This is a genomic window from Streptomyces canarius (genome assembly GCF_014650735.1).
Classification (GTDB): domain Bacteria; phylum Actinomycetota; class Actinomycetes; order Streptomycetales; family Streptomycetaceae; genus Streptomyces; species Streptomyces olivaceoviridis.
Window position 1 is genome coordinate 55016 of sequence record NZ_BMVN01000019.1, and the last position, 55931, is coordinate 110946.

Genomic DNA, 55931 nt, shown 5'->3' on the forward strand with positions numbered 1-55931 from the left:
AGGGCGAGGAACAGGCCCGTGACATTGGTCGAGGCCTCCGTGATCAAGGTGAAGACCGTGCCGAAGCCGAGCGCCGCGACCAGCGTGAGCAGGATCGCGCGCCGCTGCACGGCCGCGCCCCGCAGCTGCGGGCCGCCGGCCAGGACGACCCCGGTGACGGCGACCGCGATGCCCGCGACCTGGAGCAGCCCCGGCCGCTCGCCCAGGGCGAGGCCGACCCCGAGGGGGACCGCGACGCTGAGGGTGGCGAGGGGGGAGACGACGCCCATGGGGCCGAGGGCGAGGGCCTGGTAGAAGGAGAGCAGGGCCACCGGTCCGACCAGGCCCGCCGCGAACGCGAACCACAGCCGGGGTCCGGCCTCGCCCCAGCCGCCCGTGGCGAGCACGATCGCGCCCAGGACGGCCGCCGCGATGGCCTGCGAGACCACCACGACCGTGAGCGCCGGGATGCGTCGGGTCAGCAGTCCGCCGCCGAAGTCGGCCAGCCCCCACAGCAGGCTGGTGGTCAGGGCGAAGAATGCTGTCACGGCCGGCCTCGCAGTACAGTGCGGTGAACGATCAGGTGCACCTCACCGTAATGCAGTTCATTGAACTGAGTCATCAATTATATTGAACTTCCCGGATATTGGACCCAACGTGTCGGACCTCGACCTGCTGACCCAGTCCCTGGCGCGCAACGTCAAACGGTGGCGCACCGAACGCGGCTTCACCCTGGACACGCTCGCCGCCCGCGCGGGGGTCAGCCGCGGCATGCTCATCCAGATCGAGCAGGCCCGGACGAACCCCAGCATCGGAACCGTCGTCAAGATCGGCGACGCGCTCGGCGTCAGCGTCACCACGCTGCTCGACTACGAACAGGGCCCCAAGGTCCGTATCGTCCCCGCCGACCAGGCCGTACGGCTGTGGCACACCGAGGCCGGCAGCTACAACCGCCTGCTGGCGGGAACGGAAGCGCCCGGCCCGCTGGAGATGTGGGACTGGCGGCTGATGCCCGGCGAGCAGAGCCCGTCCGACCCGCATCCGGCGGGCACCGTGGAACTCGTCCACGTCACCGCCGGTGAACTGACCCTCACCGTCGACGGGGTGAAGCACCTGGTCCCCGCCGGGGCGAGCGCCACGTTCGAGGCGAGTACGCCGCACACGTACGGCAACGAGGGTGCGGAACCCATGGAGATGGTGATGGCCGTCTCGGTGCCGCCGGTGCGCTGAACCGTGCCGGAAGGGGCTGCTAGCGTGCGGCCATGCGCGCACCCATCGGAGACTTCGACACCGCCGTTCCGGCGCCGCACCGCCTGGACGAACTGACCGCCCCCGTCGCCGACGCCGTACGCGACTGGCAGGGTGCGGTCCCGGCCGACCGGATCCTGTACGTCGACACCGAGCCGCAGTGGGCCGACACGGCCGTCTTCGTGGAGCACTACGGCCGGGACCTGCTGGAGCGGTCGGCGAACTGTGTCGTCGTCGCGGGCAAGCGGGCCGGCGAGACCACGCTGGCCGCCTGTGTGGTGCTCTCCACCACCCGGGCCGACGTCAACGGGGTCGTCCGGCGCCAACTGGGCGCCCGCAAGGCCTCGTTCGCCTCGATGGAGACGGCGACCGGCGAGACCGGCATGGAGTACGGCGGCATCACCCCGCTCGGCCTGCCCACGGGCTGGCCGGTCCTGCTGGACTCGGCCGTCGTCGACCTGCCCTACGTCCTGGTGGGCAGCGGCCGTCGCCGCGGCAAGCTCCTGGTCCCCGGCAAGGCCCTGGCCGAGCTGCCCGGCGCGGTGGTGCTGGACGGCCTGGGCATCGCCTGACCGCTCGGCCGGCCCGTCGCTCGGCCCCCCCCCGCCGGCGCGGCTCACGTCGTCGCGTGGTGGGCCAGTGCCAGGTGCGGGTCCGCCTCTCCGGGGATCGGCGCCGGGTCGGCGTGGACCAGGGCGGCCGTCAGGCGGGGTACCGCGTGGAGCAGGGCGTGTTCGGTCTCGACGGCGATCGCGTGGGCCTGGCGCAGTGTCGCCTCGCCGTCCACCACCACCGTGAGCTCGGCCCGCAGCCGGTGACCGATCCAGCGCAGGCGCAGTTCGCCCACCGCACGCACCCCCGGTACCCGGCGCACCGCGTGCTCGGCCCGGTCCACCAGCGCCGGGTCGACGGCGTCCAGCACCCGCCGGAACACCTCCCGCGCCGCGTCCCGCAGCACCAGCACGATCGCGGCCGTGATCGCCAGCCCCACGAGCGGGTCGGCCAGGTGCCACCCCAGCGCCGACCCGCCGGCGCCCAGCAGCACGGCCAGCGAGGTGAAACCGTCGGTACGCGCGTGCAGCCCGTCGGCGACGAGCGCGGCCGAGCCGATCTCCCGGCCCACCCGGATCCGGTACCGGGCCACCCACTCGTTGCCGGCGAAGCCGAGCAGCGCGGCCAGCGCGACCGCCGGCACCTGCGCGACCGGGCGCGGGTCGAGCAGCCTGCCGACGGCCGCCCACGCGGCGAACGCCGCCGACGCGGCGATGGTCAGCACGATCACCAGCCCCGCGAGGTCCTCGGCACGGCCGTACCCGTAGGTGAACCGGCGGGTCGCCGCCCGGCGGCCCAGCACGAAGGCGATGCCGAGGGGTACGGCGGTCAGCGCGTCGGCCGCGTTGTGCACCGTGTCCCCGAGCAGCGCCACCGATCCGGACACGGCCACCACGGCCGCCTGGGCCAGCGCGGTCGCCCCCAGCACGGCCAGCGAGACCCACAGCGCGCGCATGCCGCGCGCCGAGGACTCCAGCGCCGGATCCAGTTTCCCGGCGGTCTCGTGGGAGTGCGGGGTGAGGAGATGGCGCAGGCGATGGCGCAGGCCGGGGGTGCCGTGCGCATGCCCGTGCGGGCCGTGCTCGTGCGGGCCGTGCTCATGAGGGTGCCGGTCGCTCACGTCGATCCCCTTCCGGTGGGCGGGAGTGGACGCACGGCGCCCACGGAGCCATTATGTGCGTATGAGCGCACGCATGCACCTGTCACCTGCGCACCATGCGCACGAGCGCAGCCCGGGCGAGGAGCAGTTCGCGCTCGCCGCCGAACTCCTCGCCCTGCTCGGCGACCGCACCCGGCTCGCCCTGCTGCACACCCTCGCGGCCGGCGAGGCCGACGTCGGCACGCTCACCGAGGCGTGCGGCGCCGCCCGGCCGGCCGTCAGCCAGCACCTGGCCCGGCTGCGGCTGGCCGGAGTGGTGGACACCCGCAAGGAGGGCCGCCGGGTGATCTACTCACTGCGCCACGGACACCTGCGGCGCCTGGTGGAGGAGGCTCTCAGGACGGCCGACCACCGCCTCGCCGAACGGGGCGGCGGGGCGGCGCGCTGACCGGATCAGCACGCGCCGGCCGTCCCGAGGTACTGCTCGGCGAAGGCCGCCGCCGCGACCGGTGAGGTGAATATCCGGCGCAGCCGGGCCGGCGTGGTGCCGGCGCGGTAGGGGTCGCCGGAGGAGGTGCCGTGGTAGATCTCGGACAGCCACTCGGCGAACACACCGTAGGCCAGCGGCGCTCCCGCGTACATCAGCACGCTCGCCGAGGTGATGAAGCCGACCAGCGTCTGCCAGCTCGGGAACGGCAGGAAGCAGATCACGCCGGTGACGAACGAGACGATCAGGCCGAACCACGGCACGCCGCGCTTGTCGGTCCGCGTGAACAGCTTCGGCGCGTAGCCGTTCTTCGCGAGGCCGTACGACACCCGGGAGGTGGCCGTCGTGTAGATCAGCCCCGTGCCGCCGGGCGAGATCACCGCGTCGATGTACAGCACCACGCTCAGCCAGCCCAGGCCGACCACGGTGGCCAGGCCCGCCCACGGGCCGCTGATGCCGGGGAAGTCCAGGTGGGCCCAGCCGTGCGCGAAGGAGGTGTGCGGCAGGGCGGCGATGAAGACGATCTGGAGCAGGATGTAGATGGCGGCGCCGATCGCGACCGAGCCGAGGGTCGCGCGCGGCAGGTCCCGCTGCGGGTTGCGGCTCTCACCGGCCAGCTGGATCGCCTGCTCGAAGCCCAGCAGGGCGAAGATGATGCCGCTGTCGCTGATGGCGCTGAGCACGCCCTTGGCGCCGAACGGCGCGAAGCCCTCGGAGGTGAAGTTGCCGGGGTGGAAGTTGCCGATCGCGATGATGAAGATCGCCGCGAGCGGGACGGCGATCTTCCACCAGGTGGCGGCGCTGTTGGTGTGCGCGAGGGCGCGGACGCCGAAGAAGTTGACGCCGACGAAGACCAGCATGAGGACCACGGCCACGGCGAGGCCGCTCGGGGTCAGCGTCTGGTCGTGGTGCTGGAGGCCGTCGGCCCAGTGCCAGTGCTTGGCGTAGCCGATCATGGCCTCGACCTCGATCGGGGCCACCGTCGCCGCCTGGAGCCAGGAGAACCAGCCGAAGGACATGCCGGCCAGACCGCCGAACGCGTAGTGCGGGTAGCGGGCCGTGCCGCCCGCCACCGGGAACATGCCGCCGAGCTCGGCGTGCACCAGTGCGAGCAGCACGATCGCCACCGTGCCGATCAGCCACGAGATGATCGCGGCCGGGCCCGCCGCGACGACCGCCTTCTCGGCGCCGAAGAGCCAGCCGGATCCGATGATGGAGCCCACCGAGGCCCACATCAGACCGATGAGCCCGGGCGGGATTGACGAGCAAGGAGGCCACAGATTAGGGACGATTTCCGCGCCGACAGAAGACTGATAACCAAGTTTTGACTCGGGATCTCCGCTGTCTTGGTCGAGTCTTCGCACAGGTCAGCGCGGTACGGGAATGTCAATATTCAGTGCCGAATTGTGAGAAGAAGGTGAGACAGGCTAGTTCAGGCGGGGAATTTCGATCGCCGGGCACCGGTCCATCACCATCTCCGCACCCGCCGCCCGGGTCCGCTCGTAGGCGCCCTCGTCGACGACCCCCAGCTGGAACCACACCGCCCGCGCGGCCTTGGCCACGGCCTCGTCCGCCACCGCGCCCGCCAGGTCGCTGTTGACGAAGACGTCGACCACGTCCACGTCGAAGGGGATGTCCGCGAGGGAGGCGTAGCCCTGCTCCCCGTGCACCGTCTCGGCCTTGGGGTGCACCGGCACGATCCGCTTGCCGAACTGCTGGAGCACCCGCGCCACCCGGTAGGCGGGCCGGTTCTGGTTCGAGGACAGGCCGACCACCGCCCAGGTGTCGCCCAGCTCGGTCAGGATCCTGCGGATCGTCGCTTCGTCGCCGTACATCGGCCGCCTCCTCGGGCTGCGGGGAACTGTGCGTCGGGGCAACATCGCCGCGACGGGTGCGGATTCCCGCCCTACCCCGCCACGCTGTCCGGAATCGGCGCAAGCCGCTGCATACGGCCGCCCGCCCGCCTACGCTCGCCCCGTGCTGCGCATTCTCGACACCCGAACCGGTGAGCCCGTCCCCGCCGCGCCCGCCCGCCGCGGGCTGACCCGCATCGAGGCCCACGCCTCCGGCCTCGACCCGACGGCCCTGCGGGTGCTGCTCACCGCGGACCTGCTGGTACGGGCGCTGGAACTGGGCGGCACCCCCGTCTGGACGATCCTCACGGCCCCACGCGACCAGCCGGAACTCCGCACAGCCGCCACCCACCTCGCCATCCGCCCCTTCGAGGACGACCGCGACGTCGCTTCCGGCTTGGGCGAGGCCCAGGTGATCCACGTCGCACGATGGCCTACGACGGGCGGGCGGGAGGTGGCGCCGGAGGAGCGGGGCGAGGGGCCGTTGGCCGCGGTCGCCCCGGTGGAGTGGGCCGGGTCGCAGCCGTCGCTTCCGGCCCTGCTCGCCGACCCCGCCGCGCTGCGGCTCGCCCTGCTCTGCGTCCCCCGGCACCAGCCCGCGCGGCTGGACGGCAGCGCCCTGGACCGGGCCGCCGGGCAGCTCGCGGACTGGCGGCGGGCCGTGGCCGGATGGGCGCGGCACCCCTCACGACCGGTGCCGGAACCGGTGCGCGGACGGTTGCGGGCCGCCTGGGAGGACGATCTCGACCTGCCGGGGGTGCTGGACGTGCTGCGGGACGTGGCGTGCGCCCCGGACCTCACCGACGGCGCCCGCTTCGAGACGTACGCCTACGCCGACCGCCTGCTCGCCCTCGACCTCGCGCGCGACCTCGGGACCCCCGCGTGAACGCGCCGACCGGTGCTGTCGCGGCGGGCCGGGCCCGGGTGGCCTGGGGGTGTCGGGGGGCGCGGTGGGTTGCCGGTGCCGCGTGGTGTCGGGAGGCTCGCGTGAACGCGTCTGCGGGTGCGGGTGCGGGTGCGAGGGTGGTCGCTCGTGCGCTGTCGTGTCCGGAGGCCCGCGTGAACTCCGCGGCGGCTGCGGGTCGGCTGCGGCGGCGGGCCGAGTCGGGGTGGTCCGGGGGGCCCGGGGGCCGCGGTGGGTCGGTTTGTGCCCCGTGGCGTCGGGAGCTCCGCGTGAACGCGTCGGCGGGTGCGGGTCGGCTGCGGCGGCGGGCCGAGTCGGGGTGGTCCGGGGGGCCCGGGGGCCGCGGTGGGTCGGTTTGTGCCCCGTGGCGTCGGGAGCTCCGCGTGAACGCGTCGGCGGGTGCGGGTCGGCTGCGGCGGCGGGCCGGGTCCGGGTGGCCTCGGGGTGCCGGGGGCCGCGGTGGGTCGCCGGTGCCGCGTGGTGTCGGGAGGCTCGCGTGAACGCCCCGGCGGGTGCCGGTCCGCTGCGGCGGCTGGTGGTGTTGCGGCATGCGAAGTCCGCGTGGCCCGAGGGGGTCGAGGACCACCGCAGGCCGCTCGCTCCGCGGGGGCTGCGGGACGCTCCGGCCGCCGGGCGCGCCCTCGCCGCCGGCACGCTCCCCGACCTCGCCCTGTGCTCCACCGCCGTACGCGCCCGCCAGACCTGGGAGCTGGCCTCCGGCGAGTGGGCCACGCCGCCGCCGGTGCGCTACGACCGGCGGCTGTACGCGGCCGGCGTACCCGAGTTGCTGGAAGTCGTGCGCGAGGCGCCGCCGGAGGTCCGGACGCTGCTGCTGATCGGCCACAACCCCGGCCTGGAGGAGCTGGTCCTGACACTGGCCGCGGACGGCCTCGACGACTCCCTGGACCGGGTACGGGCGAAGTTCCCGACCAGCGCCATCGCCGTGCTCGCCTGGCACGGCACCGACTGGCCGGCCCTCGCCCCCGGCGTGGCCCTGCTCACCTCGTTCACGGTCCCGCGCGGGAGGAAGAAGCGCTGACCGGGGGCGTCCCGGCGCTCGCATAGGCTGGCGGGATGCAGGACGAGTACCGCACAGTCGCCCGCGCGGGCGTGCACGAGACCGAGATCAACCGCTCCCGCTTCCTGTGCGCCCTCGCCCCGGCCGCCACCGAGCAGGAGGCCCAGGACTTCATCGCCGCCGTGCGCAAGGAGCACGCCGACGCCACCCACAACTGCTGGGCGTACGTCATCGGCGCCGACGCCTCCGTACAGAAGGCCAGCGACGACGGCGAACCGGGCGGCACCGCCGGCGTGCCCATGCTCCAGATGCTGCTGCGCCGCGACATGCGGTACGTGGTGGCCGTCGTCACCCGCTACTACGGCGGCGTGAAGCTCGGCGCCGGCGGACTCATCCGCGCCTACGGCGGCTCGGTCGGCGAGGCCCTGGACGCGCTCGGCACGATCACCCGGCGCCGCTTCCGGCTGGCCACCGTGACCGTCGACCACCAGCGCGCGGGCAAGGTCCAGAACGACCTGCGCGCCACCGGACGCGAGGTGCGGGACGTCCGCTATGGCGAGGCCGTCACCATCGAGATCGGTCTGCCGGACGCCGACGTGGACGCCTTCCGCGCCTGGCTCGCCGATGTGACGGCGGGCACGGCCGGCTTCGAACTCGGCGGCGAAGCCTACGGAGACGCCTGACAATGGGAGTGAATCGGGCATAACGGGCCTGCGTTGCGAGGGTCGTGACGGGCTGGTACGGGAGTAACCGCCCGTGATGTCAGACCCGGCCGTTAGTCTCGGGGATCATGAGAGTCCTGCACACGTCCGACTGGCACCTCGGCCGGGCCTTCCACCGGGTGAACCTGCTCGGGGCCCAGGCCGAGTTCATCGGTCACCTCGTCGCCACCGTGCGTGAGCGCGAGGTGGACGCGGTGGTCGTGTCGGGCGATGTGTACGACCGCGCGGTGCCCCCGCTCCCCGCGATCGAGCTGTTCGACACCGCCCTGCACCGCCTCGCGGACCTCGGCGTGCCCACGGTGATGATCTCCGGCAACCACGACTCGGCCCGCCGCCTCGGCGTCGGCGCCGGGCTCATCGGCCGCGCGGGCATCCACCTGCGCACCGAGCCGTCCGCCGCCGGCACCCCGGTCGTGCTCCCGGACGCCCACGGGGACGTCGCCTTCTACGGCCTGCCGTACCTGGAACCGGCCCTGGTCAAGGACGAGTTCGGCGTCGACAAGGCCGGCCACGAGGCCGTGCTGGGCGCCGCCATGGACCGCGTCCGCGCCGACCTCGCCACCCGCGCGCGGGGCACGCGTTCCGTCGTCCTCGCCCACGCCTTCGTCACCGGCGGCCAGGCCAGCGACAGCGAGCGGGACATCACCGTCGGCGGGGTCGCCGCCGTACCGGCCGGCGTCTTCGACGGCGTCGACTACGTGGCGCTCGGGCATCTGCACGGCTGCCAGACCCTCACCGAGCGCGTGCGCTACTCGGGCTCGCCGCTCGCCTACTCCTTCTCCGAGGCCGGCCACCGCAAGAGCATGTGGCTGATCGACCTGGACGCGGACGGCTCCGTCACCGCCGAACGCGTCGACTGCCCGGTGCCCCGCCCGCTCGCCCGTATCAGCGGCGCTCTGGACGACCTCCTCGCCGACCCGGAGCTGACCCGCCACGAGGACGCCTGGATCGAGGCCACCCTCACCGACCCCGTCCGCCCGGCCGACCCCATGGCCCGGCTCACCGAGCGCTTCCCGCACACCCTCAGCCTGGTCTTCGCCCCCGAGCGCGCCCCGGACGACCCCCAGGTGTCGTACGCCCGCCGCCTCGCCGGCCGCAGCGACCAGCAGATCGCCCAGGACTTCGTCGCCCACGTGCGCGGCGCCGGACCCGACGAGCACGAGGAGACCGTGCTGCGCGAGGCGTTCGACGCCGTGCGCGCCGACGACGCCGTGCGGGAGGTGGCCCGGTGAGGCTGCACCGGCTCGACATCACCGCCTTCGGGCCCTTCGGAGGCGCCCAGAGCGTCGACTTCGACGCCCTGTCCGCCGCCGGACTGTTCCTGCTGCACGGCCCCACCGGCGCCGGCAAGACCTCCGTCCTGGACGCCGTCTGCTACGCCCTCTACGGCTCCGTCCCCGGCGCCCGGCAGAGCGGCCAGGGCATCACCCTGCGCAGCGACCACGCCCGGCCGGGCACCCGTACCGAGGTCCGCCTCGAACTGACCGTCGCCGGACGCCGGCTGGAGATCACCCGGCAGCCCCCGTGGGAGCGCCCCAAGCTGCGGGGCACGGGCACGACCGTCGACAAGGCCCAGACCTGGCTGCGCGAGTACGACGGCACGGCCGGCGTCTGGACGGACCGCAGCCGCTCCCACCAGGAGATCGGCGAGGAGATCACCCAGCTGCTCGGCATGAGCCGGGAGCAGTTCTGCCAGGTCGTCCTGCTGCCCCAGGGCGACTTCGCCCGCTTCCTGCGCGCCGACGCCGAGGCCCGCGGCAGGCTCCTCGGCCGCCTCTTCGACACCCAGCGCTTCGCCGACGTCGAGAAGCGCCTCGCCGAACGCCGCCGCGCCACCGAGGCACGCGTGCGCGAGGGCGACACGGCGCTGCTCGCCGACGCCCACCGCATGCAGCAGGAGGCCGGCGACGCCATGGAGCTGCCCGACCTGGCCCCGGGCGACCCGGGACTGGCCGAGGCCGTCCTCGGCGCCGCCGCCGTGGCCCGCAGCACCGCCCGGGAACGCCTCACCGTCGCCCACTGCCGGCTCTCCGCCGCCGAGTCCGCCCACGCCGCGGCCCGCAGCGCCCTGGACGACACACGCGAACTCGCGCGCCTCCAGGCCCGGTTCACCGAGGCCCGGCAGCGTGCCGAGCGCCTCCAGGAGCGGTCCGGCGCCCACCGCGAGGCCCAGCGGCGCATGGAGCGCGCCCGCAAGGCGGAGGCGGTCGCGCCCGCCCTGGAGCTGCGGGACGCCACCGAGGCGGAACACCGCCGGGCCGCCGCGGCCGAGGCACGCGCGCGCGGACTGCTGCCCGACTCCCACGCCGACGCGGACGCGGGCGGACTCGCCGCCGCCGCCCGCCGGGCCGCCGAGGAGCTGGGCGGCCTGGACGCGGCCCGGCGCGCCGAACGAAGGCTCGCCGAACTCGCCGAGGAGCGGACCGGACTCGACCGGCAGGAGCGCGCCGACGAGGACGTCCTGCGCGAGGCCGAGGGCTGGCTCGCCGACTGGGACGGCCTTCGCGCGGCCCTCCAGACCCGCGTCGACGCCGCCCAGGAGGCCGCCACCCGCGCCGAACAGCTCGCCGTCCAGCGCACCCCCATGCGGCGCCGGCTCGACGCGGCCCGCACGCGCGACCAGCTCGCCGCCGACCTCGAACGGGCCCAGCAGCAGGCGGACGCCGCGCGGCAGCGTGCCCTCGACGCCCGCGCCCACTGGCTCGACCTCAAGGAACAGCGCCTGAACGGCATCGCCGCCGAACTGGCCGCCCATCTCACCGACGGCGAGCCCTGCGCGGTCTGCGGAGCCACCGAACACCCCGCCCCCGCCCGCAAGGTCGCCGGACACGTCGACCGCGAGGCCGAGGACCAGGCCCTCGCCGTCTGCCAGCGGGCCGAGGAGCGGCACACCGAGGACGAGCGGCGTCTCGGCCTGGTCCGCGAGGCCCTGGCCGCCGCCACCGCCGAGGCCGGCGACACGCCCACCGGCGAACTCGCCGCCGAGGCGGACCGACTGGAGCAGGAGTACGCCCGCGCCCGCCGCGCGGCCTCCGCGCTGCACCCCGCCCAGGAGGAGCTGCGGCGCGCCGAGGGGGAGCGCGAGCAGCGGCTCGCCGACCGCCAGCAGGCCGCCGTACGGGCCGCCTCCCGGCTCACCCGCCGCGACACCCTGGAGCGTGAACAGGCACAGCTGCGAGCGGAGTTGGCGCAGGCCCGGGGCAGCGCCGACAGCGTGGCCGCGCGTGCCGCCCAGCTGGAGCGGCGGGCGGCCCTGTTCACCGAGGCCGCCGACGCCGTGCGCGCCGCCGAGGACGCCGCCCAGCGGCTGAAGGACGCCGACGCCCGCCTCGCCGACGCCGCCTACCGGGCCGGTTTCGACACCCCGCAGGCCGCCGCCGCGGCCCTCCTGGACCCGGCCGCCCACCGTGAACTCCAGCACCGCCTGGACGCCTGGCAGCAGGAGGAGGCGGCCGTCCGCGCGGTCCTCGCCGAGCCCGGCACCGCGGCGGCTGCTCAGCAGCCGCCCGCCGACCCGGCCACGGCCGAGCGGACCGCGTCCGCCGCGGAACGGCGGCTGCGCGAGGCGGCCTCCGCGCGTGACGCCGCCGCCCGCTGCTGCGCGCAGCTCGACCGCCTCTCCGCCCGCGCCGCCCAGGCCGTACGCCGGCTCGGCCCGCTGCGCGAGGAGTACGACCGGGTGGCCCGGCTCGCCGCCCTCACCGCGGGCACCTCCGCCGACAACGAACGCCGGATGCGCCTGGAGTCGTACGTCCTGGCGGCCCGCCTGGAACAGGTCGCCGCCGCCGCGACCGTCCGCCTCCAGCGCATGTCGTCGGGCCGCTACACCCTCGTCCACTCCGACGACCGCACCGGGCGAGGGCGTTCCGGGCTGGGGCTGCACGTGGTCGACGCCTGGACCGGACGGGAACGGGACACCGCCACCCTGTCCGGCGGCGAGACCTTCTTCGCCTCCCTCGCGCTCGCGCTCGGCCTCGCCGACGTCGTCACCGACGAGGCGGGCGGCGTCCGCCTGGACACCCTCTTCATCGACGAGGGCTTCGGCAGCCTGGACGACCAGACCCTGGACGAGGTCCTGGACGTCCTGGACTCCCTGCGCGAACGCGACCGCAGCGTCGGCATCGTCAGCCATGTGCCCGACCTGCGCCGCCGGATACACGCCCAGCTGGAGGTCGTCAAGGACCGCTCGGGCTCGACGTTGCGGCAGCGGGGCGTCTGACGGCTCGCTGACCGGCACGTGGCGGCCGACTCGGTGCCGCCGGTCCGGACGGATGCGTCACCTGTGTCTGTGTCGTCGCACGGTGACCGGCTATCGCAGCCGATCCTGCGACAGGATGACGGCGCTGTAGCGACCGATGCCTATGCCGCCCGCCCAGGCCAGCCCATCCATCCCCGTGGCGTCCGCTGTGACGTCGTTGCTGGATGACCCATTGAACTGGGAACCGTACTCCTTCGAGTCGCTGTGGAACCGCACTCGCCAGACTCCCGGCCCCGGCAACCCCAGCCGGTAGTCGTCGTAGTCGTGGTCACCGAAGTTGAGGACGACGACGGTACTGTCGCCCGGACCGCCCTGGGCATAGCGGTGGAAGCCGATGACCTTGTCGGTGTCGTTGCAGTGGTACACGTCCACCTGATCGCCTCTCAGGCCGGCGGTGGTGTACGTGCGGTTGCGCCGCAGGGCGATGAGGTCGCGGTACATCTGCACGATGCCGGCATGGCGTTCCCGCCCGGCCCAGTCGAGCGGGACGCGGTCGTCGAACGGGCTGGTTTCGAGGAACTCCTGCCCCTGGAAGATCATCGGTATGCCGGGCGCTGTCATGACGGCAGCGGCACCGAGCGTGGAACGCTTTGTGGCGTACGGTCCTTCGGCGTCCCCATGACAGACGGCCGTGGGGACGCGGTCCTTGCCGTCTTTCACGTCGTCGTGGGACTCGGTGTAGACGACCCGGGCGAGCGCACCGCCACCGAGTCGGTGCTCGATCGCGTGGCGTACCCGGTCCATGTCGCGGTCCGCGTCGTTCACGGCCGTGAGCGCCGCGCGGAGCGCATGGCAGAAGCCTGCGTCCCACTGGGAGTCGAATCCGGCGCCCTCCGGGGTGCCAGTGGTGATCCAGGGGTCGTCGCGCAGGTCCTCCGCGATGCTTATCTTCCAGGACTGGCGGGCATCGATCTCATCGTTGACCTCACGGAGCAGACGCCAGCCGTCGGCCAGGTCCTCGCCCCGGTCGTCGCCGCCGTCGACGTTGCGGATGTACGCGGTGGCGTCCCAGCGCAGGCCGTCTACGCGGTACTCCTCCAGCCAGGACAGCGCGCTGTCGCGCAGGTACTGGCGGACCTCGGGTCTGCCGTAGTCGGGACGCGTGTCGCCCCACGGGGTCTTGCGGCGCCAGTCGTTGTAGAAGTAGATGCCGTCGCCGTCGTTCTCGTACCAGCCGTCGAAACGTCGCAGCCCGGCGTCGAGACCGGCCCAGCCGAAGTGGTTGTACACCACATCGAGCAGCACCGCCAGACCGCGCTGGTGAGCCTCGCTGATCAGCGCCTTCAAGTCGGTGGGGGACCCGTAGTCGCCCGCCACCGCGAAAGCTGTCACCGGGTTGTACCCCTCCGACGTCTCTCCGGCGTACTCGGTGACCGGCATGAGCTCGATCGCGGTGACGCCGAGTTCGACCAAGTCCTCCAGCCTCTCGGCCACACCGGAAAACCGGCCGGGTCTGTCGGCGGAGGTGCGGTTGAAGGTGCCGACGTGCAATTCGTAGATGACGAGGTCGTCCCAGCCCGGGCTCTGCCACGGATGTGCGCCCCACTCGAAGTCCGCGGCGTCGATCACCGCATTCCCCGTGTCGGTCGAGCTGGTGAGCCTGCGTGCGCGCGGGTCGACCTTCCACTGCTCGCCGCTCCGGCCGGTCACGACGTACTTGTACTCGTCGCCCGGCCCGGCGGCGTCCAGTTGAGTGGACCAGCAGCCGCCGCCGTCCATGGCCATCGGATGTCTCGCCGCCCACCCGTCGAAGGATCCGGCCACCTCCACGCCCTTCGCGTGCGGCGCCCAGACGCGGAAGGTCGTGCCGTTCGGGCGGGTGACGGCACCCATGTCCGCGCTCATTTGCATCTCCCTGGGCATCAAGCTGTCTGGTGCGCCCCCCACCCAGGTCACGTCCTCGACGTCCGGTTCCTTGATCCAGCCGGCGTCCATGGCCTTTTCGACGACGTCGCGCCAGTCCTGGGCCTTGCCGCGTTTCTCGCCGCCGACCTTGACTTCACCATCCGAGTAGACCGTTATCGGTTTGACCGACTCCCCGTAGAGCTGTAGGTACTTCTCACCCATCTTCGTGATTTCAAGATATTCTTTCAGATGGAATTCCTTTTCGGATTCCATCACGTTTTTCATTTCCCATAGATCCGGCTTCTTGGCGCGAGGCTTCAGGTACCCCAGGTGCTGGAGGCGTTCCAACTCCCGGTACATCTCCCACCTGTACTCCACCAAATCGTCACCTTTGCCGGCAAGTTTCCTCAGATGGCTGCGCTCATGGCGGCTGAGCAAGCCGATGACGGCCAACTGGATCGACTCCAGCGTGGCTTCAATCCTACTGATCCGCCATCTCACCTTGAATGGGCCGAACGACAGCTCTTCGAGGGCTCCCGGACTCGCCAGTGCCAGGAAGGCGAGAAGCAGCGCGCCGAGCACGCCGATGATCGAAGCTCCCTTACCGTTCTTCGAATCACCGAGGAACGTTTCAATGAGCATCCAGAGTACGGTCAGTGCGATACCCACAGTGAGTATCTGAAGCCCTCGGATGGCGAACTTCTGGGTGGACACCGCCTCTCTCATTCGCTTGAGCTTGAGGTGGTGATCCCGGGTCGGTAGCGAGCGTGTCCCCATGTCGACCCTCCACTGCGAGCGTCGGCATTCACATTTTCGGAATGAGATTCGCGGCGACGAGACTGTTGTACGCGGCGTCGAGGTGCGAAGTCTGGGTCCGGGCGGGGTTGTTGCCCTTGGAAACGGGGACGAGGACATCGGACAGCGGATCGTCATCGCGTGGTTGTTCCAGGGTCAGGACGTCCCCTATGCCGGGGGCGGCAGCGTCACGACCCGTCAGTGGCTCCAGCGCCCATCTCTGTTCGATCGTCTTGAGCAGCGCAGTGTGGTCCAGCGGCACGCTGTCGTCGGGGACGCGGAAGACGGTCCCGGGCTTGATGAGGGGCGATACCAGCACCGTGGGCACGCGTACCCCGAACCGGGTGAAGTCGAAGTCGAACTCCACTCCCTTGATGTCGTCGGGTGGCGTCGCGCCGGCGGGCGGAGGTACGTGGTCGTAACAGCCGCCGTGCTCGTCGTAGGTGACGACCAGCACGGTCCTCGCCCAGTCCGGTCCGCGGCGCAGGGCCTGATAGGTGTCGTAGATGAGGTGCTCGCCCAGAGCCACGTCATCGTTGGGGTGCTGGCTGTTTCCCGTGTTGCCCCACGACGGCTCCAGGAAGGTGAACGCGGGCAGCCGGCCGTTGGCAGCCGCGTTCGTGAAGTCCATGAACTGGCCGAAGTGACTCCTGTCGGCCTGCTGGGTGTCGGGGAAGTCAGCCATGGTCTTCGGCCACTTGTTGTACCCGTAGACCATCCAGTCGATTCGGTCACCGAGTCGACCAAAGATGCTCGGCGTGTCGAACATGGGTTTCTTCGTTTGTTCCGCGAGTTTCAGACTGGTCTTGTCCAGCAGGTAGCCCAGGCTGGTCCCGGCAAGGGCGAAAGACCGGTTGGGCAGGGTCTGGGTGGGGACCGAGCAGTACCAGTGGTCGCATACCGCGTAGCCACGGGCCAGTCCGGACAGTACCGGCACCCCTTCCGGGGTGAAGCAGCCCATGATGTCGCTCGCGGTGACGCCTGGAGAGTTGCCGCTCCGCGTCGGATAGACCTTCGCGTAGTCGATGACGAAGCCGTCGTTGGTCGCGTCGGGAGTGGGTGCGGGCGGATGCTCCGTTCCGAACAACTGGACGTTCACCCGGTCGAATTCCTCCCCGGGGATGGAGCCCGGCATGAAGTACGCACCGGGTTTGGCCGGGTCGATCCGGAAGACGGTGACCTTGCCGCCGTTCCCATCGGGGTTGGCCTCCGCGCCGGTCAGTCCCTCGAAGGCATCGCCAGAGGGCGAGCGATTCTCCTGGTCGGTGTAGAGGAACCCGAGCATGTTGTCCAAGGAGCGGTTTTCCAGCATGAGGACCACGAGATGGTCTATCTGGTGCAACGGTGTGGTGTCCGATGTCATCTGGAATCTCCCGCGGTTCGCGCGGACTGGGGGGTGAGGCCCCACCGGCCACGGCAGTGGCCCCACTTCCACCGTAGGACGAAGGGCCATACCCCGCTCGGCGGCGCCGCGCATCCGGAAGACGCGGCCGAGCGGACCACGCCGGCGAAGCCGGCCCGAGGAACGGGCGGGCGTCCAGGGCGTTGAGCACCCCAACGCCTTCCGGAACCCCGGAACTTCACATGATCAGTGACCATCGCCGTGAACGATCACACCGCGCACTGGGTCGCCCCCCACCCGGCCGTCGCGGCAGCGGGAGCGGTCTAGCGGCCCAGCGGGCGCCGGGGCAGCGGGGACGAGTACACGACGCTGGTGGTCACCGAGCCCAGCGCGCCGATCCGTCCCGAGATCTCCTCCAGGTGGGACATCGACCGCGCGGCGACCTTGACGACGAAGCAGTCGTCGCCCGTGACGTGGTGCGCCTCCAGGATCTCGGGCGTCGCCGCGACCAGGTCGTGGAACGGCTTGTAGTTGCCGTTCGGATAGCGCAGCCGCACGAACGCCAGGATCGCAAGGCCCAGCCGCTCGGGGTCGACCACCGCCGCGTACCCCTGGATCACACCGGCCTCCTCCAGCCGCCGGACCCGCTCGGTGACGGCGCTGGGCGACATGGACACGGCCCGCGCCAGCTCGGCGTAGCTGGCCCGTCCGTCGCGCTGGAGGACATCGAGGATGCGCCAGTCGGTGGCGTCCGGGGAATGCGCGGTCATCCCGGATGGATAGCAGGGGAATCCCCGGCCGGGCAAGGGCGATCCCGGGGATCGTCCCTTCAGGGGCCGGCCGCCGGACCGTAGATTTCCCCACATGATCCACATCGCTGCCGAGAATCCCGTCCTGCGTGTCGCCCCGGCCGCTCCCGCACAGGCCGCCGCCTACTTCCGGGCGAGCCTCGCCTTCCACGCCGACGTCTCCGACGTCGCCGCCGCGCTCGCGGCCGGCGGCGACCCCGGCTTCGTCGTCGTGGACTCGCGCTCCACCGAGTCCTGGGACCAGGGCCGCATCCCCGGCGCGGTCCACCTGCCGACCGCGCTCATCCCGGAGCAGGCCGCACGGCTCCTCGACAGGGACGTGCCGGTGGTGACGTACTGCTGGGGCCCCGGCTGCAACGGCGCCACCCGCGCCGCCCTCGCCCTCGCCGAACTCGGCTACCGGGTCAAGGAGCTGCTCGGCGGCTTCGAGTACTGGGCCCGCGAGGGCTTCCCCTACGAGACCTGGCAGGGTCCCGCGCGCCGGGACGCCGACCCGCTGACGGCACCCGTGGCGGGCGAGTGCGGCTGCTGAGGCGCGCCCACGCGCCGCGCCGCGGTCGACCGGTCGGCGCAACGCAGGTGGCCCCGGCACGCCGTCCGGGTACAGTCGGGCAGTGCCCGAGCTGAAGCGGCTGCACGCCAGCCACGCCCCCGCGGTCCTGGACTTCGAGCTGTCGAACCGCGCCTACTTCGCCGCCTTCGTCTCCGACCGCGGCGACGACTACTTCGAGCAGTTCACCGACCGCTACAACGCCCTGCTGGCCGAGCAGGAGGCCGGCAGCTGCGCCTTCTACGTGCTCCTCGCCGAGGACGGGTCGGTGCTCGGCCGGTTCAACCTGGTCAACATCGAGAACCGCACCGCGGAACTCGGCTACCGGGTCGCCGAACACGCCGCCGGCCGCGGCGTCGCCACCGAGACCGTCCGGGAGCTGTGCCGCCTGGCGGCACGCCGGTACGGACTGCGCGTCCTGCGGGCGGCCACCTCCCACCAGAACGTCGCGTCCCACAGGGTGCTGACCAAATCGGGGTTCGTCCCGATCGGACCGGCCGACCCGGCCGACCTCGGCGGCAAGCCGGGTACCTGGTACCAGTGCGACCTGGCCACGCTCCGGCCGTAGCTCCGGTGGGACGACCCGCCGACCGGCGGGGGTGGTCCGGCCACCTGCCGGAGGTTGCGGGGGCGCCTTCCCTGGAACCTTGTGACCAAGGGAAACGGCTCTGCCCCGGCTGGTCCGCCGGCCGCGTGGCCCTCCCGATCGGAGAAGGAGGTCGGACAGTGACGGTGCGACTGACGATGCTCTGCGCGACCACCGCCGAAGGCGGCCTCGGCCGGGTCTTCGGGGACGGTGCCGTGGGCGAGCGCCGCCGGCGTGAGCTGGCAGCCATGACAGCGACCCTTCCGCCGTACGCGGTGGCCCTGCGGGGGCCCTCCGACCGCTGCGCGCAGACCGCCGATGCCCTCGCCGTCGCCGCCGTGCCCGAGTACGCCCTGCGCGACCTGGACCACGGCACGTGGAACGGCCGTACACCCGAGGACATCGCCGCGGTGGACCCCCATGGTCTGTCCGTCTGGCTGACGGATCCCGACGCCGCACCGCACGGCGGCGAGACCGTCCGCGAGCTCTGCCGCCGGACATCCGCCTGGCTGGGCACCCTGCCCGCCGACACCGGACGCGTCCTCGTGATCACCGAGGCGTCCGTCATCAGGGCCGCGCTGGTCCACGCCCTGTCCGTACCCGCCCGCTCCTTCCGGGACCTCCACGTCCCGCCCGCGTCCGCGGTCACGCTGACGCTGCGCGACGGTTCCTGGAGCACCCGGATCGACCGGCTCACCGTCCCCCAGCGCCGGAAGCCGGCCGACTGCGTCCCCACCGTCGCGGTGCCGGCCATGCCCACCACGCGCCAGCGCATGTGCCTCACCGGCCGGCCCTGACACGACCGGGGACGCGCCCCCGCCTGATCACGGCACCGACAGCCACGGCCCCTGCCCGTACGGCGCCCGGCGGCGAAACCGCCCCGGGCGTGGTACGAATCGGACAGTGGTTCCATACAGGCTGGAGCGCACGTGATCCGGGTACTGGTGGTCGACGACGAAGCCCTGATCCGCACGGGCTTCCAGCGCATCCTGGCCGCCGCCGACGACATCGAGGTCGTCGGCGCGGTGTCCGGCGGCCAGGCCCTGCGGACGGTGCGCGAGAAGCGCCCCGACGTGGTGCTGCTGGACATCCGCATGCCGGACGTGGACGGGCTCACCGTCCTGGGCGAGATCCGCCGGCTGCGCGAGCCCCCCGTGGTGGCCATGCTGACCACGTTCGACATGGACGAGTACGTGGAGACGGCACTGCGCTCGGGCGCCGCCGGATTCCTCCTCAAGGACACCGATCCCGAGGCGCTGCCGCTGGCCGTGCAGAGCCTCGCCCGCGGCGGCACGGTGCTGTCGCCCAAGGTCACGCGCACGGTGGTGGACGGCTATCTGAGCGCCGGAGCGCCGGAGCGCCCGCCCAAGGCCCTCGCACGGCTCACCGGCCGGGAGCGTGAGGTGCTGCTCCTCATGGCCGAGGGCCTGTCGAACGCCGAGATCGCGACCCGGATGCACCTGAGCACCGGCACGGTCAAGGACCATGTCAGCGCCATCCTCACCAAGCTGGAGGTCAGCGGCAGGGTCCAGGCCGCCCTCTTCGCCCAGCGGGCCGGGCTCCTCCCGGAGGAGACGGGATGACCCGCCGTCCGTCCCCGCTGCTGCTGGACTGCGTGGCGATGGCCATGGCCCTCCTCGACGTGTGGGCCCACTGGGACATCGCCGAGCCGTTGCGGATGGCCTGCGCCCTGGCCGCCGCCGTCGTCCTGCTGCTGCGCCGACGGCAGCCGCTGCTCACCTTCCTGCTGACCCTCCCGGCCGTCCTGCTGTCCGACGCGGTCGTCGCCTGCCTGGCCGCGCTGTACACGCTCGCTTCCCTCGGCCGCCCCCGGACGCTGCTGCTCCTGTGCGTCCTGGCCTTCGCGTTCTGCGACACGACGGCCCTGCCGTCACCGAACTTCGATCTGACCCAGCTCGCGAAGCTCATCCCGTTCGGCTACAGCGCCGCCACCGCCGCCGCCGCCGTGTTCCTCGGGCAGCTCGTACGGACCCGGCGCGACCTGTCGCTCAGACTGACCGAGATCTCCGAGGCGCGCGACCACCAGCAGCTGCTGACGGCCCAGGCCGTCCTGGCCAAGGAGCGCGCCCAGCTGGCGCGGGAGATGCACGACGTCGTCTCCCACCAGGTCAGCCTGATCGCCGTGCGCGCCGGAGCGCTCCAGGTCGGCGCGGGCGACGCGGACACCAAGGAGGCCGCGGCGACGATCCGGCGACTGAGCGTGCAGACGCTGGACGAGCTGCGCCACATGGTCGGCGTCCTGCGCGCCTCCGGCGGCCACCCCACGGAGCTGACCCCGCAGCCGGCGCTCACCGACATCCAGCGGCTGGCCGACAGCTGCGGCATCGAGACCGAGTTGAAGACGGACCTGCCCGACGGACTTCCGGCCACCGTCCAGCGCGCGGTCTACCGCACGGTCCAGGAAGCGCTGACCAACACCCGCAAACACGCTCCCGGCGCGAAGGCGCGCATCGACCTGCTGCACGCCAACGGCTCCGTCCGGGTCCGGGTCACCAACACCGCGCCGACCCAGCCGCCGCTGCCGCTGCCCGGTGCCCACCACGGCCTGATCGGGCTGCGCCAGCGCGCCGAACTCCTCGGCGGCACCATGACCTCGGGCCCGACGAGCGACGGCGGTTACGAGGTCTGCGTGGTGCTGCCGGCGGACATCACGGGATGAGCGGACGACGTGCTCAGCGCAGCCCGTCGAAGGCGACGCCCAGGTGCCGGGGGCCGCGCAGCACGGCGTTGCGCCGGTACGGCGGCGGGTCCTCGACCAGACGGGGCCCCTCCAGCCGCCGGGCCAGCTCGGACAGCGCGATCTGGGCCTCCAGCCGGGCCAGCGGGGCGCCGAAGCAGCTGTGGATGCCGCTGCCGAAGCCGAGGTGCTGGATGTCGCCGCGGTCCGGGTCGAAGCGCTGCGGTTCCTTGAACCGCTCCGGGTCCCGGTTGCCCGCGGCGAGCACCAGCCAGATGCGCGAGCCCTTGGGGATCGTGACCCCGCGCACCTCGATGTCGGCGATGCACGTGCGCTGCGGCACCAACTGCACGGGCGGTTCGTACCGCAGCAGCTCCTCCACGATGTTGACCGACAGACCCGGGTCCTCCCGCAGCCGCCGGAGGATCTCCGGGTGGCGCAGCAGGGTGAGCATGCCGTTGGTGATCAGGTTGACCGTCGTCTCATGACCGGCGATCAGCAGCAGCACCGAGGTGCTGAGCACCTCCATCATCGACAGGGAGCCGTCCGGGCCCCGGCCGGCCGCCAGGTCGGACAACAGGTCGTCCCGCGGCTCCTTGGCGCGCTCCTCGACCAGCCCGGCCAGGTACATGCCGAGCTGCATACGGGCTTCCCGCGCCGCCTTCTGGGCCCCGGTGTCCCGGTCCGGGCCGGCCGCCGGGTCGAGGCTCGCGACCAGCGGGTCGACCCAGGTGCGGAACCGCGGCTCGTCCTCCCGGGGAACCCCGAGCAGCCGGCAGATCACCGTCACGGGGAACGGGTAGGCGAACTGGTCGACCAGGTCGACCTGGCGCGCGTCGCCGAAGGCGTCGATCAGCCCGGTGACGATCTCCCGCATCTCGCCCCGCATGTTCTCGATCCGCCGCGGCCGGTGCGGCGGTCCGAAGGCACTGTTGGCGATGCGCCGCAGCCGGTCGTGCTCGGGCGGGTCCAGACGCAGGAACGACGGCGGCAGTCCGCCGGTCTCCTCCGTCCGGTCCAGCTCGTCGCCCCCGGCGGCGGCCACGTTGGCGGCGTCGGAGCTGATCCGCGGATCGTGGAGGAGGGCCTTGATGTCGTAGTACGAACTGATGAGGTACGGGCCCCCCTCCTCCTCGTGCAGCACCGGCGTCCTGCGGAGTTCCTCGTAGACCGGGTACGGGTTGGCGCGGTTGGCGTAGTCGGTGATCTGGCGCGCGATCGAGGCGTGCGGCATGGCGGGTCCTTGGGGCGTCGGGGCCGTGGGCGGGATCAGTGGCGGGCGGGGTGGAAGACCAGCTGCTGGTCGGCCGGCGAGTAGCCGCTGAGGGTGACCATGGGGCCGTGCGTCGGCAGGGACGGGTCCGGGAATCCCGCCGGCACCGGCCGGCGGCCCTCGGGACGCCGGTCCACCGTCGGGTACTCCACCGGGAACGGCGCCCCCCGCTCGATCTGCCCCCGGTAGAAGTCCAGCCACCGGGTGTTGTCGAAGCTCACGGCGGCCACGACCCGGCCCTGGTAGCCGTAGACCCCGACGAACCGGCGCTCGGCCAGTGAGCCCTGCGTGATCATGAGCTGCTCGCCCATGGGCGGCACCCCGACCGACTTGATGTTCACACCGAACATCGACGACCAGAAGGCGGGCATCCACAGGTGCGGCCTCCGGTCGGCGCCGTGGCAGACCATGTTGTGCGCGGCGGTCTCCGCCTGGGCGACCGCATTGCCCCAGTGCTCCAGCGACAGGAACTGGTACCCGAAGAGCGCGTGCGGGGAGCGCGCCACATCGCCCGCCACGAAGACGTCGTCCGTGACGATGCCCCGGAAGTCGAAGGCCCGGCAGCCCGCGTCACAGGCGATGCCCCGGGGCCCGGCACCGAGCCCCGACCCGGTCAGCCACTCGGTGTTGCGCAGCGAACCCAGCGAGACCACGACCACGTCCGCCTCGACCACGCTCTCGTCGGACAGATGGACGGCCCGCACCCTGCCGACCGCGTCACCCGCCAGCGCGGTCACCGTGACATGGGTGCGCAGATCGACGCCGTTCTCGGTCTGGAGGTCCGCCGCGACTGCGCCGACGACCCCGCCGAGCGCGCCCACCAGCGGCGCGCCCGCGCGCTCCGCCACGGTCACGGGCAGGTTCATCTCCCGGCACGCCGAGGCGACCTCCGAACCGGCGAACCCGGCGCCGATGACGAACACCCGGCGCGGCCCCGCCCTCAGCCGCCGGTACAGGTCCGCCGCGTCCTCCCGCGTGCGCAGCAGACAGACGCCGTCCAGCCGGGCCTCCTCCTCCTTCGGCCACGGCCGTGCCCGCACGCCGGTCGCGATGAGCAGCCGGTCGTACTCCACCTCGTCCCCGTCGGCCAGCCGGACCCGCTTGGCCGTCAGGTCCAGGCCGGTCGCCGCCACGCCGAGGCGCCACTTGGCGTCGATCTCCCGGCGGTGCGGCAGCTCGGTGTGGTGCGGGGACGCCTTGCCCAGCAGCACGGACTTCGACAGCGGCGGCCGGTCGTACGGCTCGTGGGGCTCGTCACCGACCAGGGTGAGTTCACCGGCGAATCCCTCCGCGCGCAACGTCTCGGCGGCCCGCAGACCGGCCAGCGAGGCACCCACGATCACGATCCGGCCCTCACGCCTGAGCCACTCCACGTAGTCAGCTGCCATCGGAGACCTCCCGCGCCCCTCCCGTGCGGTCCAGTCCGTCGGCCGTGATCGCCTGCACGGGGCACGCCGCCACGGCACGCGCCACCCGCTCCCGCTGCTCCTCGCCCGCACGCGGGTCGTAGATCAGCGCCTCCTCGCCGTGCATGGCGAAGACGTCGGGCGCGAGGAACGCGCACTGCGCGTACCCCTGACACTTGTTGAGATCGACGACGAGCCTCATCGACGCTCCGCCCTTCCCATGGCCAGGTCCGGACGTACCGCGCGGCGAGCGCGGGCGGTCCGGAGGGCGGTCGGCCCCCGCCCGCCAGGATGCGAGCCCGGGCGGGGTGACCGCGCGCCGGGCACGCCGATCGGGTGAGCGGCCGGCGCCCCGGGCGTCATCGGGCGACGGCGGGCCGGGCACCGTCCCGGCGGCCGGCCACGAGGATGTGCACGCTGAGCAGCAGCGACCAGGCCGGGAAGACGAGTTCCGCCCACGGCACGTTGGACGACAGAAGCAGCAGCGTCACGGTGGTGAGGAGGCCCAGGACCGTGAGCCAGCGAGGCAGCACACCGAGACGGTGGCCGATGACCGACATGGACGACACGAAGACGGCCGCCATCCGCATGGCGTACTCCGTCAGCAGCGTGTACGCGAGGTGGCGGCCGAAGTCCCAGGTCGCCGGCGGCGGTGACGCATCGGCCGGGTGGGCCACCACGAGCACGGCACTCGCCGCCGAGGCCGCGCCGAACAGCGTGGCGGTGAAGACCAGCCCGCTGCCCAGGAAGACCGTCGCGACGAACTTGTCCTCGCCCGCGCCGACGTGCGCGCGGATCGCGCCGATGAACCACAGGAAGAAGATGCCGGCGAACGGCACCAGCGCGAGGGCCGTCCGCACCGCCCGGCGCTGCGCGGAGTCCGTGAAGCCGTGCGCGGCGACCGCACCGGCCCCTTCCGGGATCCCCAGCCTGACCAGGACCATCGCCGCCGCCAGGAGCAGCGCGAAGACGACCCCGGCCAGCCCCGCGGCGCGCGGTGTCCGCAGCGCCTGCTGTCCCGGCCCCATCTCCTGCATGCCCGGCCCGCCTTCCGCATCGGCCCCGGGCACCAGCTAGCCGTCCGGGGCCCGCCCGCGCCACCGACAGGCGGCCGTACGGCCGAGCGGGAAATCCGCTCGCGCCCCCGAGCCGTGCTTCCTAAGGTGTGCGTTCATGCCCACACCCCCGCGGCCGGCCCCGGCCGAACTGCGCCGCGACCCCCTGCCCCTGCGCGGCCGTACCGCACTCGTCACCGGCGCGAGCCGGCGGGCCGGGATCGGGCACGCCGTGGCCCGGCGGCTGGCCGCCTACGGCGCCAGTGTGTACCTGCACCACCACGTGCCGCACGACGCCGCCATGCCCTGGGGCGCGGACGACCCCGACGCCGTCGCCGACTCCGTGCGCGAGGCGCTCGGCGCCCCCGGGGCGCGGGTCGTGCCGGGCCCCGGTGACCTCGCGGACCCGACGGAACCGGCCCGGTTGGTCGCCACCGCGGTGAAGGAGTTCGGCCGCCTCGACATCCTCGTCGCCAACCACGCCCTCAGCGGCTCCGACGGCGCCCTGGACGACATCGACGCCGCGATGCTCGACGCCCACTGGGCCGTGGACACCCGCTCGGTGCTGCTGCTCGTCCAGGCGTACGCCCGTTCGCGCGCCGCCCTGCCGCCGGGCACGCCCGGCGGACGCGTGGTGCTCATGACGTCCGGACAGGACCTCGGCGGCGGCATGCCGGGCGAGATCGCCTACGCCCTCCAGAAGGGCGCCCTCGCCTCCATCACCCGCTCCCTGTCCACGACGCTCGTGGAACGGGGGATCACGGTGAACGCCGTGAACCCCGGCCCCGTCGACACCGGGTACGCCACCGGCGAGGTCCACGCCGCCGTCGCCGAGCGGTCCCCGGCTGGACGCTGGGGCGCGCCCGACGACCCGGCCCGCCTCATCGCCTGGCTGGCCACCGACGAGGCGGGCTGGATCACGGGGGAGGTCGTCACCTCGGAAGGCGGCTTCCGGCACTGACGCGGGCGGTCACCGCAGGGCGGCCTGGGTGGTCACAGCCGGGACAGCTCGTCCACCAGGTCGTCCAGGCCGAGGGAGCCCTGCGACAGCGCCGCCATGTGCCAGGCCTTCAGGTCGAACGCGTCGCCGTGCCGCTCACGCGCCTTCTCCCGGCCCAGCAGCCACGCCCGCTCCCCGAGCTTGTAGCCGATCGCCTGGCCCGGGATCGTCAGGTACCGGGTCAGCTCGCTCTCCACGAAGTCCGCCGGGCGGCTGCTGTGCGCGCCGAAGAACTCCTGGGCCAGCTCCGGCGTCCACCGCTCCCCGGGGTGGAACGGCGAGTCCGCCGGGATCGGGAGCGCCAGGTGCATGCCGATGTCCACGATCACCCGGGCCGCCCGCATCATCTGCGCGTCCAGGTAGCCGAGCCGCTCCTCCGGGCCCGTCAGGTAGCCGAGCTCGTCCATGAGCCGCTCCGCGTACAGCGCCCAGCCCTCCGCGTTGGCGCTGACCCCGCCGACCGTCGCCTGGTAGCGGGAGAGGTTCTCGGCCACGTGCGCCCACTGCGCGAGCTGGAGGTGGTGGCCGGGCACGCCCTCGTGGTACCAGGTCGAGACCAGGTCGTAGACCGGGAAGCGGGTCAGGCCCATCGTGGGCAGCCAGGTGCGGCCGGGCCGGGAGAAGTCCTCCGACGGGGCGGTGTAGTAGGGGGCCGCGGCGCCGCCGGGCGGGGCGATGCACGACTCCACCCTGCGCACCCGCTCGGCGAGTTCGAAGTGGGTGCCGTCCAGCTCCTCGATCGCCTTGTCCATGAGGCCCTGGAGCCACTCCCGGACCTCGTCCACGCCCTCGATGTGCCGGCCGTGCTCGTCCAGGTGCGCCAGCGCCGCCCACGGCGTCTCCGCGCCGGGCAGGATCTTCTCAGCCTCCTCCTTCATCTCGCCGAGGATGCGGTGGAACTCCGCCCAGCCGTACGCGTACGCCTCGTCCAGGTCCAGGTCCGTGCCGTTGAAGTAGCGGGCCCAGCGCGCGTACCGCTCCCGGCCGACCACGTTCGGGGCGCCCTCGATCGCCGGCGCGTACACGTCCCGCAGCCAGTCCCGCAGCTCCACCAGGGCGCCGGTCGCCGCACGCGCCGCCTCGTCCAGCTCCGCGCGCAGCGCCTGCGGGCCCGCGGCGGCGAAGTCCTCGTACCAGCCGCGGCCCGTGCCGTCCGTGTCCGTCCACTCGGTGAGCTGGTCGATGTAGGTGGCGGTCGGCCGGGGAGCGGCGAACAGCTTGCGCTCCAGACCGAGTCGGAGCGAGGCGCGGTAGCCCGCGAGCGCGCCGGGCACCGCGCGCAGGCGCTGCGCTATCGCCGCCCAGTCCTCCTCCGTGTCCGCCGGGGTGACCGTGAAGATGTCCCGCACCGAGTGGCCCGGCGTGCTCATGTTGCCGATCGCCCGCAGGTGCTCGCCCGCCTCGTGCACGGCGAGTTCGGCGGTCAGCCGCTCCCGCAGCAGCCGCGCGCAGCGCCGCTCCACGTCGCTGTCCGCGCCGGGCCGCCGCTCGGCCTCGTCCAGCTTCGCGAGGGTGGTCCGTGCCAGCGCGGCCAGGGCCTCCTGACCGGCCGGCGAGTAGTCGGGCAGCCTGCTCGAACTCTCCTTCACACCGAGGTACGTCCCGGTGACCGGGTCGAGGGCGATGAGGTCGTCCACGTAGGCGTCGGCGACCTGACGGGGCAGCGGGCTCAGGGTCTCAGACATGCGGCCCATCCTCGTACGAGGACGATCGCCGCGTCATCCGTGTTTGCCGGGATTCAGCTCTGGGCGTGGCCGGGCGGCAGCAGTGGCCCGCACTCCCACTGCTGGAAGATCAGCCGGGTCTCCACCCGGGCCACCTCGCGCCGGGCCGTGAACTCGTCCAGCACCAGCCGCTGGAGATCGGCCATGTCCGCGACGGCCACGTGCACCAGGTAGTCGTCGGGCCCGGTCAGATGGAACACCGACCGCGCCTCCGGCAGCGCCCGGATCCGCTCCACGAAAGGTCCCACCAGCTCCCGCCGGTGCGGTCGCACCTGCACCGACAGCAGTGCCTGGAGGCCGCGCCCGAGCTTGGCCGGGTCGAGCCGCAGCCGGTGCCCGAGGATCACGCCCGAGCGGCGCAGCCGCGTCACCCGGTCCAGACACGTCGACGGCGCCACGCCCACCTGCGCGGCGAGGTCGCGGTAGGTGGTCCGGGCGTCGTTCTGCAACAGCCGCAGCAGATGCAGATCGACCGGATCCAGTACGACGGAATCGGCCACCGGCCGAACGTAGCACGGCATCCGGCTCCCAGGAACCGTTCGCTGTTCACCCTTCCGGCCATGGACACATCGAGCCCGAGTGCCTACGACGACGTACGCACCGCATCGAGAGCGCTGGCCACCGAGGCCGTGCACGCCGGCCGCGACGACCTCGCCCGCCAGGGCCTGCACGCCCCGCCGATCGACCTGTCCACCACCTACCCCTCCTACGACAGCCGCGCCGAGGCCGCCCGCATCGACGCCTTCGCCACCGACGGCGCCGACCCCGTCGGACCGCCCGTCTACGGCCGCCTCGGCAACCCGACCGTCGCCCGCTTCGAGACCGCGCTCGCCCGCCTGGAGGGCACCGGGTCCGTCGTCGCCTTCGCCAGCGGCATGGCCGCGCTCAGCGCGGTCCTGCTCGCCCGGTCCGCCATGGGCCTGCGCCACGTCGTCGCGGTACGGCCGCTGTACGGCTGTAGCGACCACCTGCTCACCGCCGGGCTGCTCGGCACGGAGGTCACCTGGACCGACCCGGCCGGCATCGCCGACGCGCTGCGCCCCGACACCGGTCTGGTGATGGTCGAGTCCCCGGCCAATCCGACCCTCGCCGAACTCGACCTGCGGGCCATCGCGCACGCCTGCGGTTCGGTGCCGCTGCTGGCCGACAACACCTTCGCCACGCCCGTGCTGCAACGCCCGGCCGAGCAGGGCGCCCGGCTGGTGCTGCACAGCGCCACCAAGTACCTGGGCGGCCACGGCGATGTGCTGGCCGGGGTGGTCGCCTGCGACGAGGAGTTCGCGGGCCGGCTACGGCAGATACGGTTCGCCACCGGGGGAGTCCTGCATCCGCTCGCGGGCTACCTGCTGCTGCGGGGGCTGTCCACGCTCCCGGTGCGGGTGCGGGCCGCCTCCGCGAACGCCGCCGAGCTGGCCCGCCGGCTCGCCGCCGACCCGCGGGTGGCCCGGGTGCGGTACCCGCGGCTCGGCGGCGCGATGATCGCCTTCGAGGTGCACGGCGACCCGCACGAGGTGATCTCCCGGGTCCGGCTCGTCACCCCCGCGGTGAGCCTGGGCAGCGTCGACACGCTCATCCAGCACCCCGCCTCCATCAGCCACCGCATCGTGGACGCCGAGGACCGCCGCGGGGCCGGGGTGAGCGACCGGCTCCTGCGGTTGTCGGTGGGCCTGGAGGACGTCGACGACCTGTGGTCCGACCTGGACCAGGCCCTGGGCGCGCCCCGCGAACGCCGGGTGACGCCGCTGCGGGAGGCGGTGCGCTGAGCAGGAGGCCCCCTCGGGTGGTCCGCGCAGGGCACGGCACCGCCGGTGACCGCCGAAGCGGCTGACCGCCGCTGCGGCTGAGCGCCGTCGTGGCGGGTCGAGGGGGCCGTCAGCCGAGGCGGGGCGGCTGGGGGCCGGGCGCGGTGGCGACCGGTGTGGGATCCAGGCGGGCCGTGATGACCAGGGTGCCCTCCTCGACCTGGTAGTCCAGCGGCAGGCCCAGGCCGCGCATCGCGGCGACCATGCCGGTGTTGGACGCCTTCGTCACGGCGTACACGCTGTCGCAGCCGGCCTCCGCCGCCAGCGCTACCAGCCGGCCGAGCAGCTCCCCGCCGACGCCGCGCCGCTGCCAGTCGTCCTCGACCAGCAGCGCGACCTCGGTCTCGTCGCCGTCCCACAGCAGGTGCCCGAGGCCGACGATCCGGCCGGAGGCGGTCTGCGCGGCCAGCGTCCGGCCGAAGCGGGGGCTGAGCAGGTGGTTCAGATAGCGGTCCGCGTCGCCGACGGGGCCGTGGTAACGCAGGCCGAGGGTGTGCGGCGAGCACCGGTCGTGCATCGCCCGCGCCGCCACCAGGTCCCCGGTGTCGATCCGGCGCACGGTGATGTGGTCGCCCTCGGGCAGGGTCAGCACATCGTGACCACGGGGGATCCGGGGTCCGAGCCGGGTGTCCAGCTCCACGAGCGCCCGGGCGCGCGCGAACTCGGTCGGGGTGAACGGCAGATACGGCCGCTCCACGGTCAGCACACCGCCCTCGGGCGCCGGCAGCCGCATCACGGTGTCCTCCAGGACCCCTTCGACCGGCACCGGCTCGGGACCCCGGCCGCCCCCGGCCGGGGTGCCGGGCAGCGTCCGGATTGTGCAGCGGCCCAGCAACTGGCGCAGCGCGAGGGGCAGTTCGGCGGTGTCCAGGGCGGTGCGGGCGGCCAGCCCGAGCACCCGGGTGGGCGCGTCGACCAGGTCATGGGCGTCGGCCCGCTCGATCCACGTGTCCGTGCCCCCGGCCAGCGCGACCGCCCGGGTGATCTCGGCCGCGGCGAGCGCGCCCGGCGCCCGCAGCAGGAACTCGTCCACCGTGCCGTCGGCCAGCGGGTGCGTCTGGAGGCTCAGGATGTCCACCCGGCCCTCGGCGAGCGCCGTGCACAGGGTGGCCAGGGAGCCCGGCTCGTCCTTCACCGTCGTCCGCATCCGCCACAGCGCGCCCGTGACCTCGTCGGCGGCGGGCTGCTCGGAAGGCCCGGCCGGCCGCGTCTCGGCGGCCGGCCGGGCACCGGTATCGCTCACCGGCGGCGCGTGTCCGTGGCGGCGTGACCACCACACGTGGAAGCCCGCCGTCGCGGCCAGCACGATGGCCGAGATCATCAGCAGGGCCGGGCCGTCGGGCCCGTGTCCGATCAGGTTGGCCACCGCGTCCGCGACGGCCACGGCGGTGAAGAGCGCGGCGAGTTCGACGACGTCCCGCCGCCAGTGGTGCACGGGCCGCCCGTGCCTCGCCCGGGTCACGTCAGGCATGTCTGGAGTCATGCAGCCACTGTGAAGGAAGGGTGTTGCGTGATCACGAACTGATTGTGACCGATGGGTAAAGCATGCTTCCGTCCTCTTTATTGCATTTTCTACTGTCGAGGGGAAGGGGGACGGGAGCTGGAGCGGGCGCGGGCGTCGCGGTCCGGATCAGGCGGCCACCTCCACCCCGAGGGCGTCCCGCAGCCGCCGCGCCTGAGTGGCCAGCCGGGAGGAGCCGGCACGGTCCGCGGTCTCCGGGAGATGCGGCACGTCTCCCCGGGCCCCGCACCGTTCGGCGCACTCCGCCGCGACGGCCAGCAGGTCCCCGAGGCCCCGGGCCGCCACGGCCGCCGCCTCCGGACGGGCGGTCGCGAGACCCGCCAGCGGAACGGGCAGGGCGTGCCGCAGTACCTCCCACACCGTCGCATGCGCTCCCGTGGCGGCCCCGGTCCGCGCCGACTCGGCCAGCCGCCGCGCCTTCACCGCGCCTCGCCCCACCAGCTCCCCCAGATCCGTGCCCAGCCGCACCGCGTCGAGCTGTCCCCGAGCGGCGAGCACCAGCAGGGCGTCCACCGCGGCGAGCCGGTCCTCGTGGTGCCGCGCGCCGAGTCCGTACGCCACGCACAGGTGGACGGCCTCACCAGCCGCGCCGTCCGCCTCGGCGAGCAGGGGAAGCGCGGCGGCCCCGCGCTCGTCGTCCACGGCCGTCGCGGCCAGGTCGGGCAGCAGCCGCGCCGCGACCAGCTCGCGCCGCTCCGGGAGGACGGCGAGCCAGTGCGGACGTATCGCCTCGTTCCAGTGGGCGCAGTGCCGGCGGTCGGTGAAGACGGACAGCGGCCGGCCGAGCCGGCCGAACTCCTGCGGGAAGCCCGCCCGCAGCTCCGGGACCTCCCCCAGCTCCACGAGGATCCGCACGCCCTTGGTCCGGCGCCGGACCGGGTCCGCGGCGGTGGTGCCCGTACGCAGCCCGTGGGCGAGCCGGCCGCCCAGGGCGGGGGTGCCGGTGGTCAGCCAGCGGGCGAGCCGTCCGCCCTCCCGGGTGCCGAGCGCCTTGGCCCGCGCCGCCGCCTCCCCGGCCGCCGCACGGTCGGTCCTGCGCACGCGCAGCAGGGCCTGGGCGAAGTCGGCGGCGCCGACCCGGGCGTCCAGACGCCGGTACTCCGTGAGGCGGTCCACCAGTTCCGCCGGCTCCAGCAGGCCCGTGCCCCAGGTGGGCGTGGCCAGGAGCAGCGGCAGCGGCTCGGTCCGCAGGCGGTAGGCCACTTCGCGGAGCCGGGCGTCGAAGACCCGGGCGAGCCCGCTGTGCGCGCACTCGTGTTCGTTCGGCCCCTGCCGCACCGCCGCGTGGAGCGTGGCCGTGCTCACCTTGCCGTGCAGGGTGGCGAGGAGCAGATCGAGGCCGTCCCGGGCGTCGACGGTGCCGTAGCGGGTGGTGCCGAACATGTCGTCCACGCGCGGCCACTGGCGGGGCTCGTCCGCCGCCCACCAACGGCGCGCGAGCACCGGTGCGAGCGCCTCGCGCAGCGCGTCCGCGTCCTCGTACGCGTGCCGCACCAGACCGTCCAGCGCCCGCTCGAACGCGGCCACGTCACCGTCGGAGACCAGCAACGCCGACAGCTCCTCGGCCAGTTCTGCCGCCGTCGCCGGCGCCGGCTCCAGCCGTACCGGCTCCGGAGCGGGCGGCAGCACCTCCTCGAACACCTCCTCGGAACCGACCGCGGCGACACCCAGCGCGGCGGCGGCCCGGGTGCGCAGCGCCGGGGTCAGCTGATCCGCGGCCGTGACGAGTTCGCCCCGCTCGGCGGAGTCCAGCCGCTCGGCGTGCCGCTCGACGAGCTTCAGCGCCCGCTCCTGCACCTGGGTGTCCTCGTGCCCGAACGCCTGGGCCACCACCGGCAGCAGCTCCGCCGCCGACGAGGGGGTGCGGGAGAGCACCTTCGCGAGCAGGACCAGCTGGGCCCGCACGAGTTTCTTCTCCGCGCGGAACAGCAGACCTGCGGAAGCCTGGGCCAGTTGTCGCGTCGTCAGGTCACCGTCCAGCGCCAGGGCGGTCAGCACCGTCTGCGCGTGGGAGGCGACCGGGGAGGCCGCGTCGCGGGCGAGCGCCGTCCAGTCCGCGATCCGCGCCCGCTCCTCCTCCCTGGTGAGCGCGAGTTCCGTCAGGAACGGCAGGAAGGTCCGGTGGTCGGTGGGGCCGCCGCCGCGCAGCAGCCGGGCGACGCAGGCGTCGATCAGGGACGTCCGGTCCAGCAGGCCCTCCCCGGCCAGTGCCGCCACGGAGCTCTGCCACCAGCCCGGCCCCTCGTCGAGCAGCCAGCGGGCCTCGCCGACGTCCGAGAGGGTGAACACCCCGCCGACCAGCCGGGCGAGGTGCGGCTCACGGCGCAGCAGATCGGCCATGCCGTCCCGGCTCAGGCTCCGGCCGCTGATGTGCCGGACCCAGCCGATCACATAGGCGTCCGTCACCGGCACCTCGCACCCCGCCCGGCTGACCAGTCCCGCCATCAGCTCGTACCGCACGCGCGCGGAGAGCGGGCGCTGTGCCAGCCGGTGGGCCACATCGGCGAGCCAGGCCGCGTCCCGGCACTCCAGCGCGCGCAGGAGCGCGTCGGTGGGCGCCTGGCTCCAGCGCATGTCGCCCGCCGCGAGCCAGGCGGCGGCCGACGCGGCTCCCGTGTGGCAGGCGGCCCCGGCCAGGTGCAGCGCCCGGCGGACCCGCTCCGCCCCGTTCTCCCAGACCGGAACGCCGCGCAGCTCTGTGCGCAGCTCCTTCAACTCGCCCAGGCAGGCCCGCCGTTGCGCGGCCGGCATGTCCGTCACCAGCCGTAGCACGTCCGCCGTGCTCCCGGCCCGTACCGCCTCCGTCAGCGTGGTCATCGCACACCCCCGTCGATCGCCGTGTCCTGTCCCGGCACGGCGCCCCGCCGCACCATCCGCACCGCCAGCGCGTGCTTGCACGGCCCGCGCCCGCCCCGGTACCTCGCCCACCACAGACAGCTACAGCTGAGCACGCCCGCCTCGTCCCGCACCCGGTGCGCGTGCCCGTCCTCGGCGGTCACCGTCGCCAGGGTGCCGTCCAGGGCCACCGAACCCGCCGCCACCAGGGCCCGCGCCGAGCGCAGCCGCGGGTTGTGCCGCTCGACACGCGCGGAGTCGTAGGGCAGCTCCCGGTGGAAGTAGGCCGCCTCCGCCGTGTCGTAGCCGACGCGTCCCGAGGTGCCGAGGCGGATCAGGGCCGCGCGCACACGCTCGGGTGTCAGTCCGGAGGCCGCCGCGAGACCGGCCACCTCGACGCGGGGTTCCCAGGCCAGCAGCACGGCGATCAGCTCGGCGTCCCCGGCGGCCTCCTCCGTGGCGAGCGCGTCCAGCACGCCGCCCTCGCCCGAGAAACCGCGCGAGGCGTCGGGGGACAGGGTGAGCGTGAGCCGCATGCCGGGCAGGACGGCCTCCCAGGCGGCGGCCGTCGCGGCCGTGCCGCCACCGCCGCGCGCGGGGCCGTGGACCCGCAGGGCCGTGGAGTGCCGCAGCACCCGTTGCAGCGCCGCCAGCCGCTCCGGGCCCGGCAGGCAGACGGCACCCGGCACCGCCCGTGTCGTCGGCCGCAACCCCCGGCCCACCGGCACCACCCAGCGCGGCCCGCCCGGGGCCCGCCGTCCCCCGCCCGCCCTCGGCAGGCCGCGCAGGAACCGCACCGCCTCGTCCGCCGGCAGCTCCGCCCGCAGGTCGAAGCCGGCCGCGATCACCTGGGCCTCGGCGAAGCCGCGCAGCCACCGGTCGGGCAGCGGAACCTTCTTCTCCACGACCGGGCCGTCCAGCGTCGTCACCGCCAGCTCGTCGGGGCCCACCCGAAGATGGAGCGGATCGTCCGTGCCCAGCCGGGACAGGGCCTCGCGCAGTGGGTTGTTGACGTCGACGTTCGTCGTGCCGTGCCCCACCTCGCCGCCGTCGAGGCCCGGGGCGAGCACGTCCAGCCGTGCGTACACGCCGCCGCAGCCCGAGAAGGACTCGAAGCGCAGCCGATCGCCGTTGCCCGTGACCACGGGGTCGAGCGAGGCGCGCAGCTGCGGCTGGTAGTAGCGCGCCGCCGCCACGTCGGCCACGGCCAGCAGCGCCGCAGCGGCGACCTGAGGAGAGGTCAGGAAGCCCGCGAAGAACCGCGGATGGTCCTGCACACCCGTCGGGGTCGCCCCCCGGGACGTTTCCAGCCCGAGCCGGCGCCCGCCCGCGGAGGAATCCAGCACGGAGGGTCGCCGATAGGTCACGGCCTGTAGAGATCGCGTCATGGGAAAACCGTAGAGGCGACCACTGACAATCGGCCTGACCTGCGAAAACGCCCGCTGGGAGGGAGGGTTGGCGGGGGCGGAGCCGGGCCGCGCACCCGGGCGCCGCGCAGTGCCGCGCACCGGAAGCGACACCGGTGCGCGGCACGGTCCGAAGCGTCCGGGAGCGCCTGGCGGCGGCCCCGCGGACGCCCCTACTGACCGACCCGGCCCGGCTGGAGCGTCTGTGTGAACAGCACGGTGCCGTCCTGCTCCCGCAGCCGTACCGTCAGCTCGCCGCTGTCCCCGTCGATGTCGACCTCGCCGAAGAACTGGTAGCCGCCCGCGGGCGAGACGTTCGACGCGGTCGGCGCCTTCACGAACACCCGCTCCGGGCCGAACGTGTCGTCCAGCGCGCTGGCCGGGAACGCGCCGGCGTTCAGCGGTCCCGAGACGAACTCCCAGAACGGCTCGAAGTCGGTGAACGCGGCCCGTGACGGCTGGTAGTGCTGGGCGGAGGTGTGGTGCACGTCCGCCGTCAGCCACAGCGTCCCGGTGATCCGCCGGTGCTTGATGAACCGCAGCAACTCGGCGATCTGCAACTCACGGCCTAGCGGGGCACCCGGGTCGCCCTGGGCCACCGCCTCGAAGTTCGGCCTGTTCTCCACCGGGTCGGGGACGACCAGGCCGAGCGGCATGTCGGCGGCGATCACCTTCCACACCGCACGCGACCGGGCCAGCTCCCGCTTGAGCCACTCCAGCTGCTCCCGGCCGAGGATGCCCTGCGGGTCCACGGTCTGGTCGTCGGGGGAGTTGGCGTTGCGGTAGGTCCGCATGTCGAGCACGAACACGTCCAGCAGCGGGCCCTGGCGCAGCACCCGGTAGACGCGGCCCTCCTTGGTGTCGGGGCTCAGGGTGGAGAGGGGGAAGTACTCGCTGAACGCCCGCCGGGCCCGCGCGGCGAGGACGTCGATGCTCTTCTCGGTGTAGCGGGTGTCCGAGGAGGCGATCACCTCGCCCGGGTACCAGTTGTTGCGCACCTCGTGGTCGTCCCACTGGATGATCGACGGCACCTGGGCGTTGAACCGGCGCAGATTGGCGTCGAGCAGGTTGTAGCGGAAGTTGCCCCGGTACTCGGCGAGGGTCTCGGCGACCTTGGACTTCTCCTCGGTGGTGATGTTCCGCCAGGTGCTGCCGTCGGGCAGTGCCTGGGTGGCGGTGATGGGGCCGTCGGCGTAGATGTTGTCACCGCTGCACAGGAAGAAGTCCGGGTCCAGCTTCGCCATCGCGTCGTAGATGCGGTAGCCGCCGAGGTCGGGGTTGATGCCCCAGCCCTGGCCGGCCAGGTCGCCCGACCACAGGAACCGCACGCCGTCCCGGCGGCGCCGGGAGACCGTGCGGAAGGTGCCGGTCACGGGCTCGCCGGTGCGGCGCGGGTCGTCCGGGTCGGCGAGCAGCACCCGGTAGTGGATCTGCTCGCCGGAGGGCAGACCGTGCAGCCGGGTGGTGCCGGTGAAGTCCGTGCCGGCGCCCAGCAGCGGGCCGTGCCACCTGCGGGGGCTGCGGAACGACTCGGTGGCCGAGGTCTCCACGATCATCCGGGCGGGCCGGTCCGAACGCACCCACACCAGACCGGAGTCGGCGGTCACGTCACCGGTCTGGACGCCCCAGCCCGCCGCGGGCCGTCCGGAGCGGGCGAACGCCGGGGCCGCGCCGAGGCCCACGGGCAGGGTCAGGGCCGCCGACGCGGCGAGGGAGCCGCGCAGAACGCTGCGGCGACCGGGGAGCGGACGGTGGGACATGGCTGCGCCTCCAGGGACGGGATCCGGCCAGTGTGCAGAGCCACACCTACTGGGGCGCTGCGGCGCGCACACGAACCGGAAGTGAACTCCAGTCGGCCGGAGGGCGGTCAGCGGTGCTCAGCGGCTGCCGTCCAGGATGACCCGCGCGACCAGCGCCGGGTCGTCGTTCATCGGGCAGTGGCCGCAGCCGGGCAGCCGCACCAGCCGGGCGTGCGGGATGAGCTGCTTGGCGCGCACGCCCTGGCGGCGCACGAGGATCCGGTCCCGGGTGCCCCAGGCCACCGTGACCGGCAGACCCGACAGGTCGTCGGTGAACCGGACGGTGGTGCCGGCGCGCAGGGTCGCCTCGAAGCCGGTGGCGCCCACGAGCGCGAGCGTCTCGGCGACCACCGCCTCCGGCGGACGGCGCGCGGGACGGGCGTAGATGGTGCTGGTCAGCGCGGTACGGCCGGCCGCCGTGCGGGACAACTGTTCGACCAGCGGGAGCGGGAGCCGCTGGGCGATGCCCCGCATCGCGAGCAGCACCGTGAACGCGTACCGCCGCTCGGCCTCGGACCAGAAACCGGCGGGGGACAGGGCGGTGACGGACCGGACGAGCTTCTCCCGGCCCAGCTCCAGGGCGAGCAGGCCGCCCAGCGAGTTGCCGGCTACGTGCGGACGCTCCAGTTCCAGCGCGTCGAACAGGGCGCCGAGCACGGCGTTGGTGGTGGGCAGGTCGTAGCTCAGGCCGTCCGGGAGCCCCGGGGACGCGCCGAAGCCCGGCAGGTCGACGGCGATCACCTCCCGCTCGGTGGCGAGGATGTCCACGACCGGGTCCCAGGCCTGCCGGTGATGGCCGATGCCGTGCAGCAGGACCAGGGGTTCGCCGCGGCCCACGCGCGCGTAGGACACGCTCACATCGCGCGGGCCGTGCGGGGTGGGGACCTCGAAGGAGACGGTGGCGGACATGGGGTGCTCCTCGGCTGGGCTGCTGACGGACGCCGTAGACAGCTTGTCAGCAATTACTACCGGCCGGTAGCCCTCAGCGTCGTCCCCGTAACACGACCCCGTAACACGCCCCCGTAGCGCGGCCCCTTCGCGCGACCCCGTCGTACGGCCCCTTCGCACGGCCCTGTCGTACGGTCCCTTCGCGCGGCCCCGTCCTACGGTCCTCAACGCGCCCGGCGCACCTCGACGTTGAAGTCGGCGTTCCCGAAGCGGCCGAACAGCGCGAGCCACAGCGGCAGGTACATCTCCACCGCGCGTGCCGACCGGATGCCGCCCAGGTCCAGCACCCGCCCGGCCGGCCAGCCGAACTCCCCGAGCAGTGCCGTCACCTGCTGCTTGGCGCCGGGGTCCGCCCCGCACACGAACACGTGGTGGTCGCCCGGGACCCGCCGCGGGTCCACCATCACCTGGCAGTTGACCGTGTTCAGCGTCTTGACCACGCGCGCGTGCGGGAACGTCCGCTGGATCCGCTCGGCCACGCTGTCCGACTCCACCGGATCCAGCCGCGGCTGACCGTCCTCGAACGCCAGCGGATTGGAGACGTCCACCAGCACCTTGCCGTCCAGGTGCTCCGCGCCCGCAGCCGCCAGCGCGTCCAGCGCCACCCGGCCGCCCACCGCGTTGACGACCACCTCGCCCGCCGCGGCGGCGTCCGCGAACGTCCCCGCGTGCGCCCGGCCGGCCGCGGCCGTCGCCCACTCCGCCGCCACCGGGTTGTCCCGGGAGCGGGACCCCAGGGTCACCTCGTGCCCCAGTTCCAGCAGCCGGCCGGCCAGCGTGCGGCCCACCTCGCCCGTGCCCAGCACCGCGTACCGCATCGCCCACCTCACGGTCACCGGCCGCCGACCGCCGGCGGTCCGCGGTCATTGTGATCCGGACCGCTCCTGGAGCCGGGCATTCCGGGTGGACAGCGCACGGCGTGTCGGCTGGGATGGGCCCCGTGACCGCCGACCTCGCCACCGATGTCTTCGAAGAGCACCGGCCCCTGCTCACGGGGGTCGCGTACCGCATGCTCGGCCGGGTCGCCGACGCCGAGGACGTGGTCCAGGAGGCCTGGCTGCGCTGGTACCAGGCCGACCGCGCGGCGGTCCGCGAACCGCGCGCCTACCTGGTGCGCGTCACCACCCGGCTGGCCATCGACCGGCTGCGCCAGGTGCAGTCGCGCGGCGAGTCGTACGTCGGGCCGTGGCTGCCGGAGCCGTACCTCACCGAGTTCGCCGACACCGCACCGGACACCGCGGACCGCGCGGTGCTCGCCGACACGGTCTCCCTGGCCGTCCTGGTCGTCCTGGAATCGCTGTCCCCGCTGGAACGGGCGGTGTTCGTGCTCCGGGAGGCGTTCGGCTACCCGTACGCCGAGATCGCCACGCTGCTCGACCGCGCCGAGCCGGCGGTACGGCAGCTCGCCGGGCGTGCCCGCCGGCACGTGGCGGAAGGGCGCCCCCGGTACGAGGTGGACCCGGTGCGGCGCCGGGACCTGACCGAGCGTTTCCTCGCCGCCGCGTCCGGGGGCGACCTGGAGGGGCTGATGTCCCTGCTCGCCCCGGACGTCCGGCTGGTCGGCGACAGCGGCGGCAAGGCCAAGGCGCCGGTGCGCGTCCTGCACACCGCCGACAAGGTCGGCCGCTTCCTCGTCGGCGCCGCGCGCTCGGGCCCGGCGGACATCTCCTACCGCCTCCTGGAGACCAACGGCGGCCCGGCCCTGCTCGTCCTGTCCGGCGACAAGCCCGACAGCCTTTTCCAGGTGGACATCGCCGACGACCGCATCACCGCCGTCTACATCGTCCGCAACCCCGACAAGCTGCGGCACCTCACCGGCCACTGAGCCACCGCCCCGCCGCGCGCCCGAGCCCCCGTCGTCCGGCGGGGGCTCCGTCGTGCGACGGGCGCGTTGCCGCGACGTCACACGCACCGCCGCACACGAACGCCGCGTGAACGCCGCGCGCGGGTCAGCCGTCCGTTCACGCAGGGACCGAGGATTGGTCTTGACCAAGGGTGACGGCCGCCCTATCGTCGCAGAGAAGTGCAACAACCTTTAATAAACAAGGGCGCTAAAAACCGCCGGACCACGGCTCTTGCGGAGGACAGGGTGGGGACCACGCAGCTGGAATCGGTACCGGAACCGAAGTACTGGCATCTGAAAACCGTGCTCACCGAGGCACTGGACTCCGAGTTCTCGGTCGGCGAGATCCTGCCCAACGAGCGTGATCTCGCGGCCCGCTTCGGCGTGGCCCGCGCCACGCTCCGCCAGGCACTCGAACAACTGGAACTGGAGGGCCGGCTCCAGCGCCGCCGCGGGGTCGGTACGACCGTCGCGCCCCCGCGCGTGGGCGTGGCCGTCGGCACCGAACAGCACACCTGGCCCGGCGCCGCCGGAGACGCCTGGCAGCCCGTCGACAGCGTGCAGGCGCCACCGCCCGCCGCCGTCGCCGCGGCCCTGGAGACCGGCGCGGACGAGCCCGTCCACACCGTGCGCCGCTCCCGCATGTCCCACGGCCAGCAGGTCGCCACCGAACTGCTCTACATCCCGGCGGTATCCGTGCCCGGCCTGACCGCGATCGACGCCCCGTCCGGCGCGGCACGCGCGCGTGCGGTACTGCGCGAGTTGCAGCACCTGCCGCTGGAAGGGGAGGACCGCGCCGTCGAGCTGGGCTCCGCGCGCGCGGACGACGCCAAGGAACTCGACCGGCTCCCCGGCTCACCCGTCCTCGTCGTCACCACCCGCTTCTTCGTCCAGGGCCGTACGGCGGCGCTCTCGGTCGCGACCTACCGCGCCGACACCTGCCGGCTCACCTTCGGCGAGTCGGCCGGGGTGGAAATACACCACGACCCGGAGAAGCGAGCCTCCTGACGCCGGGCGGACAGCCGCCCCGGGGGCGCGGGGCCGCATTCAGGTGCGGCTCCGCCGCGCGGGCGCGACCCGCGACGAGGCGCCGCACCTGGCAGGACCACCGCACCTGGCAGGACCACCGCAGCGGCAAGAGCGCCGCAGCGGCGGCAGCGCCGCATCAGGCAGGATTCGCTGGACCCGGCACGACCGACGCACCCGGCGCCCTGGTCACCGGCGGGCGGTCACCGTGCCGTCGACCGCCAACAGCTGCTCCTCCACGTGGTCGAGAGCCAGCCGCAGTGCCCCCGTGGCCACGGCCGCCTCCCCCAGCATGGACAGCGCCACCCGGGGCGGCCGCAAGCAGTAGCGGGCCAGCTCGCACCGCAGCGGCTCCAGGACCCCGTCCAGTCCGGCCGCCCACCCCCCGATCACGACCAGCTCCGGATCGAGCGCCAGCACCAGCGCGGCCACGTCGTGCACCAGCCGCTGGATGAACCGCTCCACGGCCGCCCGGGCCCGCTGGTCGCCCTTGCGCGCCAGCGCGAACACCTCGGCCACCGCCTGCTCGTCCAGCGGGTGCAGCGGCTCGTCGGTGGTGGACAGCAGCGCCTCCGGCGTCGCCTCCCGGCCCAGCAGGTGCAGCGCGCCGATCTCCCCGGCCGCCCCGCCGTAGCCCCGGTGCAGCCGCCCGCCGATCAGCGAACCGGCCCCCGGGCTCAGCCCGGCCAGCACGAACACCACGTCGTCCGTCTCGGCCGCCGCGCCCTTCCAGTGCTCGGCGACCGCCGCCGCGTTGGCGTCGTTCTCCACCAGCACCGGACAGCGGAAGGAACGGCTCAGCCGCTCGCCCAGCTTCAGACCCGTCCACTGCGGCAGGGCCGTACCCAGCCGCACCGTGCCGTCCGCCTCCACGATGCCCGGCGTGCCCACGCCCACGGCCCGCAGCGAGCTGCGCGCGACCCCGGCCCGGCGCAGCAGCTCCGCGACCGCGCCGCGCAGCCGGTCCAGCCGCTCGTCCGCCGGGGCCGTCTCGCCGACCTCCTTGGCCTGCGCGCCCAGCACCCGCCCGTCCAGGTCGGACAGGAGCGCGGCGACCCGGTGCGGACCGATCTCCAGGCCCAGCAGATGCCCCGCCTCGGCCCGGAACCGGAACCGCCGGGCGGGCCGCCCCTGCCGCCGGGCACCGCCGTCCTCGGCCGCCGTCTCCACGACCAGGCCGCCCTCGATGAGGCCCTCCACGACGCCCTCGACGGTCGGCCGGGACAGTCCGGTGACGCGGGTGATCTCGGTGAGCGTCGCGCAGTCCGTGGTACGCAGCGCGTGCAGCACCACCGCGGAATTGATCCTTCGCAGCAGCGAGGGATCGCCACCGGTCAGCTGCCCCACCGTCCGTCCTCCCAGCTCGCGGGCGTGTTGGCCGGATCGTACTCGGCCCGGTCCGCCCCCGGCGAGTGTCGGACCCCGCTCGTGGCCGGGCTCTTCGTCACCCAGGTTCCATGAACCCGGACTCGTAGGCCGCGATCACCGCCTGGGTGCGGTCGCGCGCGCCGAGCTTGGCCAGCACGGCGCTCACATGCGACTTCACCGTCTCCGCGCCCACCACGAGCCGGGCGGCGATCTCCGCGTTCGACAGGCCCCGCGCCATCAGCCGCAGCACCTCCGCCTCCCGCTCCGTGAGCCGGGCGTGCGCCGGTGTGGTCGGCGCCGGCCGGGCGCCGTCGCCGTACCGGACGGCGAGGCGTCGCACGGACGCCGGGAACAGCAGCGACTCGCCCTCCGCGACCAGCCGCACCGCGTGCACGATCTCGGCCGGGCGGGCCCGCTTCAGCAGGAAACCGTCGGCACCCGCGCGCAGCGCCTCGTACACGTACTCGTCGTCCTCGAAGGTGGTCACCACGAGGATCTTCGGCGGTTCCGCCACGGTGCGCAGCACCGCGCGCGTGGCCTCGATGCCGTCCATCAGGGGCATCCGCACGTCCATGGCGACCACGTCCGGCCGCAGTCGCCGCACGAGCGGGATGACGGCCGCGCCGTCGGCCGCCTCGCCCACCACCTCGATGTCGGGCTGCGCCTCCAGCACGGCCCGCAGACCCGCGCGGACCAGGGGTTCGTCGTCGACGAGGAGTACGGTGACCGGCATCCGGCCAGCGTAGATCAGCCGACCGGCAGCTCCGCGCGGACCTGCCAGTCGCCCTCGTCCGGGCCGGTCCGGGCGGCGCCGCCGAGCAGCGCCGCCCGCTCCCGTATGCCCCGCAGGCCGTTGCCCCGCCCGGCGCCGGGTATCGCTCCCGGCAGCGGATTGCGGACCTCCAGGGCGAGCGTCCCGTCGCCGACCGTGACCCAGACCCGCACGGGCACGGCCCCCGCGTGCCGCAGCACATTGGTGAGCGCCTCCTGGAGGATGCGGTAGCCCTCGCGGGACACCGGGCCCGGCAGGGCCTCGACCGGACCCGTCACCTCGGCGTCGACCTTCGCCCCCGAGGCCCGCGCCGACTCCAGCAGCCGGCCCGCGTCGGCCAGCGTGGGCCGCGCGCTCACCGGCCGCTCGGCCTCCCGCAGCACGCCCAGCACCCGTTCCAGATCCTCCAGCGCGGCCCGGCCGGTCTCCTCGATGGCGCCCAGCGCCCGGTCGGTGAACTCGGGATCGCCCGCCGCCCGCGCCGCGCCCGCCTGCACCACGGCCACCGTCAGGGCGTGCCCGATCGAGTCGTGCAACTCCCGCGCGATCCGGGTGCGTTCCAGCAACTGCTCGGTGCGCTCCTCCAACGCGGCAAGCCGCTCGGCCGCCGACGGCCCGAGCAGCCGGCGCGCACCGGCGGTGACCAGCTCCCCGAGCCCGACGACCAGCCCGTACAGGGCGAGCAGCGGCAGCGGCGCCAGCAGCGCCCAGGCGCGGTGCGCCGGCAGCCGGTCCAGCAGCGGGACCCCGTCCGGCGCCTCGCCCCACGCGCACCGCGCCAGTTCGAAGCAGAGGACGGGCAGCCACACCGAGGCGAACACGGTCACGGCGCCGAGCAGCATCCGCAGCTCCAGCCACAGCACCGTGCGCAGCCGGTCCCGCCAGGTCGCCGCCGGCGCCTCGGAGATGCCCGGCTCCGGCTCGCCGGGCGTGAGCAGCAGCCTCGCCTGCACCCCCTCGCCCCTGCGCACCGCGGGCACGAGACCGAGCGGGACGAGGAACAGCGCGGGCACCCAGGGGGCCGACGGGACGACGAAGAGCCAGACGCTGACCACCAGCATCGGCACCCACAGATGCAGCAGGCGCGTGTACGTCGTCCCGCACAGCAGCGGGCGCAGAAGGCGAGCCATGACCTCATCGTCGCAGGCGGCACCGACAACGGACCTCCCCCGCACGGGGGAGACGGTCCCCACCGGCGGGGGAGGAGCCAACCGCTCTTCCCGGCGAGGCTGTTGCCATGACCAGCATCGACGTGCGAGACCTCACCAAGGACCACGGCGGCCGGCGCGCCGTCGACCACCTCACCTTCCGCGTGCGCCCCGGCCGGGTCACCGGCTTCCTCGGACCCAACGGCGCCGGCAAGTCCACCACCCTGCGCCTCGTCCTCGGCCTCGACCGGCCCACCGCCGGCACCGCCACGATCGGCGGCCACCCCTACCCGCGGCTCAGCGAACCCCTGCGCAGGGTGGGCGCCCTGCTCGACGCGGGCGCCGCGCACGGCTCCCGCACTGCCCGCGACCACCTGTTGGCCCTCGCCGCGAGCAACCGCATCCCGGCCCGCCGGGTCGACACGGTCCTGGAGGAGACCGGGCTGGCCCCCGTGGCACGGCGCAGGGTACGGACGTACTCCCTCGGCATGCGCCAGCGGCTCGGCATCGCCGCCGCCCTGCTCGGCGACCCCGAGGTCGTCCTGCTCGACGAACCCGCCAACGGACTCGACCCCGAGGGCATCGTCTGGATCCGCACACTGCTGCGCAGGCTCGCCGCCGAGGGCCGTACGGTCCTGGTCTCCAGCCATCTCATGGGCGAGACCGCCGCCTTCGCCGACCACCTGCTGATCCTGGGCCGGGGCCGCCTGCTCGCCGACACACCGGTGCGGGAGTTCATCCACGCGCGCGTACGGCCCCACGTCCGCGTCCGCACCACCGACCCCGCAGCCCTCGCCGACCTGCTCGCCCGGCACGGCCACGACGCCTCCAGGGACGAGGACGGGACCTGGACGGTATGGCACGCGCGCGTGGACGACCTGGGCCGGCTGATGTCCGAGGCGGGCGTCCCCGTCCTGGAACTCTCCGCCCACGAGGCCACCTTGGAGGAGGCCTACCTCGATCTGACCGCGGCCGAGGCCGAGTTCACCGCACAGCCCCAGGAGGCCTGACCATGTCCTTCGTACCCGCGCTCCACGCCGAGTGGATCAAGATCCGTACCCTGCGCTCCCTGCTGGGCGCGCTCGCCGCCGTCCTCGTCGCCACCGCCGCGTTCTCGGCGCTCGCCGCGGCCGACACCGGCGACGCCGACCCGCTGTTCTCGGTGTTCTTCGGCATCAACTTCGGGCAGATCGCCGCCATCGCCTTCGGTACGACGGCCGTCGCGTCGGAGTTCCGCGGCGGCGCGCTCCGTCTGACGCTGTCGGCGGTGCCCGACCGGGGGCGCTGGTTCGCCGCTAAGACGACGGCGATCGCGCTGCCGGCGCTGGCCGTCGGGCTGCTCACCGGGTTCGTCACGCTCCTGGTGGGCCGGGCGGCGCTCGGCGCGTCCGCTCCCGGCTGGGCCGAGGGCGTGCGCGGCGCCGTCGGCTGCGGCCTGCACCTGACGCTGATGACCCTGTTCGCCGCCGGACTCGCGGCCGTGCTGCGCAGCGCCGTCGCGACCCTCTCCGTGCTGATCCCGTTCCTGCTGATCGTCTCCTTCGTCGTCGGCGATCTCTCCGGCGGTGCCGCCGACTTCCTCCCCGACCGGGCCGGCCAAGTCGCCCTGCACAGCACCTGGGACGGCAGCCTCGGCCCGTGGAGCGGGCTCGCGGTGACCGCGCTGTGGACGGCCTCGGCCCTGGTGGCGGGCGGGTGGAGCGTGCGGCGCAGGGATGCCTGACTGACGCACCGCCAATTGTCAGTGCCCCCCGCTTTACTGGATCCCATGGACATCGCGAAGTGCCTGACCCTCATCGACCTGCTGTGCGCCCGGGAGTTCCCGTCGGCATACGGCAGGACGGAGCACGGCGAGAGCGGGCCCGGCTACCACATAGCCGCTTTACAGACGAGCGTGGAGTTCTGGGAGGGCGACGGCAGCGAACGGGAGGAGACGGAGGCGCAGTACGAGGCCGACCGGGACGGCCTCGCGGAGCGGCTCGGGGAGCGGTGGGGCCCACCGCAGCACATCAGCCTGTACAGCACGTTCGACCGGACGATGGCGGGCGAGGACATCGCGGAGCCCTGGGCCGGGCTCAGCGGTCACGTCCCCGACGTCCACCTGTGGCGGGTGCCGGAGACGGGCCGCTGGATCGCCCTCGGGGTGTCCCAGTGGGACAAGGAACTGCCGTTTCAGCTGCTCGGGATAGTGACGGAGACCGACCCGCCGTGACCGGGCGCGCCCGCCGCCTCCCGCAGCCGGGCGAACTCCTGCGCCATCGTCGCCGCCGTCCAGTGCGCGTTCAGCCCGCTGGGGTTGGGCAGTACCCACACCCGGGTGTCCCCGATCGTCCGCTCCTGCGGACCGACCTGGGCCGTGCGGTCACCGAAGGCGGCCCGGTACGCGGTCACGCCGACCACGGCCAGCCACCGCGGCCGCAGCCGCGTCACCTTCTCGGTCAGCAGCCGCCCGCCCTCGACGTACTCCTCGGCGGTCAGCTCGTCGGCCCGCGCGGTCGCCCGCGCCACCACGTTGGTGATGCCGAGGCCGTACGAGAGCAACTCCCGCTGCTCGGCCGGGTTCAGCAGCCGGGGCGTGAAGCCGGACAGGTGCAGAACCGGCCAGAACCGGTTGCCGGGACGGGCGAAGTGGTGACCGGTCGCGGCCGTCATCAGCCCCGGGTTGATGCCGCAGAACAACACCCGGAGGCCATCCGCGACCACGTCCGGGACGAGACGGTCGCGGGCGGCCTCCAGCTCCGCCTTGGTGAAGCGCGGTGAGCGGGGTGCGCCGGTCAGAGGATCGCTCCGGGGGTGTAGCCGGCGGCCTCCGGGTGCTGCTTGACGATCTCCTCGATCCGGCCGAGGACCACACCGACCTGGGCGGCGGCGGCGCCGGTGAAGGAGAGCTTGTCGGCCATCAGCGCGGCCAGCTGCGCGCGGTCGAGCGGCAGCCGCTCGTCGGCGGCGAGCTTGTCGAGCAGGTCGTTGCGCTCGGCGCCCTGCTCACGCATCGCGAGCGCGGTGGCCACGGCGTTCTCCTTGATCGCCTCGTGCGCGACCTCGCGGCCGACCCCGGCCCGCACGGCGCCCATGAGCACCTTGGTGGTGGCCAGGAACGGCAGGTAGCGGTCCAGCTCACGGGCGATGACGGCCGGGAAGGCACCGAACTCGTCGAGGACGGTCAGGAAGGTCTCCAGCAGGCCGTCCAGGGCGAAGAAGGCGTCCGGCAGCGCGACGCGGCGCACCACCGAGCAGGACACGTCGCCCTCGTTCCACTGGTCGCCCGCCAGCTCGCCGGTCATCGAGGCGTAGCCGCGCAGGACGACCATGAGGCCGTTGACGCGCTCGCAGGAGCGGGTGTTCATCTTGTGCGGCATCGCCGAGGAGCCGACCTGGCCCGGCTTGAAGCCCTCGGTGACCAGTTCGTGCCCGGCCATCAGCCGGATCGTCTTGGCCAGCGAGGAAGGCCCCGCCGCCAGCTGCACCAGCGCGGTGACGACCTCGTAGTCCAGCGAGCGCGGGTAGACCTGGCCGACGGAGGTGAACGCCTGCGAGAAGCCCAGGTGGCGTGCGATCCGGTTCTCCAGCTCGGCCAGCTTCGCCGCGTCGCCGCCCAGCAGGTCCAGCATGTCCTGCGCGGTGCCGACCGGGCCCTTGATGCCGCGCAGCGGGTAGCGGGCCAGCAGCTCCTCCACCCGGCCGTGGGCGACGAGCAGCTCGTCGGCGGCGGTCGCGAACCGCTTGCCGAGGGTGGTGGCCTGCGCGGCCACGTTGTGCGAGCGGCCGGCCATGACCAGCTCGGCGTACTCGCCCGCGAGCTTGCCGAGGCGCGCCAGCACGGCCACCGTACGGTCGCGCACCAGCTCCAGCGAGAGCCGGATCTGGAGCTGCTCGACGTTCTCCGTGAGGTCGCGGGAGGTCATGCCCTTGTGCACGTGCTCGTGCCCGGCGAGGTCGTTGAACTCCTCGATCCGCGCCTTCACGTCGTGCCGGGTGACCTTCTCGCGCTCGGCGATCGAGGCCAGGTCGACGGTGTCGAGCACGCGCTCGTAGTCGGCGATCGCCTCGTCCGGCACCTCGATGCCGAGGTCCTTCTGGGCCCGCAGCACGGCGAGCCAGAGCTGACGCTCCAGCTTCACCTTCTGCTCGGGGGACCAGAGTGTGGCGAGCTCGGCGGAGGCGTAGCGTCCGGCGAGGACGTTCGGGATGCGGGGCTTGGCGGGCGCAGAAGTCACGTGTCCAGAGTCTACTGGCGGTTCGTGCAGGCCAGCGCCATGGGTGGGTTCGGCGGAAGCTACGAGACCCCGGTCACCTCGTCGGTGCCGCCCCGCTTCCTCCCCGGGGAGGAAGCGGGGCGGCATGGACCGCTCCGGCGGGCGCGTGTTCCGGCCGGGGACCGGACGCGTGGATCCGGCCCCGGACACCGATGACACGCGAGGTCACGCCGGGGAGGCTACGCCTGGCCCTCGTACGGCAGCAGCTCCGCCCGCTTCGGCGGGAGGCCGTCGCCGGAGGAGCGGCCGGTCAGGCGCCGGCCTATCCACGGCAGCAGGTGTTGCCGGGCGAACCGGACGTCCGCGACCCGGCGCGTGGCCCAGCCCGGCGGGGCCGTCGCCGCCATCGGCACGTGCCACTCGGTGTCCTCGGCGTCGTACCCGAGCGTCTGCCACACCGCCTCGGCGACCCGGCGGTGTCCCTCCGCCGTCAGATGCAGCCGGTCCACGTCCCACAGCCGCGGGTCGGCCAGCGCGGGCGCCCCGTACAGGTCGACCACCAGGGCGCCGTGCTTCTCGGCCAGCTCGTCCACGCAGGCGAACAGCTCCTCCATGCGCGGCCGGAACCGCTCCAGCACCGGGCCCTGGCGGCCGGGGCTGCGCATCAGCACCAGTTGCTTGCAGGACGGCGCGAGCCGTTCCACGGCCTCGGTGAGCAGGCCCCGGACCCGGCCCATGTCGCACTTGGGGCGCAGGGTGTCGTTCAGCCCGCCGACCAGGGTGACGATGTCGGCGTTCATGGCCGCGGCCACCGGCACCTGCTCGTCGACGATCTGCCCGATCAGCTTCCCGCGCACGGCCAGGTTGGCGTACCGGAACCCGGGCGTGCGGGCCGCCAACCGCGCGGCGAGCACGTCGGCCCAGCCGCGGTAGGAGCCGTCGGGCAGCAGATCCGACATGCCCTCGGTGAAGGAGTCGCCGACCGCGACGAGGCTGGTGTACGGCGGAGGTGTGGGGTTCGTCTGCATGGCGACAGAGATGGTATCCCGAGGCCAATACCTGCCGGTCGGTCGGCCCGCTCCGCCCGTACGGCCCAGCGGCCCCAGGCAGCCGCGGCACCGGCGTGCCCCCGGCCACCGCGGCCGTCCCGTGTCAGTGCCCCCTCACCCCTGCACCGGCTGGCCGAACAGTTCCCGGAGCACGTCCTCCATCGTCACCAGGCCCGCCAGCCGGCCGTCCTCGCCCAGGACGGCTGCCAGGTGGGTGCGGCTGCCGCGCATCGCGGTGAGGACGTCGTCCAGGGGGGTGCTCTCGCGGACGCGGGCGATGGGCCGCATGTCGCCCAGGCGGAACGGCAGGTCCCGCGGCGAGGCGTCCAGCGCGTCCTTGACGTGCAGGTAGCCCACGATCCGGCGGCCGGTGTCGACCACCGGGAAGCGGGAGAACCCGGACTCGGCCGACAGCCGCTCCACCTGCTCCGGCGTGACGCCCACGCGCGCGTAGACGACGCGTTGCAGCGGTACGACCACGTCCCGCACCGGCCGGCTGCCCAGCTCCAGCGCGTCGTGCAACCGCTCCTGCGCCCGGTCGTCGATCAGGCCGGCCTCGCTGGCGTCCTTGACGATCTCGGCCAGCTCGGCGTCCGTGAAGGTCGCCGCGACCTCGTCCTTCGCCTCCACGCGCAGCAGTTTCAGCAGCCCGTTCGCGAAGGCGTTGATCGCGAAGATCACCGGACGCAGCGCCCGGGACAGCGCGACCAGCGGAGGGCCGAGCAGCAGCGCGCTGCGCACCGGTTCGGCGAGCGCGATGTTCTTGGGCACCATCTCGCCCAGCAGCATGTGCAGATAGGTCGCGAGGGTCAGCGCGATCACGAAGGACACGGCGTGACCCGCGCTCGCGGGCACGCCCACCGCGTGGAACACCGGTTCCAGCAGATGCGCGATGGCCGGCTCGGCGACCACGCCCAGGACCAGCGTGCACAGCGTGATGCCGAGCTGGGCTGCGGCCAGCAGCGCGGACACGTGCTCCAGACCCCACAGCACGCTCCGCGCGCGCCGGTCGCCCTCCTGGGCCAGCGGCTCGATCTGCGAGCGGCGCACGGAGATCAGCGCGAACTCGGCGCCGACGAAGAAGGCGTTGACGACGAGGGTCGCCAGACCGATCAGCAGCTGTACGGCGGTCATCGCGTCCCCTCCCGCGTCCCGCGGTGTCCCTCGGTCCCACGGCGTCCTTCGTTCCCGCGGTTCCCTCCGGTCCCGCGGCGCCCCTCGGTCCGGCGCTCCTCGGTGCGATCGGTCCGGTCGGGTCCGACGGGGCGTTCGTCGTCCAGCGGCGCGTGCATCAGCACGCGGGCGGCCCGGCGGCCCGAGGCGTCGACGACGTCCAGCAGCCAGCCGGCCACCTCGACGCTGTCCCCGGCGGCGGGTATCCGGCCCAGCTCGGTGGCGACCAGTCCGGCCAGGGTCTCGTACGGGCCCTCGGGCACGCGCAGTCCCACGCGCGCGAGCTGGTCGGTGCGGGCGGCGCCGTCCGCCGCGTACAGGGCCCGGCCCCGCTCGTCCGCGCCGGCGGGGGCGAGGTCGGGCGTCTCGTGCGGGTCGTGCTCGTCCCGCACCTCGCCGACGACCTCCTCCACGATGTCCTCCAGGGTGGCGACCCCGGCCGTACCGCCGTACTCGTCGATGACGACGGCCATGGTGCGCTTGCCGCCGAGCCGGTCCAGCAGCCGGTCGACGGTCAGGGACTCGGGCACCAGCAGCGGCTCGCGCATCACCTGGGCGACGGTGCGGTGGCGCCGCTGGTCGGCGGGGACGGCCAGCACGTCCTTGATGTGGGCGGTGCCGACGACCGAGTCGAGGCTGCCCCGGTAGACCGGGAACCGGCTCAGGCCGGTCGCCCGGGTGGCGTTGGCCACGTCCTCGCAGGTCGCCTGGGTGTCCAGGGCGACGACCTGGACGCGCGGGGTCATCACGTTCTCGGCGGTGAGGTCGGCCAGGTTCAGCGTCCGGACGAACAGCTCGGCGGTGTCCGCCTCCAGGGCGCCCTCCTTGGCGGAGTGCCGGGCGAGCGCGGCCAGCTCCTGCGGCCCGCGCGCGGAGGCCAGCTCCTCGGCGGGCTCGATGCCGAGCCGGCGCACGAAGCGGTTGGCGGTGTTGTTCAGGTGGGTGATGAAGGGACGGAAGGCGGCGCTGAACAGGCGCTGGGCGTTGCCGACCCGCCTGGCCATGGTCAGGGGCGAGGAGATCGCCCAGTTCTTGGGCACCAGCTCGCCGACGACCATCAGGACCACCGTCGACAGGGCCGTGCCCAGGACCAGCGCGGCCGAGCTCGCCGTGGTCCGTGACAGACCCAATGCCTGGAACGGCCCGGCGAGCAGCTTGGCGATCGACGGCTCGGCGAGCATGCCGACCACCAGGTTGGTGACGGTGATGCCGAGCTGCGCGCCGGACAGCTGGAAGGTCAGGTTCCGTACGGCCTTCAGGGCGCCGGCGGCACCCCGCTCGCCACGCGCGGCGGCCCGCTCCAGCTCGCCGCGTTCCACCGTGGTCAGCGAGAACTCCGCCGCCACGAAGGCGCCACAGGCCAGCGACAGCAGGATCGCCACCAGAAGGAGGAGCACTTCGGTCATCGGGTCACCCCCGTCCCAGGATCGGACAGGGTTCGGGAGAACGCGCGGTATCGCGGACTGGGAGGCTCGCCCATGGGCGGACGCTCACAACCTTTCATAGAGGGCCGAGTGCTCCCTCAAGCGTAAAGGATGAGCAAAGAAGCTTTTCGGTCTCAGTCCGCGAGCGGTTTCACCCAGCGCCGCCAGTGCTCCTGCGGCCCGTACCCGGCCGCACCCCAGGCGTGGTGCGCGGTCGCGTTGCCCACCAGCACCATCGCGTCCGCGCGCCGCCCCCCGAGCCGTACGAACCGCTCCTCGGCGGCGGCCAGCAGCGCCGAGGCGATGCCCTGCCGCCGCCGCTCCGGGTGCACCGCGAGCCGGTACAGATGGCACCGCCAGCCGTCGAAGCCGGCGATCACCGTGCCGACCAGCTCGCCGTCCTGTTCGGCGAGGATCAGGGCCTCCGGGTCGCGGTCGGTCAGCCGCTCCACCCCGGCGCGGTCGTCGCTGATGCTGGTGCCCTCGGCGGCCGTCCTCCAGAACGCGAGGACGGCGTCGAGATCGTCGGACCCGGCGGTACGCAGACGCAGATCAGTCATGCGCTCATCATGATCGGGACCGTTCGCGCACCGCCCCGGATTCCGTCATGCGGACTCCGCGCGCAGCCGATGCATCACCGGCGCGAACGCCTCCATGAAGGGCTCCAGCACGGTCAGGTACGAGAACCCGAACCGCTCCCGCTGGGCCCGCGCCTTCGCCACGACCTCCTCCAGGGGGCCGACCAGCACGAGGGGCAGTGCCAGCACCTGGTCCACGGTCAGGTCGGGCCGCCGCTCCAGCAGCGGCCCCAGCACCGGTTCGGGGTCGTCGGTGACGGCCACGGCCTGGACCAGCAGGTTCAGCTGGGCGGGCGTCGCCCGGTCCGCCGCCAGCGCGCGGTAGCGGGCCACCCGCTCGTCCAGTTCCTCGGCACCCAGCGGATCCAGCGTGCCGGGCGTCCTGCCCGGCCGGGCCCCGGTGAAGGCCGCGATGTCCGCGTGGGCGGCGGTCAGGCGCAGCATCCGGTCGCCGTTGGCACCGATCAGCACCGGCACCCGGGACTGCACGGGCCGCGGCTGGTGTTCCGCGGAACCGAGCAGCCGCCCCAGCTCCGCCACCGTGCGCTCCAGGTGGTCCACCCGCTCGCGCGGGGAGCCGTACGGCAGCCCGGCCGCCTCGTGCTCCGCCTGTACGTATCCGGTGCCGAGGCCGAGTTCGAGCCGGCCGCCGGTCAGCGCGTCGGTGGTCGCCACCTCGCGGGCCAGCAGCGCCGGGTTCCAGAAGCCCGCGTTGAGCACGAACGTGCCGAGCCGTGGCCGTTCGGTCGCCTGTGCCGCCGCGACCAGCGCCGGGAACGGCGCGACCATGCCGAGGTGGTCCGGGACGAGGATCACGTCGTACCCCAGCTCCTCGGCGCGGCGGCACTTGGCGCGCCACTCGTCGGCGGGCGCGGAGGCGAGCAGGTTGACTCCGAAGCGGAACGGAAGCGGCATGAACCCTCCTCGGGCAGCGCTGACTTGAGTCGCTTCCATCATGTCCGACGCCGGCCCGCACCGACCGGGAACAAACACCCCGTGCCCGGGACCGGTCGCGCGCAGGCGGCACGGGCCCGACGCCGTGCTTCCGTGCGCCCTTGCCGCCGCTAGCGTTCCGGCGCTAGCGTCGAGGCATGGCGAAGACCCAGCTGAACGTACGCGTGGACGAGGGCACCGCCCGTGCCGCCCGCGAGCGCGCCCTGGCCCGCGGCATGAGCGTCAACCGCTACATCGAGGAGCTGGTCAGACAGGACACCGGCGAGGCGGGCCGCACCTTCGTCGAGGCAGCCGCCGACTTCATGAAGCAGTACGAGTCCGTTTTCGCCGAGGAGTTCACCGAGACCCGCGGCACCGACGCCGGTGAAGGCCGCCGCTGATCCCTTTGAACGATCTCAGCATCGACCTCGCCTGGCTGCTCATGCTCGCCGAACAGAAGACCCCGGGGGATCCGCAGGTCACCGACTGGGGCGCCCTGGTCGCCGCCGTCGCCCGGCACCGGGCCGAGATATTCGGCGTGCCCGTGTACGACACCCCGCACGCCCGCGCCGCCTCCCTGCTCCAGCTGCTGATCCACGTCCCGGCGCTGGAACGGGCCAACGCACTGTTCGCCTCGGCGGTCGCCTACGGCTATCTGGTCGCCAGCGGCGAGAAGATCGCCACCACACCCGAGCAGGTCCGGGACCTGGCACGGCTGGTCAAGGACGGCTCCGCGAGCGTCGACGACATCGCGCGGGAGCTGCGCGGCTGGAGCCTGTGATCAGCGGGCCTCCGGCTCGTCCGGCCGCCAGGCGACGCCGAGCGCGCAGTAGGAGGTCGGCAGCGCGGGGCCCTTCTCCGGCAGCAGCACCCGTCGGTGCGGGCCGAGGCGGAATCCCGCGGCGCGCAGCGCGGCGACCGGCTCCCGGGAGAGATGACAGCCGCCGTTCAGCGCCGGCCACAGAGTGCGGTCCAGGGCCTGCTGGGTCACCGTCATCAGCCGGCCGCCGCCCCGCCCGTGCTCGAAGAACCGCACCTCGCCGCCGGGCCGGAGCACCCGTCGTACCTCTCCGAGCGTCCGCGCGACATCCCGCACGCTGCACAGGACCAGCGACAGCACGGCCGCGTCGAACGCCTCGCTCTTGACCGGCAGGGCCTCCGCCGCTCCCGGCACCACGTCGACCGCCACCTCGGCGCGCAGCGCGGACTCCAGCGCCATCTGCCCGAGCAGGGGTTCCGGTTCGATCGCGACGACCTCCGCGACGGTGCCGGGGTAGTGCCGGAAGTTCAGCCCGTTGCCCGCGCCGATCTCGATCACCCGCCCGGCCAGCCCGGCGAGCAGCCGTTCCCGCATCGCGGCCATGCCGAGCCGGGACTCGGCGCCGACGCTGATCCGGGCGTAGTAACGGGCGAACAGCGGATGGTGGACGGGACCCCGCGCCACCTGGCCGGAACGGGTGGACCGCAGCCGCATGGCAACCTCCCTGGACAGCACGCCCCTGGGAAGAGTGTCCCCCGGCCCACCCCGGCGCACCCCCACGGAGCAGCCTGCGGCACGCCCGGCCGGGCCACCTGGGCGCCGCCGGCGAGCCGGTACCGCTACGGTGCCTCGCGTACCCGGAACGCCTCCGCGTCCCATGTGCCGTCCAGACGGGGGGACAGCCAGGTCGGGGCCGCTGTGCGGAACTCGGTGGGGGGCAGGGCGCCGGCGCCGGCGGGCAGCGCTCCGAGCAGGGGAGCGGCGGCGACCTCCGGGAGGTCGGCGACGTTGCAGCGGGTGGCGAGATCGGGCGTGGCGGGCCAGCTGCCGATCACCACACCGGCCGGCTCCAGGCCCCGCCGCCGTAGTTCACGCGTCGTGAGCTCCGTCACGTTGAGCGTGCCGAGCCCGGCCTGCGCGACGACCAGCACCGGCGCCCCCAGCAGCCTGGCCGCGTCGGCCAGCGTGCCGCCGGCCGCGTCGAACCGGACGAGCAGCCCGCCCGCACCCTCGACCAGCACCAGATCGTGCTCGGTGGCCAGCTTGGCGGCCCGCTCGGCCACCTCGTGCGGACGCACCGGCGCCGTCCCGGCCCGCCGGGCAGCCGTACCCGGCGCCAACGGCTCGGGAAACCGGGCGAGTTCATCGGTCGTGACCGGGCCGGCGAGGCGCGCGACCTCGTCGGCGTCCCCACGCTCGTCCGGCCCCACGCCCGTCTGGGCGGCCTTCAGCACGGCCACCGAGCGTCCGGCCGCGAGCGCCGCGGCGGCGACGGCGGCGGTGGTGACGGTCTTGCCGATCTCCGTGCCCGTCCCCGTGATCACCAGTACCGGCATGTCATCCCTCCCGCGCGGCGGCGCACACCGCACGCGCGATCCGTGCCACGTCCTCGTCCGAGGTGACGTACGGCGGCATCGTATAGACCAGGTCGCGGAACGGGCGCAGCCACACGCCCGCCCGTACGGCGGCGTCGGTCGCGGCCCTCATGTCCACCGCGTGGTCGAGCTGGACGACCCCGATCGCGCCGAGGACGCGGACGTCCCGCACCCCGGGCAGATCGAGCGCGGGCGCCAGGCCCTCCCGCAGGCCCGTCTCGATCCGCTCGACCTCCGCGAGCCAGTCCTGTCCCCGCAGCAGCTCGATGGAGGCGCAGGCCACGGCCGCGGCCAGCGGGTTGCCCATGAACGTCGGCCCGTGCGCGAGCACCGGCACATCGCCCCGCGAGATGCCGTCGGCGACCCGTGAGGTGCACAGGGTGGCCGCCATCGTCAGATAGCCGCCGGTCAGCGCCTTGCCCACGCACATCACGTCCGGGCTGACGGACGCGTGGTCCGCCGCGAACAGCGCGCCGGTGCGGCCGAAGCCGGTGGCGATCTCGTCGAACACCAGCAGCACGTCGTGCGCGTCGCACGCCTCGCGCAGCACC

At 73.6% G+C, this 55931-nt stretch carries 53 protein-coding genes and 1 pseudogene (2 of these 54 running past the window's edge); 22 read left to right on the plus strand and 32 right to left on the minus strand.

Annotated features, from left to right (window positions below; all coding sequences use genetic code 11):
- A protein-coding gene (locus IE294_RS25395) for a DMT family transporter (protein ID WP_189889822.1) crosses the window boundary here: on the minus strand, positions 1 to 527 show its 5' portion. Its footprint begins 331 nt before the window's first position; the window shows 527 of its 858 coding nt (coding positions 1-527); its start codon is at positions 525 to 527; its stop codon lies off the left edge, out of view.
- A 109-nt stretch (positions 528 to 636) separates the two neighbouring features.
- Here IE294_RS25395 and IE294_RS25400 point away from each other — a divergent pair, with 109 nt between their 5' ends.
- Both IE294_RS25400 and IE294_RS25405 read left to right on the plus strand, forming a co-directional pair.
- Entirely contained in the window at positions 637 to 1209 is a 573-nt protein-coding gene (locus tag IE294_RS25400; RefSeq protein WP_189889824.1) for a helix-turn-helix domain-containing protein, read from the plus strand.
- Between the two features lie 32 nt (positions 1210 to 1241).
- Positions 1242 to 1799, plus strand: coding sequence for a YbaK/EbsC family protein (locus IE294_RS25405; RefSeq protein ID WP_189889826.1), 558 nt, complete (start codon positions 1242 to 1244; stop codon positions 1797 to 1799).
- A gap of 44 nt (positions 1800 to 1843) precedes the next feature.
- Here the strand turns inward: IE294_RS25405 and IE294_RS25410 are convergent, their stop codons facing one another.
- The gene (locus tag IE294_RS25410) at positions 1844 to 2899 is read right to left on the minus strand and encodes a cation diffusion facilitator family transporter (protein WP_189889828.1); all 1056 of its coding nucleotides are present in this window, start codon (positions 2897 to 2899) and stop codon (positions 1844 to 1846) included.
- 61 nt (positions 2900 to 2960) lie between these two features.
- Here IE294_RS25410 and IE294_RS25415 point away from each other — a divergent pair, with 61 nt between their 5' ends.
- On the plus strand, positions 2961 to 3326 hold the full coding sequence (locus tag IE294_RS25415; RefSeq protein WP_229917340.1) for an ArsR/SmtB family transcription factor: 366 nt from the start codon (positions 2961 to 2963) through the stop codon (positions 3324 to 3326).
- Between the two features lie 146 nt (positions 3327 to 3472).
- Here the strand turns inward: IE294_RS25415 and IE294_RS25420 are convergent.
- A pseudogene (locus IE294_RS25420) lies at positions 3473 to 4600 on the minus strand (APC family permease); the annotation flags it as partial.
- A 192-nt stretch (positions 4601 to 4792) separates the two neighbouring features.
- The gene (locus IE294_RS25425) at positions 4793 to 5200 is read right to left on the minus strand and encodes a CoA-binding protein (RefSeq protein ID WP_189889830.1); all 408 of its coding nucleotides are present in this window, start codon (positions 5198 to 5200) and stop codon (positions 4793 to 4795) included.
- A 142-nt stretch (positions 5201 to 5342) separates the two neighbouring features.
- Between IE294_RS25425 and IE294_RS25430 the strand changes: the two genes are divergently transcribed.
- The 5 genes from IE294_RS25430 (at position 5343) to IE294_RS25450 (ending at position 12081) form a co-directional block, all read left to right on the plus strand.
- Positions 5343 to 6104, plus strand: a complete 762-nt coding sequence (locus IE294_RS25430; protein WP_189889832.1) for a hypothetical protein — start codon at positions 5343 to 5345, stop codon at positions 6102 to 6104.
- Between the two features lie 514 nt (positions 6105 to 6618).
- Entirely contained in the window at positions 6619 to 7161 is a 543-nt protein-coding gene (locus IE294_RS25435) for a SixA phosphatase family protein (RefSeq protein ID WP_189889834.1), read from the plus strand.
- Positions 7162 to 7196: 35 nt separating this feature from the next.
- Entirely contained in the window at positions 7197 to 7823 is a 627-nt protein-coding gene (locus IE294_RS25440; RefSeq protein ID WP_014671339.1) for a YigZ family protein, read from the plus strand.
- A gap of 107 nt (positions 7824 to 7930) precedes the next feature.
- A complete protein-coding gene (locus tag IE294_RS25445; RefSeq protein WP_189889836.1) occupies positions 7931 to 9094 on the plus strand; it encodes an exonuclease SbcCD subunit D in 1164 nt (387 codons plus the stop codon).
- Positions 9091 to 12081 (plus strand): AAA family ATPase, encoded by a 2991-nt coding sequence (locus tag IE294_RS25450; protein ID WP_189889838.1) that lies wholly within the window; start codon positions 9091 to 9093, stop codon positions 12079 to 12081. The genes IE294_RS25445 and IE294_RS25450 overlap by 4 nt, the downstream gene beginning before the upstream one ends.
- Before the next feature lie 90 nt (positions 12082 to 12171).
- Here the strand turns inward: IE294_RS25450 and IE294_RS25455 are convergent, their stop codons facing one another.
- The 3 genes from IE294_RS25455 to IE294_RS25465 form a co-directional block, all read right to left on the minus strand.
- A complete protein-coding gene (locus tag IE294_RS25455; RefSeq protein WP_229917341.1) occupies positions 12172 to 14679 on the minus strand; it encodes an alpha-amylase family glycosyl hydrolase in 2508 nt (835 codons plus the stop codon).
- Between the two features lie 91 nt (positions 14680 to 14770).
- Positions 14771 to 16123 carry an alkaline phosphatase family protein gene (locus tag IE294_RS25460; protein ID WP_189889840.1) on the minus strand — a complete coding sequence of 451 codons (1353 nt, stop codon included), beginning with the start codon at positions 16121 to 16123 and terminating at the stop codon, positions 14771 to 14773.
- A gap of 302 nt (positions 16124 to 16425) precedes the next feature.
- On the minus strand, positions 16426 to 16872 hold the full coding sequence (locus IE294_RS25465) for an Lrp/AsnC family transcriptional regulator (protein ID WP_189889842.1): 447 nt from the start codon (positions 16870 to 16872) through the stop codon (positions 16426 to 16428).
- A gap of 94 nt (positions 16873 to 16966) precedes the next feature.
- Here IE294_RS25465 and IE294_RS25470 point away from each other — a divergent pair, with 94 nt between their 5' ends.
- The 5 genes from IE294_RS25470 to IE294_RS25490 all read left to right on the plus strand — a co-directional run bounded on the left by IE294_RS25470 (position 16967) and on the right by IE294_RS25490 (position 20727).
- Positions 16967 to 17443: a rhodanese-like domain-containing protein gene (locus IE294_RS25470; protein WP_189889843.1), complete on the plus strand. Its 477-nt coding sequence runs from the start codon at positions 16967 to 16969 to the stop codon at positions 17441 to 17443.
- 82 nt (positions 17444 to 17525) lie between these two features.
- On the plus strand, positions 17526 to 18029 hold the full coding sequence (locus IE294_RS25475) for a GNAT family N-acetyltransferase (RefSeq protein ID WP_189817310.1): 504 nt from the start codon (positions 17526 to 17528) through the stop codon (positions 18027 to 18029).
- Positions 18030 to 18187: 158 nt separating this feature from the next.
- Positions 18188 to 18844, plus strand: coding sequence for a histidine phosphatase family protein (locus IE294_RS25480; RefSeq protein WP_189889845.1), 657 nt, complete (start codon positions 18188 to 18190; stop codon positions 18842 to 18844).
- 132 nt (positions 18845 to 18976) lie between these two features.
- A complete protein-coding gene (locus IE294_RS25485) occupies positions 18977 to 19630 on the plus strand; it encodes a response regulator (protein ID WP_189889847.1) in 654 nt (217 codons plus the stop codon).
- Complete coding sequence (locus IE294_RS25490) at positions 19627 to 20727, plus strand: sensor histidine kinase (protein WP_189889849.1); 1101 nt, start codon at positions 19627 to 19629, stop codon at positions 20725 to 20727. Before IE294_RS25485 ends, IE294_RS25490 begins: the two co-directional genes overlap by 4 nt.
- Before the next feature lie 13 nt (positions 20728 to 20740).
- Here IE294_RS25490 and IE294_RS25495 read toward each other — a convergent pair whose 3' ends face one another.
- The 4 genes from IE294_RS25495 to IE294_RS25510 all read right to left on the minus strand — a co-directional run bounded on the left by IE294_RS25495 (position 20741) and on the right by IE294_RS25510 (position 24461).
- Positions 20741 to 21979 carry a cytochrome P450 gene (locus IE294_RS25495; protein ID WP_189889851.1) on the minus strand — a complete coding sequence of 413 codons (1239 nt, stop codon included), beginning with the start codon at positions 21977 to 21979 and terminating at the stop codon, positions 20741 to 20743.
- A 35-nt stretch (positions 21980 to 22014) separates the two neighbouring features.
- Positions 22015 to 23406, minus strand: a complete 1392-nt coding sequence (locus tag IE294_RS25500; protein WP_189889853.1) for an NAD(P)/FAD-dependent oxidoreductase — start codon at positions 23404 to 23406, stop codon at positions 22015 to 22017.
- The gene (locus IE294_RS25505; protein ID WP_189889855.1) at positions 23396 to 23626 is read right to left on the minus strand and encodes a ferredoxin; all 231 of its coding nucleotides are present in this window, start codon (positions 23624 to 23626) and stop codon (positions 23396 to 23398) included. Before IE294_RS25505 ends, IE294_RS25500 begins: the two co-directional genes overlap by 11 nt.
- A 157-nt stretch (positions 23627 to 23783) precedes the next feature.
- Complete coding sequence (locus IE294_RS25510; protein WP_189889857.1) at positions 23784 to 24461, minus strand: hypothetical protein; 678 nt, start codon at positions 24459 to 24461, stop codon at positions 23784 to 23786.
- Positions 24462 to 24597: 136 nt separating this feature from the next.
- On the opposite strand from IE294_RS25510, the gene IE294_RS25515 reads away from it, so the two are divergent.
- Positions 24598 to 25440, plus strand: a complete 843-nt coding sequence (locus tag IE294_RS25515; RefSeq protein WP_189889859.1) for an SDR family oxidoreductase — start codon at positions 24598 to 24600, stop codon at positions 25438 to 25440.
- A 32-nt stretch (positions 25441 to 25472) separates the two neighbouring features.
- On the opposite strand, the gene IE294_RS25520 is transcribed toward IE294_RS25515, so the two are convergent.
- A complete protein-coding gene (locus IE294_RS25520) occupies positions 25473 to 27164 on the minus strand; it encodes a DUF885 domain-containing protein (protein ID WP_189889861.1) in 1692 nt (563 codons plus the stop codon).
- Between the two features lie 53 nt (positions 27165 to 27217).
- Positions 27218 to 27703 carry an Lrp/AsnC family transcriptional regulator gene (locus IE294_RS25525; protein WP_058083750.1) on the minus strand — a complete coding sequence of 162 codons (486 nt, stop codon included), beginning with the start codon at positions 27701 to 27703 and terminating at the stop codon, positions 27218 to 27220.
- A 60-nt stretch (positions 27704 to 27763) separates the two neighbouring features.
- Between IE294_RS25525 and IE294_RS25530 the strand changes: the two genes are divergently transcribed.
- Positions 27764 to 28966 carry a trans-sulfuration enzyme family protein gene (locus IE294_RS25530; RefSeq protein ID WP_189889863.1) on the plus strand — a complete coding sequence of 401 codons (1203 nt, stop codon included), beginning with the start codon at positions 27764 to 27766 and terminating at the stop codon, positions 28964 to 28966.
- Between the two features lie 109 nt (positions 28967 to 29075).
- Here IE294_RS25530 and IE294_RS25535 read toward each other — a convergent pair whose 3' ends face one another.
- The 6 genes from IE294_RS25535 to IE294_RS25560 all read right to left on the minus strand — a co-directional run bounded on the left by IE294_RS25535 (position 29076) and on the right by IE294_RS25560 (position 38333).
- Complete coding sequence (locus tag IE294_RS25535) at positions 29076 to 30476, minus strand: GNAT family N-acetyltransferase (RefSeq protein ID WP_229917342.1); 1401 nt, start codon at positions 30474 to 30476, stop codon at positions 29076 to 29078.
- Between the two features lie 159 nt (positions 30477 to 30635).
- On the minus strand, positions 30636 to 33344 hold the full coding sequence (locus tag IE294_RS25540; RefSeq protein ID WP_189889866.1) for a DUF7824 domain-containing protein: 2709 nt from the start codon (positions 33342 to 33344) through the stop codon (positions 30636 to 30638).
- On the minus strand, positions 33341 to 34750 hold the full coding sequence (locus IE294_RS25545; RefSeq protein ID WP_189889868.1) for an SWIM zinc finger family protein: 1410 nt from the start codon (positions 34748 to 34750) through the stop codon (positions 33341 to 33343). The genes IE294_RS25540 and IE294_RS25545 overlap by 4 nt, the downstream gene beginning before the upstream one ends.
- A gap of 191 nt (positions 34751 to 34941) precedes the next feature.
- On the minus strand, positions 34942 to 36528 hold the full coding sequence (locus IE294_RS25550) for an alkaline phosphatase D family protein (protein WP_189889870.1): 1587 nt from the start codon (positions 36526 to 36528) through the stop codon (positions 34942 to 34944).
- Between the two features lie 117 nt (positions 36529 to 36645).
- Positions 36646 to 37476 carry an alpha/beta fold hydrolase gene (locus IE294_RS25555; protein WP_189889872.1) on the minus strand — a complete coding sequence of 277 codons (831 nt, stop codon included), beginning with the start codon at positions 37474 to 37476 and terminating at the stop codon, positions 36646 to 36648.
- Between the two features lie 203 nt (positions 37477 to 37679).
- Positions 37680 to 38333, minus strand: coding sequence for an NADPH-dependent F420 reductase (locus IE294_RS25560; RefSeq protein ID WP_189889874.1), 654 nt, complete (start codon positions 38331 to 38333; stop codon positions 37680 to 37682).
- A gap of 122 nt (positions 38334 to 38455) precedes the next feature.
- Between IE294_RS25560 and IE294_RS25565 the strand changes: the two genes are divergently transcribed.
- Together IE294_RS25565 and IE294_RS25570 are read left to right on the plus strand one after the other, a co-directional pair.
- Entirely contained in the window at positions 38456 to 39340 is an 885-nt protein-coding gene (locus tag IE294_RS25565; RefSeq protein WP_189889876.1) for an RNA polymerase sigma-70 factor, read from the plus strand.
- Positions 39341 to 39604: 264 nt separating this feature from the next.
- Positions 39605 to 40366, plus strand: a complete 762-nt coding sequence (locus tag IE294_RS25570; RefSeq protein WP_189889878.1) for a GntR family transcriptional regulator — start codon at positions 39605 to 39607, stop codon at positions 40364 to 40366.
- 207 nt (positions 40367 to 40573) lie between these two features.
- Here IE294_RS25570 and IE294_RS25575 read toward each other — a convergent pair whose 3' ends face one another.
- The 3 genes from IE294_RS25575 to IE294_RS25585 form a co-directional block, all read right to left on the minus strand.
- Positions 40574 to 41731 (minus strand): ROK family transcriptional regulator, encoded by a 1158-nt coding sequence (locus IE294_RS25575; protein ID WP_189889880.1) that lies wholly within the window; start codon positions 41729 to 41731, stop codon positions 40574 to 40576.
- Positions 41732 to 41828: 97 nt separating this feature from the next.
- Positions 41829 to 42485 carry a response regulator transcription factor gene (locus IE294_RS25580; protein WP_189889882.1) on the minus strand — a complete coding sequence of 219 codons (657 nt, stop codon included), beginning with the start codon at positions 42483 to 42485 and terminating at the stop codon, positions 41829 to 41831.
- A 14-nt stretch (positions 42486 to 42499) separates the two neighbouring features.
- Positions 42500 to 43654, minus strand: a complete 1155-nt coding sequence (locus IE294_RS25585; RefSeq protein WP_189889884.1) for a sensor histidine kinase — start codon at positions 43652 to 43654, stop codon at positions 42500 to 42502.
- Between the two features lie 107 nt (positions 43655 to 43761).
- On the opposite strand from IE294_RS25585, the gene IE294_RS25590 reads away from it, so the two are divergent.
- From IE294_RS25590 to IE294_RS25600, 3 genes are read left to right on the plus strand one after another with little or no spacing between them, the layout of a single operon-like run.
- Positions 43762 to 44682: an ATP-binding cassette domain-containing protein gene (locus IE294_RS25590; RefSeq protein WP_189889886.1), complete on the plus strand. Its 921-nt coding sequence runs from the start codon at positions 43762 to 43764 to the stop codon at positions 44680 to 44682.
- A gap of 2 nt (positions 44683 to 44684) precedes the next feature.
- Positions 44685 to 45395, plus strand: a complete 711-nt coding sequence (locus IE294_RS25595; protein ID WP_189889887.1) for an ABC-2 transporter permease family protein — start codon at positions 44685 to 44687, stop codon at positions 45393 to 45395.
- 45 nt (positions 45396 to 45440) lie between these two features.
- Positions 45441 to 45884, plus strand: coding sequence for a hypothetical protein (locus IE294_RS25600; protein ID WP_189889889.1), 444 nt, complete (start codon positions 45441 to 45443; stop codon positions 45882 to 45884).
- On the opposite strand, the gene mug is transcribed toward IE294_RS25600, so the two are convergent.
- The 7 genes from mug to IE294_RS25635 form a co-directional block, all read right to left on the minus strand.
- The gene (gene mug / locus IE294_RS25605; protein WP_268252810.1) at positions 45845 to 46375 is read right to left on the minus strand and encodes a G/U mismatch-specific DNA glycosylase; all 531 of its coding nucleotides are present in this window, start codon (positions 46373 to 46375) and stop codon (positions 45845 to 45847) included. The two genes, IE294_RS25600 and mug, sit on opposite strands and share 40 nt — an antisense overlap.
- A gap of 71 nt (positions 46376 to 46446) precedes the next feature.
- Complete coding sequence (gene purB, locus IE294_RS25610) at positions 46447 to 47889, minus strand: adenylosuccinate lyase (protein ID WP_189889891.1); 1443 nt, start codon at positions 47887 to 47889, stop codon at positions 46447 to 46449.
- 218 nt (positions 47890 to 48107) lie between these two features.
- Positions 48108 to 48896: an SGNH/GDSL hydrolase family protein gene (locus IE294_RS25615; protein WP_189889893.1), complete on the minus strand. Its 789-nt coding sequence runs from the start codon at positions 48894 to 48896 to the stop codon at positions 48108 to 48110.
- Between the two features lie 135 nt (positions 48897 to 49031).
- A complete protein-coding gene (locus IE294_RS25620; protein WP_189889895.1) occupies positions 49032 to 50051 on the minus strand; it encodes a hemolysin family protein in 1020 nt (339 codons plus the stop codon).
- The gene (locus IE294_RS25625; protein ID WP_189889897.1) at positions 50048 to 51496 is read right to left on the minus strand and encodes a hemolysin family protein; all 1449 of its coding nucleotides are present in this window, start codon (positions 51494 to 51496) and stop codon (positions 50048 to 50050) included. Before IE294_RS25625 ends, IE294_RS25620 begins: the two co-directional genes overlap by 4 nt.
- A 152-nt stretch (positions 51497 to 51648) precedes the next feature.
- A complete protein-coding gene (locus IE294_RS25630) occupies positions 51649 to 52074 on the minus strand; it encodes a GNAT family N-acetyltransferase (protein WP_189889899.1) in 426 nt (141 codons plus the stop codon).
- Between the two features lie 45 nt (positions 52075 to 52119).
- Entirely contained in the window at positions 52120 to 53007 is an 888-nt protein-coding gene (locus IE294_RS25635; protein WP_189889901.1) for an LLM class F420-dependent oxidoreductase, read from the minus strand.
- A gap of 176 nt (positions 53008 to 53183) precedes the next feature.
- Here IE294_RS25635 and IE294_RS25640 point away from each other — a divergent pair, with 176 nt between their 5' ends.
- Both IE294_RS25640 and IE294_RS25645 read left to right on the plus strand, forming a co-directional pair.
- On the plus strand, positions 53184 to 53426 hold the full coding sequence (locus IE294_RS25640) for a toxin-antitoxin system HicB family antitoxin (RefSeq protein WP_189817279.1): 243 nt from the start codon (positions 53184 to 53186) through the stop codon (positions 53424 to 53426).
- Between the two features lie 5 nt (positions 53427 to 53431).
- Entirely contained in the window at positions 53432 to 53806 is a 375-nt protein-coding gene (locus IE294_RS25645; protein WP_189889903.1) for a fic family toxin-antitoxin system, toxin component, read from the plus strand.
- Here IE294_RS25645 and IE294_RS25650 read toward each other — a convergent pair whose 3' ends face one another.
- From IE294_RS25650 to IE294_RS25660, 3 genes are all read right to left on the minus strand, one after another.
- Complete coding sequence (locus IE294_RS25650; protein ID WP_189889905.1) at positions 53807 to 54499, minus strand: class I SAM-dependent methyltransferase; 693 nt, start codon at positions 54497 to 54499, stop codon at positions 53807 to 53809.
- A gap of 125 nt (positions 54500 to 54624) precedes the next feature.
- The gene (gene bioD / locus IE294_RS25655; protein WP_189889907.1) at positions 54625 to 55341 is read right to left on the minus strand and encodes a dethiobiotin synthase; all 717 of its coding nucleotides are present in this window, start codon (positions 55339 to 55341) and stop codon (positions 54625 to 54627) included.
- 1 nt (position 55342) lies between these two features.
- A protein-coding gene (locus IE294_RS25660; protein ID WP_189889909.1) for an adenosylmethionine--8-amino-7-oxononanoate transaminase crosses the window boundary here: on the minus strand, positions 55343 to 55931 show its final stretch. It continues 692 nt past the right edge of the window; 589 of the gene's 1281 nt are visible here — the last part of the coding sequence; its start codon lies off the right edge, out of view; its stop codon occupies positions 55343 to 55345.

Coding starts and splice junctions, on each gene's coding strand:
- IE294_RS25585 (WP_189889884.1), bottom strand. CDS start 43,654: ATGGCTCGCCTTCTGCGCCCGCTGCTGTGCGGGACGACGTACACGCGC.
- IE294_RS25500 (WP_189889853.1), bottom strand. CDS start 23,406: ATGGCAGCTGACTACGTGGAGTGGCTCAGGCGTGAGGGCCGGATCGTG.
- IE294_RS25590 (WP_189889886.1), top strand. CDS start 43,762: ATGACCAGCATCGACGTGCGAGACCTCACCAAGGACCACGGCGGCCGG.
- IE294_RS25620 (WP_189889895.1), bottom strand. CDS start 50,051: ATGACCGCCGTACAGCTGCTGATCGGTCTGGCGACCCTCGTCGTCAAC.
- IE294_RS25640 (WP_189817279.1), top strand. CDS start 53,184: ATGGCGAAGACCCAGCTGAACGTACGCGTGGACGAGGGCACCGCCCGT.
- IE294_RS25530 (WP_189889863.1), top strand. CDS start 27,764: ATGGACACATCGAGCCCGAGTGCCTACGACGACGTACGCACCGCATCG.
- IE294_RS25460 (WP_189889840.1), bottom strand. CDS start 16,123: ATGACATCGGACACCACACCGTTGCACCAGATAGACCATCTCGTGGTC.
- IE294_RS25440 (WP_014671339.1), top strand. CDS start 7,197: ATGCAGGACGAGTACCGCACAGTCGCCCGCGCGGGCGTGCACGAGACC.
- IE294_RS25415 (WP_229917340.1), top strand. CDS start 2,961: ATGAGCGCACGCATGCACCTGTCACCTGCGCACCATGCGCACGAGCGC.
- IE294_RS25600 (WP_189889889.1), top strand. CDS start 45,441: ATGGACATCGCGAAGTGCCTGACCCTCATCGACCTGCTGTGCGCCCGG.
- IE294_RS25405 (WP_189889826.1), top strand. CDS start 1,242: ATGCGCGCACCCATCGGAGACTTCGACACCGCCGTTCCGGCGCCGCAC.
- IE294_RS25630 (WP_189889899.1), bottom strand. CDS start 52,074: ATGACTGATCTGCGTCTGCGTACCGCCGGGTCCGACGATCTCGACGCC.
- IE294_RS25505 (WP_189889855.1), bottom strand. CDS start 23,626: ATGAGGCTCGTCGTCGATCTCAACAAGTGTCAGGGGTACGCGCAGTGC.
- IE294_RS25595 (WP_189889887.1), top strand. CDS start 44,685: ATGTCCTTCGTACCCGCGCTCCACGCCGAGTGGATCAAGATCCGTACC.
- bioD (WP_189889907.1), bottom strand. CDS start 55,341: ATGCCGGTACTGGTGATCACGGGGACGGGCACGGAGATCGGCAAGACC.
- IE294_RS25490 (WP_189889849.1), top strand. CDS start 19,627: ATGACCCGCCGTCCGTCCCCGCTGCTGCTGGACTGCGTGGCGATGGCC.
- IE294_RS25540 (WP_189889866.1), bottom strand. CDS start 33,344: ATGACCACGCTGACGGAGGCGGTACGGGCCGGGAGCACGGCGGACGTG.
- IE294_RS25495 (WP_189889851.1), bottom strand. CDS start 21,979: ATGCCGCACGCCTCGATCGCGCGCCAGATCACCGACTACGCCAACCGC.
- IE294_RS25445 (WP_189889836.1), top strand. CDS start 7,931: ATGAGAGTCCTGCACACGTCCGACTGGCACCTCGGCCGGGCCTTCCAC.
- IE294_RS25580 (WP_189889882.1), bottom strand. CDS start 42,485: ATGCCGGTCACCGTACTCCTCGTCGACGACGAACCCCTGGTCCGCGCG.
- IE294_RS25425 (WP_189889830.1), bottom strand. CDS start 5,200: ATGTACGGCGACGAAGCGACGATCCGCAGGATCCTGACCGAGCTGGGC.
- IE294_RS25650 (WP_189889905.1), bottom strand. CDS start 54,499: ATGCGGCTGCGGTCCACCCGTTCCGGCCAGGTGGCGCGGGGTCCCGTC.
- IE294_RS25545 (WP_189889868.1), bottom strand. CDS start 34,750: ATGACGCGATCTCTACAGGCCGTGACCTATCGGCGACCCTCCGTGCTG.
- IE294_RS25550 (WP_189889870.1), bottom strand. CDS start 36,528: ATGTCCCACCGTCCGCTCCCCGGTCGCCGCAGCGTTCTGCGCGGCTCC.
- IE294_RS25465 (WP_189889842.1), bottom strand. CDS start 16,872: ATGACCGCGCATTCCCCGGACGCCACCGACTGGCGCATCCTCGATGTC.
- IE294_RS25560 (WP_189889874.1), bottom strand. CDS start 38,333: ATGCGGTACGCGGTGCTGGGCACGGGCGAGGTGGGCCGCACGCTGGCC.
- IE294_RS25635 (WP_189889901.1), bottom strand. CDS start 53,007: ATGCCGCTTCCGTTCCGCTTCGGAGTCAACCTGCTCGCCTCCGCGCCC.
- IE294_RS25625 (WP_189889897.1), bottom strand. CDS start 51,496: ATGACCGAAGTGCTCCTCCTTCTGGTGGCGATCCTGCTGTCGCTGGCC.
- IE294_RS25510 (WP_189889857.1), bottom strand. CDS start 24,461: ATGCAGGAGATGGGGCCGGGACAGCAGGCGCTGCGGACACCGCGCGCC.
- IE294_RS25535 (WP_229917342.1), bottom strand. CDS start 30,476: ATGCCTGACGTGACCCGGGCGAGGCACGGGCGGCCCGTGCACCACTGG.
- IE294_RS25520 (WP_189889861.1), bottom strand. CDS start 27,164: ATGTCTGAGACCCTGAGCCCGCTGCCCCGTCAGGTCGCCGACGCCTAC.
- IE294_RS25555 (WP_189889872.1), bottom strand. CDS start 37,476: ATGTCCGCCACCGTCTCCTTCGAGGTCCCCACCCCGCACGGCCCGCGC.
- IE294_RS25470 (WP_189889843.1), top strand. CDS start 16,967: ATGATCCACATCGCTGCCGAGAATCCCGTCCTGCGTGTCGCCCCGGCC.
- IE294_RS25515 (WP_189889859.1), top strand. CDS start 24,598: ATGCCCACACCCCCGCGGCCGGCCCCGGCCGAACTGCGCCGCGACCCC.
- IE294_RS25615 (WP_189889893.1), bottom strand. CDS start 48,896: ATGCAGACGAACCCCACACCTCCGCCGTACACCAGCCTCGTCGCGGTC.